The following is a 55,930-nucleotide window of genomic DNA, read 5'->3' as shown; positions in this document are numbered from 1 at the left end:
GGCGTCGGCCTCGCCCCGGGGCTGCTCGGGCAGGTGCAGCAGGCGCGACAGCCGCGACAGCGGGATGATCGTCTCGCGCAGCACGAAGGTCTCGGCCTTCTTGATCATCCGGATGCGCTCGCGCGGCACCCGCACGGTCTCGACGATCATGTCCATGGGCACGCCGTAGAGGCTGCCCGCGGCCTCCACGATCATGATCCGGGTGACCGCCATGCTGAGCGGCAGAGCGAGGCGCGTCGTCGTCCCCTCGCCGAGGCGGGAGCTCACCGTGACCTGGCCGCCGAGCTTCTCCACGGTGGTCAGCACCACGTCCATCCCGACCCCGCGGCCGGACAGGTCGGAGACCTCCGGGGCCGTCGAGAAGCCCGGGCGGTAGATCAGGTTGATCGCCTCCTGGTCGGAGAGGCGGTCCGCCTCCTCCTGGCCGATCACGCCCTTGGTGATGGCGGCGCTGCGGATCCGGGCCGGGTCGATGCCGCGACCGTTGTCCTGCACCTCGATGACGACGCTGTCCGCCTCCTGGCGGGCCTTGAGCAGGATGCGCGCCGTCGCGGACTTGCCCGCCGCCCGGCGCTCCTCCGGCGCCTCGATGCCGTGATCGAGGGAGTTGCGCACGATGTGCAGCAGCGGGTCGCCCAGCGCCTCGATGATGGTCTTGTCGGCGGCCGTGTCCTCGCCTTCGAGGGCGAGGTCGATCCGCTTGCCGAGCTTGCGCGCGAGGTCGCGGACCAGCCGGGGGAACCGGTCGAAGATCTCGGAGACCGGCAGCATGCGGACCTGCATGATCGCGCCCTGCATCTCCTGGGCGAGCCGATCGATGACCGCGTATTGCTCCTTGATCTCGCGGGACATCTCGCGCGAGGCGTAGGTCTCCTCCGCCCGCTTGGCGAGGAACGGCAGGGCGTTCTTGGAGACGACGAGCTCGCCGATCAGGTTCATCAGCAGGTCGATCTTCGCCTGGTCGACCTTCAGGGATTTCGCGGCGATGCGCCCCTCGGGCTCCTTCCCGCCGGCGGCCGGCACCGCCGCCTCGGCGAAGGCCTGCGCAGGCGCTTCCGAGAGCGCGGGCGCGGCCTCCGCCCGCAGGAGCGGGGCGCCCGCCAGCACCGCCGACAGGGCGCTCAGGAGCGGCGCGACCGAGTGGGCCTCCCGGGCCGCCTCGAACGCCGCCTGGATCGCGGCGCGGTCGGCGTCGCGGCCGAGGCTGAGGAGCACGTTCCCCACCACGGTCCCGACCGAGGCGAGGCGGTCCGCGTCGTAGCCCGCGTGCTCCAGGGCCCGGTGCTGGCTCGCCAGAACCGAGCGGGCGAGCTCCTGGCGCGGGTCGGTGGCCTGCGGGGCCGGTGCAGGGGCAACGGGTGCAGGGCCGGCCGGAACCGGATCGAGCCGGCCCGAGCCGGCGGCCGCCACCAGCGCCGCCAGAAGGGCGGGATCGGGCTGACCCGCCGACAGGGCGGCCTCCAGCCAGTCCAGCGCCTGCCGGCGCCAGAGCGTCGGCCCGGCGACGCTGCGCAGCGCGCTCACGGCCTTGCGCAGGTCGTCGAGGCGCCCGGCGGCGAGGAACCCCGAGGCCGCCCCGCGAAAATCGTCCCAGATCGGCCCGTCGCTGGCCTCGCCCTCGATCCGCACGAGGTCCCGGGGCCGGATTGGGGCGATGGTGATCCGGTCCAGCTCGTAGCGCATCGCCTGCTCGATCTCGGGCCGGGGCGCGGCGGTCAGCAGGGCGAGGTGCAGGTTGCACTGGTAGGGATCGAGATCCTCCAGCGGCGCCCAGGGTTCGGCAGCCGCGATGTCGAGGGCCAGCGCGTCCGGCACCTGTCGGATCGCCTGCAGGGGATCGGTGCCGCTGAAGAAGCAGCCCGGCTCCGGCGCGTAGCGGACGAGGTGCACGGTCTCGCCCTCGCAGGCGCGGCGGAACGCGGCGAGGCAGGCGGGGGCCGGCAGGCGGGCGAGAAGCCCCGGCGGCAGCGCCGAGACGTCGCCGTCGGGCGCCGGATCGGCCCCCCGCAGCGCGGCGTGCACCGGTGCGTCGTCGACCGCCCCGTCCTGTGATCCCAGGCGCTGGCGCAGCAGCGCGGCCATCCGGTGCGCGACCCCGTCGGCATCCGCCGGGAGCGCCGCGCGCCGCTCGAGCTCGTCGATCCACTGTCCGACCTGGTCGAGGCTGTCGAGCAGCATGTCGACCAGGGCGGAATCGATCTGGAGCGCGTCGGACCGGACCTCCCCGAGGAGATCCTCGGCGGCGTGGACCAGCCGGGTCAGGGCCAGCGCGTCGAACAGGCCGGACGAGCCCTTGATGGTGTGGACCGCCCGGAACACCTCGTTGATCGCAGTCTCGTCCGTCGGGTTCCGCTCCAGCTTCAGCAGACCGCTGGCCGAGACCTGCAGCAGCTCGCGCGCCTCCGGGATGAACCGAGCCAGCAGGGGGGTGGTCATGCCTGCGCACCGGTCAGCAGACGCGCCGTCTCGACGAGGAGCACGGGATCGGCCGGTTTGACGATGTAGAAATTCGCGCCCGCCGCGTAGGCTCGGGTCGCGTCCGCATCCGCGGCCTCGGTGCTGATCGTGACCACGGGGGTCGCCTGGAGCGACGGCTCGCGGCGGATCCGGGACACCAGCTCGTAGCCGTCCATCTTGGGCATGTTGATGTCGACGATCATCAGGTCGAAGCCGCCGAGCAGCGCCTTCTCCAGGCCCTCGACCCCATTGGCGGCCTCCTCGACGACGAACCCGGCCCGGCCGAGGACGTCCTGATAGAACATCCGCATCGTGATGCCGTCCTCGACGACAAGTATTCGCTTCCCGGCCATGCCCGTCTCAATCCTGTTCGATCGGTCTTTGATAGACGATCGTGTCGCCGAACTTGCGCGGCAGGAACATCGACGACATGCGGCTCATGCTCTCCGAATGGCCCAGGCAGATGAACCCGCCCGGGCTCAGACATTCGTAGAGCGCCTCGACCGCGGCGCGCCGGGATGTATCGTCGAAATAGATCAGCAGGTTGCGGCAGAAGATCACGTCCATCGCACGATAGCGGTGCATGTGGATCGGATCGGACAGGTTGGCGATCGAGAACTCGATCGAGCTGCGCAGCTCCTCGTGGATCTCGAACTGGTCGTCGCCGATCCGACGGAAATACTTCTTGCGCAGCTCCGGCGACAGCCGCTGCAGGGAGCGGTTGCCGTAGACGCCCTTGCGGGCATCGGCCAGAACCCGGGAATCGATGTCCGACCCGGTGATCTCGATGGCGAACTCGTCCGCCCGCGCCCAGTATTCGAGGATCTGGATCGCGATCGAGTACGGCTCCTCCCCGGTCGAGCACGGCATCGACCAGATCCGCAGCGTCCCGCCGGGCCGGCGCGTCCGGGTGATCTCGGGCAGGATGCCGCGCACCAGGGCGTCGAACTGGTAGTCCTCGCGGAAGAAGTAGGTCTCGTTGACCGTCATCAGGTTGACGAGGTGCTGCAGCTCCTCGCCCGAGGCCTGGAAGCGCAGCAGGGTGAAGTAGGCCTTGAAGCTGTCGCTCCCGGTCTTTGCGATCCGCTCCTGGAGGCGCTTCTCGACGAAATACTCCTTCTTGCCGCTGAACGAGATGCCCGTGCGGCGGTAGAAGTACTCGTAGAACTTCTCGTACTCGTCCTCGGTGATCGGAAGCGCCGGGGCGGTCTGACCGAAGGAGCGGGGTGGCTGCATCACGACCCTCCGATCCGGCGGATCGCCGCGGCGGCCGCGAAGCGGATGAACGGCACGTCGGGGAAGCGCGCGGCCAGGGCCTGGAGCGGCGCCACGGCGCGCTCGTTGCCGATCTCCGCGAGGCCGTCGACCGCCGCCGCGCAGACGTTGATGTGGGCGTCACGCGCCACGACTTCGGCCAGCCAGTCCGGCGCCTTCGGGTGCGGCAGCTGGCTCAGCATGTTGACCGTCAGGATGCGGACGTCGCTGTCGGGATCGGCCAGCAGGTCGCCGACGTACGGCTCGACCTCGGCGGACATCTCCTGGAGCGCCTCGATCGCGGCGTTGCGTAGGGCGCTGTCCTCGCTGCGCAGCAGCGGCAGCAGGCCCTCGACCACCGCGGGCGACTTGATCCGGATCAGCGTCGTCAGGATCACGGCCCGGACGCTGGCGGCCGGCTCGGCCGCGAGATGCGCGCACAGGAGCGGCCCGGCCTCCGGGAACGCGCCGAGTTCCCGGGCGGCCCGGCGCCGCTCGCCGCTCTCGGGCGCGGCGAGGGCGGCCGTGAGCACGGCGAGATCCGCCTTCGGCGGCGCCGCGTCGGCTTTCGGCGCGGGGGTCGGTTTCTTAAGCGCCACGGCGGCGTTCCCCGGCTCGAGCCCCGGCTTCGGGGGCACGGAGCCACCCGATCAGCTGCTCCGCGATCGCGTCGCTCGGCAGGACCACGCTGGCCCCGCCGCGCTTGATGAGTTCCTGCGGCATCCCGAAGACGATGCTGGTCTCCTCGTCCTGCGCGATGGTCAGGCCGCCGCCGGCCCGCAGCCGGGCCATGGCCTCGGCGCCGTCGTCGCCCATGCCGGTGAGCTGCACGGCGATCAGCCGGTTGGCGGGGAGCAGCGCGAGCGCGCTCTCGACCATGCGGGCGACGCTGGGGTGCCAGATATGCGCGTCGCTCTGCGGCAGCGGCGTCGCGGAATAGCCGAGGCCCCGGCGGGTCACGACGAGGTCGGCATCCCCCTTGGCGATGTAGACCGTGCCGGGCTCGACCGGCATCTGCCGGGCGACCTCCACCACCGAGACGGCGCAGAGGTCGTTCAGCCGGCGGGCGAACACGCCGGTGAAGCTGCTCGGCATGTGCTGCGCGACCAGGACCGGCCAGGGAAAATCCTTCGGCAGGCGCGGCAGGATGTCCTCCAGCACCCCGGGGCCGCCGGTGGACACGCCGACCAGCACCAGCCCGGGACGGCCGCCCGCGAACGAGACCTGCGGTGGCGGTGCCGCCGGGGCGGGGCGGCGGCGCTGGGCGGCCAGGCGCCCGCGCAGGCCGGTGCTGCGGCGGACCCGGGTGGTCGCGGCGCTGCGGACCTTCATCAGCAGCTCGCGGTGGATCCGGTCGATCGACAGGGAGATCGTGCCGCCGGGCTTCTGCACGAAGTCGACCGCCCCGAGGCTCAGCGCCTGCAGGGTCGTCTCGGCGCCCTCCTCGGTCAGCGACGAGACCATCACCACCGGCCGCGGATCCTCGCTCATGATCCGCGACAGGCAGGTGATCCCGTCCATCTCGGGCATGTTGACGTCGAGGGTGATCACGTGCGGATCGAAGCTCTGGAGCGCCTCCAGGACCTCGACGCCGTTGCGGGCCGTCTGGACCGTGAAGCCGCCCGCCGCCTCGAGGAGCTGCGTGAGGTGCCTGCGCATCAGGGCGGAATCGTCGGCCACGAGGGCGCGGATCATGCGGGGTCTTTCCGGGGGGGACATGTCGGGATGAGGGGTGGTGAACCCGCGCTCAGTGGGTCGTGAGCTGGACGGCGGCGGCTTCCTGGGTGTCGAGGAGCTGCATCGTGTCGAGCAGCAGCACCATGCGCTTCTGGCTCTCCAGGTTGGCGACCCGGCGGATCAGGCGCTGCTGCGCGTCCGAGAGGTTGGGCGCGTCGCCGATCGCCTTGGCGGAGATCCGCATCACCTCGGAGACCGAATCGACGATGAAACCGGTCCGGACGCCGCGGACGGTGAAGACCATGATCCGCTGGCGGTCGTTGCGCTCCGCCTCGGCGAGGTTGAAGCGGCGGCGCTGGTCCACCACCGGCAGCACGACGCCGCGCAAGTTGATCACCCCCTCCACGAAGGACGGCGCCTTCGGGATGCGGGTCAGCTCGTCCGGCACGCGGACGATCTCCTGCACCGCCTCGATCGGCACGCCGTATTCCTCGCCCATCAGCCGGAACACCACGAACTGCTCCTCGTCGGCGGCGTCCTGGCGCTCGTCCCCATCCTGTCGTCCGTCGGCGCTCATGCCCTCGTTCCCCGTGGCGGAAAGCTTTCGCAGCTCGTTGGTGTCGAACATCTTGTCGACCGACAGGACGGAGACCAGCCGACGCCCCTCCTGCAGCCGGCAGATCGCCTGGATCTCGTCCATGCCGCCGTCCTGCGACAGCAGCGCGGGCATCGGCTCGACGAGGTTGCGGCTGAGCCGCAGCACCTCCTTGACGCTGTCCATCACGACACCGACCGAGACGGTCCCGCCCTCTCCGAGCGACACCACCACGACCTTGTTGGTCTCGGTGAACTCCTTGGCCTGGAGGCCGAACATCTCGCGCAGGGACACGAGCGGGAGCAGGCGGTTGCGCAGGGTGATCACCCCGAGCACGTGGGCCGGCGCGTTCGGGACGTGGGTGAGGCGCTCGGGCAGCTGCACGATCTCCTGCACCCGCTCGATCGGGAAGGCGTATTCCTGCCCCGCCACCTCGAAGCTCACGAGCTGGTCCTCGTCGGCCTCGACCTCGGCCCGGGCTGACGAATCCGCGTCGGCGGCCTGGACCTGGCCGGCGGCCCGGCGGACCTTGGTGGCGATCTGGCTGAACTCGCGGCTCACCAGCTGGGCCGCGTCCAGGATCATCACCATGGAGCGGCCGTCCTCGCCCTTGATCATCCCGGTCAGGAGGGCGGTGTCGACGCTGCCCTCGATCGCCGAGGTCGGCTCGATCCGGTCGGCATCGACCGTCACCACGTTGGCCATCCGGTCGACCACGAGGCCGATCGGATTGCCCTGGTCGAGCACCACCACCCGGGTGGCGTCGTCGTTCAGCACCGGCGGGAAGGCGAACACGTCCCGCAGGTTCAGCACCGGCAGAACGGTGCCGCGCAGGTTGGCCAGCCCCAGCAGCGAGGCGGGGCTGAACGGCACCCGCACCACCTCGGGGATCCGGATGATCTCCTGCACGTCGGCCAGCGCGACGGCGAACATCTCCGTCTCGACGTGGAAGATCACGAACTGACGGGCCTCGCTGCGGCCGTCCTCGCGGTCGGGCCGTGCGGCACCCTCCGCCAGATCGGGCGTGAACCCGGAATCCAGCGCCTGCACCGCCTGAGCTGCTGCGTTTGCCATGGTCGGTCTTTCGCTCTCCGGGCGGTTCGGCTCAGGCGGCCTGGAGCTCGTCGGCGAGCGAGGCGATCTCCTCGATCGCGGCGGCGAGCTGCTCGGCGCCCTTGCCCTGCTCGGCGGCGGCTGTCCCGGCCTCGCCGGAGGTGCGGGCGGCCTGCTGGGCCGCGGCGGCGACCTGCTCGATCGCGGTCTGGACCTCCCGGACCATGCGGGTGATGCCGTCGGCGCCGGTCAGGATCTCCCGGTTGCCGCCCAGCACATCGGCCATGTCCTTGATCACGGTGTCGAAGTTCCGGGAGATGGCCGCGCTCTTCTCGACCTCGTGGGCGGCGCCGTCGGCGATCTCCTGGATATCGCCGCGCACGAACACGATCGTGTCCTGGATGGTCTTGACCGTGTCCTTGATCCGCTCGGCGTTCTCGGCGGAATCCCTGGCGAGGTTGCGGATATCGGTCGAGACCACGGCAAACCCCTTGCCGAACTCGCCGGCACGGGCCGCCTCGACCGAGCCGTTGACCGCCAGCATGTTGGTCTGGATCGAGACCGTGGTGATGGCATCGACGATCTTGTCGATGCGGCGGCTGACCTGCTCCAGCGCGGCGACCTGATCGCGGCTCACGCGGCCCGCCTCGACGGATTGCTCGAGGCCGCCGATCATCGCGTCCACCAGCTCCTTGTTCTCGACCAGCATCTGCGAGATTTCCTGCGCCTTCTCCACGGCGGCCCCCGCCAGGGTCTGGGTCACCTGGGCGCGCCGCTCGATCTGCGCGATGGCGGCCGAGGATTGCTGGGTCGCGGCCGATTGCTGCTGGGCGCCCTTGGTGATCTCGTCGAGGGCGATCGTGACCTGGCCGGCGGCGCGGTTGATCTCCTCGACGGCGCTGGACAGCTCCTCCGCCGCGGAGGCGACTTCCTCGGCGCTCTTGCCGATATTGGTGCTGTTCTTCAGCTCCTCGGCGAGGCCGGACAGCTCCTGGGCGGCGTCCTCGCTCTGCGCCAGCGCGGTGGTCTGCTGCTCGACCATCTTGCCGGCCTCCTGGCAGGCCGCGCTCTGCTCCTCGGCCGCGGCCGCGATGATCTCCGCGCCCTTCTGCGCCTCGGTGGCGGCGGTGGCCGATTCGTCGGCGGCCCGGGCAAGGTCGGTGCAGCCCTCGATGATCCCGGCCATGTCGGCGCGGACCCGCTCGAGCTGGCTCGTGACCGCCCGGCCGGTCTCGACCTGGGACCGGGCCGAGATCGCCGACTGGCTGATCCCGTCGGCCGCGACCTTCACGTCGGCCTGGATCTGCGCCACGAGCGCCTGGATGTCGCGGGCGGACTTTTCGCTGGTCTCGGCCAGGGTGCGCACCTCGTCGGCGACCACCGCGAAGCCCTTGCCGTGCTGGCCGGCCCGGGCCGCCTCGATGGCGGCGTTCAGCGCCAGCAGGTTGGTCTGGTCGGCGATCCGGGCGACGGCCTTGACGATCTCGCCGATCGCGCTCGCCTGCCGGTCGAGCTCCTCGACCAGCTTCACCGACGCCTCCTGGCGCTCGGACGCCTTGGTGATCGCGGCCACGGACGTTTCGATCTGCGCCGCGGTCTGAACGACGAGACCGGACAGGGCCTCGGTCTTGCGCAGCGACGTGGTGGCGTTCTCCTTGGCGGCCTGGATCAGGGCCGCCCCCTGGTTCACCGCCTTCATGGTCTCCTGCGCGGCGCCCGCTGCCTCCTCGGCACCGACGCCGATCTGCTCGGAGGCCTTGCGCAGCTCCTCGGCCGCCGCCGCCGCCTCGGCGATCCCGCTGGACAGCTCGGCGGTGGCCGAGGCGATCCGCTCGGCGGCCTTCTGCTGGCGCGCGAAGGTCCGGGCCTTGCGCTTCTCAGCCTCGGCGACGAGGTGCGATCGACCCGTGGCGGCCGAAACGCTCTCCCTCGGAGCGACCGGGGCCGGGATGGAGCGGATGGCGGATTTTTTCGCGAGAGCCATGTGTCGACGCCTTATGTCGGGGTCCGAGTGCCGGGTTCAGAGAATTTCCTGCCCCTGAACGGAGGCTGGAATACCGATATTCGAAGGGTATCTGTCTGATGTGTTGTTTTTGAATGTGTATTCAATAATAAAATCTATAGATAGCTAAAACATTTCAATCCTCGTCGTCTTTCGAACCGAATATGACAGACATAACCTAATGACAACATAATCTTTATCGCAAACTTGTCGGTTGACAAGATTTTTTATGATTGAAATCTGCTCAGAAAACCGGAAAATTTTCTCTGAATGGTTGCTTCTGATCAAAATCGGCTCATTTTTACATGATTGCTTAAAGAAGAGCGACGATAACCTGAGATTGACTTAAAGCGTCGAGCCAACCTTACATCGGATCTAGGTGGCGACGTGAACACGATCCGGATGTCCCGGGATGATGCCGTCCGGATCACGCGCTATCGCCTTCGCCGGACCGGCCGAACCAGGCGGAGCTGCCCGGTGCCATGCCGGCGCAACAGTGATGGCCTGCTTAGCTTGAGCTAGTGGAAGAGGGCGCGGCTGCGTTACAGATCGGTGGAAGCAATACTATACGGAAGGAATCATAACAGATTGGATGTCGATTGCTGCAGATCTTAATCTGATCGATATATGGAGAGATTGAGTTTATACAAATGAAGCACGACCCTATTGCTGCGTTTGATAATGATAATGCCGCAGAAAGAATCCCTTTATCGTCCGACCAGATGTTGAAGCTCGTCGAGGAGCGGGGCGGGGTCGGCTTCTGGTCGCTGGAGATCGCGACCTGCAGGCTCTGGGGCTCCCCGGGCTTTTACCGGATGGCCGGTCTCCCGCCCGCGGACGACCTGCGCGGCCTGTTCCGCCGGCTGATCCACCCCGACGACGAGGCCGCCCAGGCCGACCTGTGGGATCTGCTCCGGAGCGGCCACGCAATCGATCGGGAGTTCCGGATCATCCGGCCCGACCAGACGGTCCGGTGGGTCGCCCTGAAGACCGAGGTGGTGCTCGGATCCGACACCCGGCTGGCTCGGATCGACGGCATCCTGCTCGACACCACGGCGACGCACGAGGCCCGGCGGGTCGCGGCGTGGATGCAGGCCCGCCAGACCGGCGTCCTGCGCGCGGTCGCCGCCGCGACCTGGTCGGCGCTTCCGGCCGGGGAGATCGAGATGGCGGCCGGGTGGGGGCACCTGACCGGGCAGAGTGCCGCCGAGATGGCCGGGACGGGCTGGCTCGACGCGGTTCATCCCGACGATCGCCAGGCCGTGACGGCCGCTTGGCGCTCCGCCCGGACCACCGGCGGCCCCTACCGCGCGGAGTATCGGGTCCGCGGCGCGGACGGCCTGTACCGCCAGTTCAGCGGTCGGGGGGCGCCGCAGATCGATCCCGACGGGGCCGTGTGCGAGTGGTTCGGCCTCGTGCTCGCCGTCCCGGACGACGCGCGCGATACGGTACCCGACGCGGTGATCGGGCCGCTGATCCGCGGCGCCCGGGCGGTGATCGGCTGGTCGATCCACGACCTCGCGGCGGCCTCGGGCGTCTCGGGCTCCAGCGTCCGGCGAATGGAGGAGTTCGGCGAGAACCCGCGTCCGCGGATCCGGCAGGCGGTGCGGCAGGCGTTCGAGGGCGCCGGGATCCGGTTCTCCGCGATCGGCACCGACCAGGTCGCCGTCGAGATCGACCTCCGGCGCTTCCCGCGGCGTTAGCGCATCATCCCGAAACGCGGCCGCGGTGTTTCGGGATGGCGCAAAACCGAGGCCCGAGACGGCTCGCCGCGGCGGGTGCGGACAGCGCCGAGGGGCCTTCGTTAACGCCGGCGCTGCATCCTTATCCGCACCGAAACCGTTGCGCATATCCGTAAGTCCGGTTGCCGAGGCGCCTGCCATGACCATTCTGAGCGTCATCTGCCTCGCCACGGGCGCCACGCTGGCGGGCGTCGCCCCGCGGCGATCGGTGCAGCAGGCGGCCCTGGAGAGCGCGGGCGGCAGCCTGATCGTGCTCGGGCTCGTCATCATCGGTGCGGGCCTGCCCCTGTTCGGCTGAGGCCGCCGCCGATCGAGCCTGCCGCGGGCCCGGAAGCCGGGGCGGTTTTTACGCCAGAGACCGGCGGATCGACCGACCACGGCCGCCCCTCACGTACGGTGTTGCAGTCTTGCCCCGTGCCGGCGACGATGTATCGCAGCGCAGATCCATCAGACTAGGCTGGATCTGCGCAAGGTTATCCCCTCCGGCGGCCCACTGGTGTTTGCCGCAGATCGCTCTTATGGTTCGATCTCTGCCATGTGTCTTTGTATTTTGAAGTGTTACAAAGAACGAATGTGAGGCGTTCCGAGCATGTCCGGTCTGGACGGGGATGAGAACCCGCGTGCGCGCGACGAGGGGAGCGGGGATCCGCATTGGGCGCTCGGCGCGCAGGCCTCGAAACGGGACGAGGAGATCAGGTCGGCCAACCTCCTGCAGGGGCGCCGCGAAATCGTCATCCGGCATGCCGGCCAGCGCTACCGGCTGCGCATCACCGCCAACGACAAGCTGATCCTGACCAAATGACGATAGCCCTCGCCTGGTCGCGCCGCTCCCTCCTGGCCGCCGCCGCGACGGCGGCCCTCGCCCCGCGGGGAGCGGCCGCGGCGGAGAACGCCGCCCGCATCGCCGCGCTCGGGGGCGCCGTCACCGAGATCCTGTACCGCCTCGGCGCCGGCCCGCGGATCGTCGCGGTGGACACCACCAGCCTCTACCCGCCCGAAGCCCTGCGCGAGAAGCCGAATGTCGGCTACCTGCGGGCGCTCTCGGCCGAGGGCCTGCTCGCCTGCGGGCCCGACCTGGTGATCGCCGCCGACGGCGCCGGCCCGCCCGCCGTCCTGGCCCAGTTGCGGGAGGCCGGCCTGCGCGTCGAGACCGTGACCGAGCCGCCGAGCCCGGAGGGCGTCCTCGACAAGATCGCCGTCATCGGGCGTCTGGCCGGCCTCGAGCACGAAGCCGAAGCCCTCGCCGCAGAGGTCCGCGCCCGGTTCGCCGAGGTCGCGGCCAAGCGCACCCGGATCGACAAGCCTGCCCGGGCGCTCGTGGTCCTGTCCCTCCAGGGCGGCCGCACGGTCGTGGGCGGCACCGGCTCCACGGCGGACGGCATGCTCACGCTGGCCGGCGTCACCAACGCGGCCGCCGGCGTCGCCGGGTTCAAGCCGATGACCGACGAGGCCATCGTGGCCGCCGCCCCCGACGCGGTGGTGATGATGCAGAACGGCCCGGAGCCGCCCAGGCCCGAGACCGTGTTCGCCCCCGACACCGCCCTGGCCCGGACCCCGGCCGGCACGCAGGGCCGCCTCGTCGCCATGGACGGTCTGTATCTCCTGGGCTTCGGCCCGCGCACGCCCCAGGCCGCCGCGGAGCTGATGCGGGCGATCTACCCGGGCCTGCCGGGTGAGTGAGGGCACCGTGCGTTTCCCTCCCCCCTCTGCGGGGGAGGGTACCCTGCGGAGCAGGGGGGGAGAGGGGAGCGACGGGTCCGGAAAGGTCTCGACGGGAGCAACGTCCTTCAGCGTCGCGCTGCCCCTCTTGCGGGACTTCGTACCGGCCCGACCCCCGCTGACGCGGGGGCCACCCTCCTCCGCAGAGGGGGGAGGGAAGGCGTCGCGCGCGACGCCCCAAACCGTGAGCGGACCACCATGCCACTGAAGCCCCGCGCCGCCCTGCCGTGGGTGCTGGCGGCGCTCACCCTTCTGATGCTCGCGGTCGCGCTGCTCTCGGTGAGCCTCGGGGCGATCCGCATCCCGCCGGGGCGGGTCCTGGCGGTGCTGACCGGCGGCGGGGCCGATCCGGCGCTGGCCCGGGACGCCCTGGTGGTGCTCAACATCCGGCTGCCCCGGACCCTGCTGGGGCTGATGATCGGCGCGGGGCTCGCGGTCTCGGGGGCGCTGATGCAGGGGCTGTTCCGCAATCCCCTGGCCGACCCGGCACTCGTCGGGGTCTCGTCGGGGGCGGGCTTTGCCGCCGCCTGCATCATCGTGCTCGGGGACCGGCTGCTCGCCTATGCCGGCGTGCCGGGGCCGCTGCCCTATCTGGTCCTGCCGGCCGGCGCCTTCCTGGGGGGGCTGGGCGCGACCCTGATCCTCTACGGATTGGCGACGCGCTCCGGCCGGACCGCGGTGGCGACGATGCTGCTCGCCGGCATCGCCCTCGGGGCGCTGAGCGGCGCGCTGACCGGCCTGCTGACCTATGCCAGCGACGACCGGCAGCTTCGCGATCTCACCTTCTGGTCGCTGGGCAATCTCGGCGGCGCCACCTGGGGCAAGGTTGCGGCCTCGGCGCCGCTGATCCTGCCGGTGCTGGTCGCGGTGCCGTTCCTGGGACGCGGCCTCAACGCGCTGGTGCTGGGGGAGGCGGAGGCGTTCCATCTCGGCATCCCGGTGGAGCGGCTGAAGCGCGCCTGCATCGTCCTGGTCGCCGTCGCGGTCGGGGCCAGCGTGGCCGGCGCCGGGGTGATCGGCTTCGTCGGCCTGGTGGTGCCCCACGCCCTGCGCCTGGCGATCGGTCCGGAGCACCGCCTGCTGCTCCCGGCCTCGGCTCTGCTCGGCGGCGCGTTCCTGGTGCTGGCCGACGTCGTCGCCCGGCTGGTCGCGGCGCCGGCCGAGCTCCCGATCGGGATCGTCACCGCGCTCGTCGGCGCGCCGGTGTTCCTGTGGCTGCTGCTCGGCCGGGTGCGGGTCGCCGATGCCTGAGGCCGTCCTGCTCTCGGCCCGCGACCTCACCGTCACGGTGGCCGGCCGCGACCTCGTCCGCGACGTGTCCCTCGACGTGGCGGCCGGCTCCCTGCAGGTGATCGTCGGCCCGAACGGCGCCGGCAAGTCGACCCTGCTGCGCCTGCTCTGCGGCGAGCTGCGCCCGACGCGCGGGCAGGTCGCCTACGCGGGCGAGGCGGTCGAGGCCATCCCGGCCTGGCGGCTCGCCGCGATGCGGGCGGTGCTGCCGCAGGCCGCGCGCCTCGCCTTCCCGTTCGCCGCCGCCGACGTAGCCCGGATCGGCCTCGACGGGATCGGCCGGGGCCTCAAGACCCGGGACCGCGACGCGATCCTGGCCCGCGCCCTCGACCGGGCCGACATCACCCATCTCGCGGCCCGCGCCTACCCGACGCTCTCCGGCGGCGAGCAGGCCCGGGTGCAGTTCGCCCGGGTGCTCTGCCAGATGGAGGCCGGCCGCACGGTGTCCGACCGGCAGGTGCTGTTCCTCGACGAGCCGACTGCGAGCCTCGACCTGAACCACCAGGGCGCGCTCCTCGACGCCGCCGCGGCGCTCGCGGCCTCGGGCGTCGCCGTGGTGGCGATCCTGCACGACCTCAACCTGGCGGCCGCCTATGCCGACACGCTGCTGGTGCTCGAAGGCGGCCGGCTGGTCGCCACCGGGCGGCCCGCGGAGGTCCTGCGCGACGACCTGATCGCCCGGGTCTTCGGGGTGCGCTGGCCGGTCGGGCGGATCCCAGGTCCCGACCAGCCGTTCATCCTGCCCCACCGAACCTGATCTCCAGTCCGGAAAAGTCCCGGTTTCAAAAGGTCGTTCGACCTTTTGCGGGTGAAGGGCGGAGCCTTTCTCTCCGTCAGGGCTCCGCCCTGACAACCCGCCAAAGGGCTGAGCCCTTTGGAAACCCGTACTTACCGGTGCCGGGACGGGTGATATTCCCGGTAGCTCAGGCCGAGCACCGCGGCGAGCAGGCCGGCGCCGCGGCACAGGGTGTAGAAGCCGCCGATCAGGGTGGCGGGCCGGAGTGACAGCCCGGCGAGCCCGAGGCGGGCCAGGCCGCCGCCGAGGCGCGCCAGGCCCCGGGCGGCGTTTGAGAGTCGCCCGCTCACCGTCTCCGGCCGGAGGCGGCCGAGATAGGCCTCGACGCTGCCGCTGCGGTACCAGCGGGCGAGCAGCCAGCCCACCCGCATCCGGTGCGCCGGGATGCTGTCGTACACGATCGCGTCGGGCGCCCAGGCGATCTTGTGCCCAGCGCGCAGCAGGGCGTGGAAAAAGATCGTGTCCTCGCCGCCTATCGTGTTGAAGCGCATGTCGAAGGACAGGCCCAACGCCGTCACCACCCGCAGGTCCACGAGGGCGTTGGCCGTGTAGGCATCCGCCACCAGTCCGTCGCGGACCAGCAGCCTCTTGGCGAAGAAGCCGCCGGCCGTGGCCCAGGCCGGGGGCACCCGGTCGAACAGCGGCACCACCGGGCCGACGCAGGCCGGGACCCCGACCCGCAGCGCGGTGTCGAGCAGGCTGCGCAGCCAGTCCGGGTCCGGCACCTCGTCGTCGTCGATCAGGGCGATCCAGTCGGCGCCGAGCGCGGTGGCCGCGTCGAGGCTGCGGTTGCGCACGGCCGCCAGGCCACGGACCGGCTCCCTTGCATAGGTGATCGGGAAGCGCCCTTCATTCCGATAGGTCTCGACCACCGGGATGGCCGCATCGCTGCGCCCATTGTCGACCACGAGGATCCGCAGGGCTGAATCGGCGAGGCTGCCGAGTCTCTGCCGGTCGATGGCCTTGAGCAGCAGGGCCAGCCCCGCCGGGCGCTCGCAGGTACAGATGCAGATGCACAGGCGCATGGGGCTCACCTCTGTCCGACGGGCAGCGCACCCGGCATTGCGGGACGCAGGCGTTTGCCGAAGCGCTTGCCCACCGCCGCCATCAGCGAGCCGGTCAGGAACCGCCAAGCCCGGGGGCGGGCGAGCGCCAGCGCCGCGCCCTGGAGCCAGCGGCCGCCTTGCGCGGCCTCGATCACCCGGGCGATGATCTGCGCGGTGGCGAGGCTGTCGCGATAGGCGTGGGCGGCTGGCCGGATCTCGGCGGATAGCGCCAGGTGCCCGGCCCAGGCCGCGAAGGCCGCATCGAGGCGCTGGATATCGGCGAGATGCAGCCGGTGGGACAGGGAGGACGGCCCGCGCCGATACCCGTAGCCGGCATAGGAGCCGACGACGAAGCGGGCCCCCGCGGCCAGGGCGCCCAGGCAGAACAAAAAGTCCTCGCCGATCCGGACCTCCGTATCGTACCGGAGGCCGTGCCGGCGGACGAGATCGGCCCGCAGCATCGGCTTGAGATAGCCGAGCTTCACCCCGGGGGTGAGCATCCGGTTGCAGGTCAGGTACTGCGCGAGATCGACCGTGAACAGGTAGGGCTCCCGGCCACGCTCCAGCATGCCGGCGCCGCGCGGATCGAAGCTGCCCGTGAACGGAATCGGGTTGTCGGCGATGAGGTCCGCATCCGTGGCGGCAGCGAGATCCAGCAGGGTCCGGCTCCGGTCCGGGACGATCAGATCGTCCGCGTCGAGGATCGCCAGCCAGCGGCCCCGTGCGGCCTTGAGGGCGGCGTTCCGGGCGGTCGAGGGCCCGCGCGGCGCGCCGGGCTGCGCGCCGTCGAGGGGGATCCGGCGGATGCGCGGGTCTTCCGCCGCCAGCCTCGCGACCACGGAAGCGGTTCCGTCCACCGAGCCGTCGTCGACGACCAGGATCTCGACCGTTACGCCGACCTGGTCGAGCGCCGAGCGGATCGCCGTCTCGATCCAGGGTGCCGCATTGTGGGCGGCCATGAGGAACGAGATGTCCACGGGTGCAGTCCGCGCATCGGCCACGATCTGATTCGCCATCGCTGTCCTGCCTGCGGCTCCCGGAAAGCCCGTGCCGGGCGGCCCGGGTCGACCATGCCGCGAAGCGGGCCCGACGCACGACGCTCAAAGGGCGTAGGGTGGGGCGTACGGCGGCCCTCGCACCGTCTCATTGCGAGGGAGGGCCGAGGTCCGGGCGGGGGCGGATCGTTCGGCACGGCCGAAACGCCGACAGGTCGGGGGATCGTCCCCGGACCGGGGATGGTACCGCATTTTACCGTGCTATCACGATCAAATGGGTAATGATCGATACCTATATTGTGCTATTTAAGCAAAAATCAGACATTATTGCCACGCGCCCGGCGAAATCAGCTTTGATATTTGTTAAACTTTATGTCTCCAGATGATGTCTGTCGGGCGCAGCCGGGCCGCGCAGCCAGGAACGGACGGCCCTCCGAGGGCATCAATCACGGGGGATCTCGGTGCCCATCCGGTTCTATTTCGATGTCGAGAACGGCCGGGAGACGCTCCGCGATCCCGACGGCGTGGAGGCCGCCGATCTGGCCGAGGTGCTGGCCGAGGCGCGCAGCGTTATCCAGGAGATGGCGGCGGATATCTGCGCCGACGACCCCGGCACCGCCTGGATGCTCGTGGTGCGGGACGCGACCGGCGCCGTGGTGGCGCGGTTGCCGATCAGGCGTTAGGCAACTTCAGTCGCTTGAGCGCTTCAAGCCCGGTTTGCCCCGCGAACGCGTCCGCCCAGATGACGAGAACGGCATCGTTGCCGAAATAGACGGGTGCAATGCGCAGGCCGGGGTTATCGGTTTTGAACGCTTCGAGATAGCCAGGGTCGCACTCGGTTCGCCGGACTGTTCCGATGTAGTCGTTCTTATCATTGTACATGTCGTAATATCCGGACACGATCTTGGCCGCCGGAGCGTCAATCGCACGCACGATTCTGGCGGACCTGTTCACGAACAGGGCGCTCGCCATCGAATTGGGATTCTTGTAGTCGCGCGGAATGGCCCTGGACAGAGCCTCGAAGAAAGCCAGCCCCGTGAGGTGGATTTCGGGGCGCCAGACCCAGCGGCTCGCCCCCATCCCCTTCATGACCTCCATGTCGTGCACAGGCGTGTCCGCCGTCGTCTTGGCGAAGGCCTCGTCCGTGAGCAACGCACTCTCGTCGATGCCCCCTAGCAGGTAGATGTTGCTCCTGTGCCGGGGGATCTTGTGAGCCAGCGACAGGATCGCATCGCTAGCTTGTGTCGACAGGGTCAGGGAGGAGCGTGGATCCAGCACCTGAATCGCCGTCGCGGCCGGCGACGACACCGGGTCGGTCTCCCTGTCCTCCTGCGCGGAGCGGGCCTTCAGGGACGCGTCGACCTGCAACAGCGTCAGCGCGGTGGATTGATTGGACGTCACAGATCCCAACGCGTGCATCGCTCCGCCTCCGAACAATTCCACTCCGGCCGCACGGGCACGGTCGCCGCGTCTCTCGCGCCGTGAAAGCCATGCGAACGGTCATCGGAAGGGGTCACATCGGCCCATCCGACGGCGCGCGGCTCGGTCGAGGACGCCTGAGTCCCGGAGCCCGCTCGGCTTGTGATCCACCTGCGCCTCGAACCGCCCGCGTCAGCGCCTCCCAAAGGAGCTGATGAGACGTTTGGTGTGCCCCTCGGAGGCTTGCGCAGGGCGAGGCACGGCAGGATGCGGTTGAGGGCGGAAAATCTCGAGCCAAAATCGCGCGCAGGATCATCATGATCCAGGACGAGCCGCTTTGCGGCCCATGCCCCGCAGGTTTTCATAGAGACCAGGAAGCTTAAGTGAGTCAAGGTTCAGATCTGATCTGCGTGGCTCTTTGAGCTTGGTCGTCAGTTTGCCTGATCGATCTTGGATCTGCTGGGGTTTGTTGTGCATTTTCTGATTGCAGCGAAAGATAATTTTTTATTCGAGCGCGTGGGCAGAGGCGGTCGGCTGCCGTCAGGGTAGGTACCGAATCCGTTGCGGGATCCTTTCCTTTGCGAGGCCCGATCAGGCATCATCGGGTGGCCCGTCTTGGGAGTCCGGCCGGGACGATCGGCGTGGCACGCGCGGCCGGCTGCGGCTTCACCACCTTGCGACCCGTACGCGCGCCGCTGGATCCGCCGGCCAAATCAGCCCGACGATCCTCGCAGTGGCCTTGTCGGCGCACGGCATCGAGCGCCGGAGCCTGCGCGCAGGGCTCTGCCCTGCACCCGCAAAAGGTCCCAGACCTTTTGAAACCGCGCTTTTACAGCGGCGTGATCAGCCTGGGTTGCCGAGCCGCCCGCGTCGGTGCCCGCAGGATACGGCGGGCCGGGGATTCGAGCAGCCGCCACGAGGCTTCCGCCAGCAGCAGGGTCAGGGCCAGGTCGAGCGCCAGGGTGACGGAGTGCGGCGCGGCGAGAGGGAATCCGACCGCCGACAACACCCGCTCCGCGTGCAGGGGCACGTGGAACAGGTAGGCGGCGTAGCTGATCACGCCGATCCGGCGCAGCCAGGCGCTGTCCAGGAGTGCGACCGCGCGGCTTTCCGGGGATTGCACGATCTGCAGCAGGAGCAGCGCTGCGAGCACCCCGCTGAGGCGGCCGAAGACCAGCCATCGGCCGGTCTCCCCGGCCAGCAGCGGCAGCGCCAGGAACAGGGCCAGCGCGCCGATCATCGCGGCGTCGCGCCTGAACCAGCGCGGCAGAGGCTCCGCCCGCAGCCCGGCCAGCCCGCCGAGGGCGATCAGCCCGAGATTGGCAAGGGTGTCGACGTCGAAGCTCACCAGCCAGGCGCCGGCCGACCACAGCGCGACATGCATCAGCACGCTGGCGCCGACGAGCGCGCCGCACAGCGCCCCGAGATGACGCCGCGGCAGGAACAGGGCCGCCGGCGCGAACAGCAGGTAGAATTGCTGCTCGACCGCTAGGCTCCAGAGGTGTCCGAGTTCCGTCCCCCAGCCGTGCCGCTCGATGTAAAAATTCGTCAGATACAGCCAGGTCGCGCGCTCGAACGACGCGTCGCCGAGGCTCAGCGGGTCGCCCAACGGGGTCGTGTAGAGGACGAAGAGGAACACGTAGTAGACCGGCACGATGCGGGCGAACCGATTCCGGTAGAACACCCGCAGGCTGTCGATCGGTGTCGCCGCGCCGGCCTCGATGCGCGCGCGGCCCGCCGCGAGGATGCGGACGATCAGGAAGCCGCTCAGCACGAAGAACAGCCAGACGCCGGCGCTGCCGACCGCCTCGGTGCGCGGGCCCGGCGCCTTATGGCTGACGAACACCATCAGGAAGGCCACGGCGCGCAGACCGTCGAACCCGGTGATGCGGCGCTCCTCAGCATCGGCCCGGACATCGGACCCGGGCCGATTCGGTCGGTCCTCGATACCGCCTCGTCGTCTTCCGAAAGCCGGTGCCCCCCTTTCGGGACGATGCTCCGCCGGGACCATGCACGCCTCGTCCGACTCGATCCGGCTGTTTAGGCCGGCTCTGCGCGGGACCGGCCTACCTCGATCGAGGTAGGCGATGCAGGCCGCACATCTGGCGCATTGCTGTATTCGGCCTTGGACCGTTCCCGTTTAGGGTTGTTTAACAATATCAAACCGGGGTATAAAAGCGATGGCCCGTCCGATTTCGGGTGGAACACTGATGTGAACGGCCATCGCTCACACCCACCGATCCGCGTAAGGCGCGAAGTCTTGCGGCACACCCTGCCGCAGGTCGCATCGAGTCATCGCTGCACGGTGCCCGGACCCACGGTCCGGCCGGGCCGAGACGCTCACCGGCGCATCCCGAGCAGGACGACCAGGCCCACGCCGATGGCGGCGCCGGCCTGGGCCGCCAGCAGCGCGACCAGCCAGCCCTGCAGCAGGCCCACCGCGAAGCCGATCGCGCCGCCGATCAGCGCGGCGAAGACCAGTAGGACCAGCAATTACTTATCTCCACTGGTGATTCGGTGGTCCTGCCGGCGCTTTATCTCGCATGTTTTCAACTGTGCCAACGTTTCAAGACATTCGCGCGCCAAATATTCCCCCCGTCCCGACGGCGGCCCGTCCGGACGCCGGCAATCCCGGGTGTCGATCGCATCTCGCACTGTCGTATCCACCTTTCGCACTGAGTGAGGAGCCGCCGCCATGCTGCGCCCGGTTGGAACCCCCACCTCCATCACCCCGTCGTCGCCGCACCATATGGTCGAGACGATCAACGAAGCGTTGGTCATGACATTGCCGGCCGCGTCCCCGGCGCGCGTCGGCTGGGCGGCGAAGCGGGGGCTGGATACCGCGGTCGCCTTGACGGCCCTGTGTCTGCTGCTGCCGCTGCTGCTGTTCATCGCCCTGCTGATCTGGATCAGCGACGGCAGCGCGCCGATCTTCCGGCACGTGCGGCTCGGTCGGCACGGGCGTCCGTTCGGATGCCTGAAGTTCCGCTCCATGGTCCCGGACGGCGACGCGATCCTGGCCGGGCATCTCGCGGCCTACCCGCAAGCCCGGGCCGAGTGGGAGGCGACGCACAAGTTGACCCGGGATCCCCGGGTGACGACCCTCGGCCAGGTGCTGCGCAAGACCTCGCTGGACGAGCTGCCCCAGCTCTGGAACGTGATGCGCGGCGAGATGAGCCTGGTCGGGCCGCGCCCGATCGTGCAGAGCGAGGTCACCCGCTACGGGGCGGCGTTCGCGACCTGCTTCTCGGTCCCGCCGGGATTGACCGGCCTGTGGCAGGTCTCGGGCCGCTCGGATACGACCTATGCCGAGCGCGTGGCGCTCGACCTGGACTATGCCGGCCGCTGGAGCCTGCGCCGGGACATCGCGATCATGCTGCGCACCGTGCCGGCGGTCCTGCGTCAGCGCGGCAGCCGCTAGCGCCGCTCCCGATCGCGTTGCAATCGGGAGAGGCTCTAAGTCCTTGATTGAGCGCGCGCGCTTACGCCGAATCGGTATCCGCTACTGCGGCGAGCGCTCCAGGCGGGTTCGCAAAGGTGCTTGGCGGCAGCCCTTTCAAGATGTTGGTCTGCGAGTCAGGACATGGCGTCGAGCGGTGTGCACGGCCCTTTTCCCGGGCGCATGCAGCGCCAGCGGAATGCGCCCGGGACCCAGCACGCGACGGCGCGCAGCGTCCGTCTGATCAACCTGTGCCGCTGGCTCGGCGCTTCGTGTGCTGGGTCCCGGATCAAGTTCCGCTTCGCTTCACCTGTCCGGGAAAGGAGCGCGCGTGATTGCTCGGGAGCGATGATCCTACGACGCGCACCTGGCCAGACACCTTGGAAGCGCTGGGCGGGCGGAGCGCTGGCTCACCGACGCGGGCCGGTTGCCGTCAGGCCGGATCGTCGTGGTGCAGGGGCGCCACGAGGCATAGGCGCCAGAACTCGACGAGGCCCACGGCATAGAATGCAACGAAAAGGCTGAACCCGGACATCGACTTGGCCCCGCAGTGACCGCGGGCCTCAGCCTGCCGAAGATATGGTTAATATTTCGTTACTGTTCCAGGATTTCGCGCCCTGCGGCACCACGCCCCGTCGATCCGGCCCGCGGGCGGATGCGGGACGGGCGAGCGCCAGGATGAGCGTGCTCCCACCCTACCGGCAGACCATCGAGCCCGTGAAGCCGCAGGGATCGCCCAGCTTGGTGAAGGCCACGCGCTCGAAGGTGGCGGTGATCGGCCGGCCCGGGTAGCTCGCCGGACCGAGCCAGGAGACGAAATCCTCGCCCTGGCCCATCCAGATCGTGAGCATGATCTTGCCGGGATGCGACGGGATCGGCTTGTCGGGCAGGCCCCGCACCTCGCGCAGCAGCCGGCCGTTGACCGACCAGCGGATCCGGTCGGGCAGCCATTCCAGCGCGTAATCGGCCATGGTGGTCGACGCGTCGAAGCCGAGGTTCTCGATGGTCTCGTGCTGGCCGGTGCCGCCGGTGAAGTAATTGAGCTGGACCCCCTTGGTGTCCTTGCCCAGGAATTCGAAGTCGATCTCGTCGTTGGTCCGACGGTCGCCGTTCTCCGGGCCGTTAAAGGTGAAGAAGGCCGAGACGAGGCCCGAGGCCGCGCCCGCCCGCATCCGGACCTCGTAGGTGCCGTAGCCGTAGCGCTCGTTGGTCTGGATCTCGGCGCAGCTGAAGGCGCGGTCCTTGTAGGGGCTGTCGGACAGGGTGAGCGTCAGCCCTCCGGTGGTCGGGATCTGGACGCGCTGGCGCGACCACGTGCAGCGCTGGTGGTCGCCGTTGACCCAGCCGTCGGACACGTACCAGCGCCGGTCGCCGAGGCTGGTGAAGGTCTCGACGAAGGAGCCGCCGCCCCGGAAGGCCGGCGCGGAGCCGGCGGGCTGGGCGGGATCGTCCCCGGCCGCGGCCGGCAAGGGCGACAGCAGCAGCAGGGCCGTCGCCAAGCCGGCGCTGCGGATCGGGCGGCGCGGTCTCGTCATCTCACATCCTCGCCTGAGCCAATGCCGGGCATTCGAGGGAAGTATCGGGGCGATCGACCGAGGCGGCCGTGATCTTTCGGACGAACCGATCCGGCGCCCGTGCCCTCCTTTTGGACGATCTCGCGTCCCGCACGCAGGCTCCCTACCGTGCAGGACGGTCGTCCGGCCCCGCCGGCCTGAGGAATCTTTGGAGTCGTCCGGTGCGAAGCGTCCAGGCCCAGACCGACGAAGCGGATGTCTGCGTCATCATTGCGGCGCGCAACGCCGAGGCCACCATCGCGACCGCGGTTGCCTCGGCCTTGCGTCAGCCGGAGGTCGCGGAGGTCATCGTCGTCGACGACGCCTCCGACGACCGCACCAGCGCGGCCGCGGAAGCCGCCGGCGACGGTTCGGGCCGGCTGAAGCTGCTGCGGCTGACGCGCAATGCCGGCCCGGCGGCGGCGCGCAACGCGGCGCTGGCGGTCGCGACCGCGCGACTGGTCTGCGTCCTCGATGCCGACGACTACTTCCTGGACGGGCGCCTGGGCCGGTTGCTGGCTGCCCCCCGGACCTGGGACCTGATCGCCGACGACATCATCCTGGTCCGGGGCAACGCCGCCGCCGCGGTCGCCGGCCTGGTGACCGGGCCGGGCCAGCCGCAGAGCCTCTCGCTCGAGGCCTTCGTCGCCGGCAACATCGGACGCGCGGGCGAGCACCGGCGGGAACTCGGGTTCCTGAAGCCGATCATGCGGCGGTCGTTCTTGCAGCGCCACGGCCTGCGCTACGACGCGCGGCTGCGGCTCGGCGAGGATTACGCCCTTTATGTCGAGGCCCTGGCGGCGGGCGCCGTGTTCGCCGTGACGGCGCCGTGCGGCTACGTGGCGATCGAGCGCGCAGACTCCCTGAGCGCGCAGCATCGGACCGACGACCTCGGAGCGATCATCACCTTCGACGACGCGATGATCGCCCGGTCGGGACTGGCACCGGCGGCGCGCAGGGCCCTGCGGGCCCATCGCGACGCCACGATGCGGAAATGGCAGCACCGGCGCGTCCTCGACCGCCGACGTTCGCACGGTTACGCGGCCGCGCTGCGGGAACTGCTCCACGCGCCGCGAGCCTGGCGGCACATCCTGTCCGAGACGCTGGAGGCCAAGCTCACGTGGCTCATCCCGAGCCGCGTTCCCAAGGCGGATTCGGCGGCGCGCCTGCTGCTCGGGCCGGGGCAGCTCATGCGGCCGGCGCGCTGAGACGGCACCGATCGCCGATCGGCTTCGTCAGTGATCGCGCTCGCCGTTCCGCGTCCGGACGGCCGACACGTCGCATTGGACGTCGTCCAGTGCGCAGCGGACGCGTTCCAGCGCGACACTGAACAGTTCGCCGGTGTCAGGATCGCCGGCTCGCGTGGCTTGCGCATCCCGGAAGCTGTCCAGCAGATACGGCATCATCTTTCCATGCAATGCCAAGTAGGCCCCGGGGTTCGAGAGTTCATAGACGACCGCCAGGGCGTGATAGGCGCGTACCAAAACCTCGAGTGCAACATCCGCACTGTGTGAATCTCGGCCGCAATCATCGCTGATCTTCATTGTGTCGATAAATTTGTTTCCGGCCCTTATCAGGGCGTAACATGCCTCATCAACACTGTCGACGCTTTCGGACATGGCAATTGTCGTCGCCCGCTCGTGGCGCGAGATTTATCAAGGGCTCATGGCTCAACTGCAACAGTCGGGTATTCGGCGTACCCGTCCTCGGGGATGGCTCCAGGCCCTTGCCCCTGCGGCTCGCTTGCGCCGAACCGAGACCCCCTTCGCTGGCCAGCGCCCTAGCCCTGCATGTATCGGCTCGGCCGGACCATGGTGGCGATCTTGTTCTCGACCTCGACCAGCACGCTGTTCACGAGGAGGGCCGCGCCCTCGACCGTCCCGGCGGCAAGCGTTCCGCGGCCGCTGGTTTCCTGGATGATGCGAAAGTTGTCCTCGACGAACGCCCGAATCTTCTGCTGGACGCCCTCGAACTCGCCCGGATGCGTGGTTTCGTAGAGAAGCGCCAAAGCAAGGTAGGCGCGGCCGACCATATCGAGCGCCAAAGTCGCACTCGGTTCGCTGATCTGGCTTTCTGTGGGGGACACGGCAGGTGAATTCCTGTCAAGCGCTATGTTGCAAATCTATCAGTCTGTTCGATCGCGAACAATCAATAAAACGCACTTTTCAAGGCGTTTTTATTGAATTTTCTCGGGGCGAGTACTCCCGCCCGGCCTGATAGTGATTCGGCCTCCGCGGGTGCGTCGAATCGAACTCCGGGGTTCGGTGAGCCGGCAACGTGATCGGGGCGGCGGCCCCGCGGAACGCCACGCCGTTGCCATCGATCGGGGCGTTGATCGCCGCATGGCTGAGCCTGCCCTCACGGGGTCCTTGGATGACTATCGGCGCGCACGGCGCGGCCCTCGATCGGCTTCCGACGAGCTGATCCGGCAGATCTGCCAGGCGCCGGAGCGCGCGATTGTCAGCCCTGAAGCTCCGCATCCCTGCCGACGGCCCATCGATCAATCCGACCCCACCCTCAGAGCGTCGCCTCCCCGGCGATCTACGCCGGCTAAAAGGGCCAAACTTATTGCTCAGGCTGCGTTAGAGACATGCTGATTCGAGATAAATGTTCGTGTCAAGCCACTTGATAGGTTTTGCCGAAGGATTTTAATATGCGGTCGGGTCAATTTAGAGACATTGCATATGAAAATCCTCGAAAAAATTAAAATTGTATACAAGATGTCCGTGCCGATATTGATCATTTCGATCGTAACGGCCGGAACAATCTACTATACGCTGAGTATGCTCGGAGATATAACTGAGCGTAATCATGTTCTGGTGGACTATTACGTCGCAAGACTGAAGGCCTTCTCGCAGGTGCGGGAGGATTTCCAGATCGCCGGCCTCATGAACCGCGACATCATCATCGGCCAGCCAGCGAGCGAGGTCCCGAATTTCGAGAAGAGCTATCTGGATGCGGTGAAACGGACAGCCGACAATATCGAGACTCTCGCGGCGGGATCCCTCAAGAAGGAGGTCCGAGATCTGCTGATGGAAATCGGAGAGATAGCCCGCGCGTATTATGACGTCCTCGACAGATCCAACGTCCTCGCCCTCAAGGACGATCGAGCTGCCGCGACGCAGCTGGCCGTGGTGGCCAGCCGACAGATCGCAAAGCGGTTCGACGAGACCGCACGGGTTTACGAGGGGCGGGTCGATGCCCGCCTCGCCGACGGCAAGAACGCCACCGAGGCGGCGGCGAAGCAGGCGCGGCTGGTCCTGATCGGATCGGCCGCGGCGGGGCTGCTCGCGGCCCTCGGCCTCTCGGCCGTGATTCTGTTGTTCGGCGTGACGCGGCCCCTCGGCAGCCTCGTCACCGTCCTGCAGCGCATGGCGAAGGGCGAGATCGACGCCACCATCGCGGAGGCGCAGCGCGGCGACGAGATCGGCGCCGTCGGGCGCGCCGTCGAGGGCATCAAGGCGAGCGTCGCCCGCAGCGCCGCCGAGGAGGCTGAGCGCAAGCGGGCCGCCGATGCCGCGGCTTCGGCTGATCGCAGGCGCGCCCGGCTGGAACTGGCCCAGAGCTTCGAGCAGGCGGTCGCCGGCATCGTCGAGCAGGTCGCGTCTTCGGCGACCGAGCTGCAGGCCACCGCCCGGGTGATGACGGACATCGCCCAGGAGGCCGGCAGCCGGTCCGGCGCGGTGGCGACCGCCGCCGAGGAGGCCGCGGCCAACGTCACCACGGTGGCGGCTGCCACCGAGGAGCTCGGCGGCTCGATCCAGGAGATCGGCCGGCAGGTGCAGGGGTCGACCGATCTCGCCCAGAGGGCGGTCGGCGAGGCCGATCAGACCGCCGCCCTGGTCGCCGAGCTGAGCGCGGCGGCCGCCCGGATCGGCGACGTGATGCAGATGATCTCGGCCATCGCCAGCCAGACCAACCTGCTGGCGCTGAACGCCACGATCGAGGCGGCGCGCGCCGGCGATGCGGGCCGGGGCTTCGCCGTGGTCGCCACCGAGGTCAAGGAGCTGGCCGGCCAGACCGCCAAGGCGACGGAAGAAATCGCCGGCCAGATCAGCCGCATTCAGGGGGTGACCGGCGCGGCCGTGGGCGCGATCGACACGATCACAGGGCGGATCCGCGAGATCGACGGCGTGGCCCGTTCGATCGCCGCGGCGGTGCGGCAGCAGGGGGCGGCGACGCAGGAGATCGTGCGCAACATCGCCCAGGCGACCGTCGGGACGAAGGAGGTGACCGGCAACATCGTCGGCGTCGCGGACGCCTCCGAGCAGACGGGTGAGGCGGCCGGCCATGTGCTCTCGGCGGCCACCGGGCTGTCCCGCCAGTCCGAGCGGCTCTCGGCTGAGGTCGACCGCTTCCTGGCTACCCTGCGCGCGGCGTGACGGGGCCCGAATGCATCTCGGGACGAGGCGAGGCGCTGGTCCCCTCCCTCCCCGCAAGCCGAGCGCGGGGATGGCTGATGGCTGGCCGAACCGGGCGGAAGCGGTCGCGACAGGATCTGCGCGGGAGCGAGGAGCCCGGAGGTCCCCAATCAGAAAATGCGCGCCAGCCCGATCCTATCCTGCGCGAGGCCCCGCGTCGTCCGGATCTTGAGTGCCAGGACCCGGTTGTGTCGCGCCAACGCGCGGAGCGTCTCGGCGGTCTCGGGATCGCCGGCGCAGGCCAGGGCCTCGGCGGTGGAGGCCATGTCGGTCGCCATGGCGTCCGCCAGCGCCGCAGCGCGCAGAACGTTGGAGGACGAGGCGGTCGGTCTGGCCATGGCTGCCCTTGATCGAAGGCTGGCCCGACCCTCCGAGCGAATGGTTAACAATAGGTAAAGCCCGGGGCGGGTCATTTCCGAATCGGCAGGCGTCCGACGAGCCAGCCGGCCTCGTCGCGCACCAGCAGGGTCCAGGGCGGCCCCGCAGGCTCCTCGGCGATCTCGTCGGCCATCTCGGCGATGACGCTGCGCGCCTCGATCAGGGCCTCCGCGAGGTCGGTGGCCTCGACGCCGGTCGTGTCGTGCAACGTGATCTCTGCGTTCGCCAACTCGAAGTAGAAGCGCGCGGCCAAATGGACTCTCCCCAGCCAAAGTCCCCCAGAGCGTTTGGCCCTACGATCCTGCCCGCCTAAACACCTCGAGTTCCAGGCCTAAAAGGAGCGAAAAAGACTTAGCTTTTAGGCTGGTTGATCTCACGCGCGTGTCCTGGACATCGCGGGATCTGCGGGGGCTAAGCCAAGCGAGGTATCGCACCCGGTCTTGCGGCGGCCTCTTGATGGCCTCCTGCCGGTCCTCGGGGGGCCGGGCCGCCGGGCGGGATCGCGCCGCTGCCGTACGCCGTCTCGCCGACCGCCCCTACGCCTAAGTCCTGAGGTGCCGCGCCGATGCCCGCGCCGTAGACCAGGATATCCAGGCGTTCGCGGTGCGACGAGGCAAGCATGAACATCACGATGGTCGGGTCGGGCTATGTCGGGCTGGTCTCCGGAGCGTGCCTGGCCGATTTCGGCCACAGCGTCGTGTGCGTCGACAGCAATCGCGACCGGATCGACGCGCTGAATGCCGGGCAGATTCCGATCTTCGAACCGGAACTCGGCGCGCTGGTCGCCGACAACGTCCGCCAGGGCCGGCTGTCCTTCGTCGCCGAGCTGGAGGCGGCGGTCGCGGAGGCCGACGCGGTGTTCATCGCGGTGGGCACCCCGTCCCGTCGCGGCGACGGCTTCGCCGACCTGTCCTACGTCTATCAGGCGGCCCGCAGCATCGCCCGGGCGCTGACCCGGTTCACCGTAGTGGTGACCAAGTCGACCGTGCCGGTGGGCACCGGCGACGAGGTCGAGCGCATCATCCGCGAGATCCGGCCCGATGCCGACTTCGCCGTGGTGTCGAACCCGGAATTCTTGCGCGAGGGCGCGGCCATCTCCGACTTCAAGCGGCCGGACCGCATCGTGGTCGGCACCGAGGATCCCCGCGCCGAGGCGGTGATGCGCGAGGTCTACCGGCCGCTCTACCTCAACCAGGCGCCGATCCTGGTCACCGCGCGGCGCACCGCGGAGCTGACCAAGTACGCCGCCAACGCGTTCCTGGCCGCCAAGATCACCTTCATCAACGAGATCGCGGATCTCTGCGAGCAGGTCGGCGCCGACGTCCAGCAGGTCGCCCGCGGCATGGGGCTCGACAACCGGATCGGCGGCAAGTTCCTGCATGCGGGGCCGGGCTACGGCGGCTCGTGCTTCCCCAAGGACACGCTGGCCCTGGTCAAGACCGCCCAGGATGCCGGCACGCCCCTGCGGCTCGTCGAGACCGTGGTCGCGGTCAACGACCAGAGGAAGCGCGGCATGGCCCGCAAGGTGATCCGGGCCTGCGGCGGGGTCCGCGGCAAGACGATCGCGGTGCTGGGCCTGACCTTCAAGCCGAACACCGACGACATGCGCGACGCGCCCGCGCTCGCGATCGTCACCGGCCTGCAGGATGCCGGCGCCCAGGTCCGGGCCTACGATCCGGAGGGGATGGACCAGGCCCGGCCGCTCCTGCCCAGGGTCGATTTCGCGCAGGATCCCTACGATTGTGCGGACGGCGCGGACGCCCTGGTGATCGTCACCGAGTGGAACGCCTTCCGGGCGCTGGATCTGGCGCGGCTGCGCGCCACCATGCGGGCGCCGATCCTGGTGGACCTGCGCAACGTCTACCGGCCCGAGGAGGCCCGGCTCCACGGATTTTCCTACAGCAGCGTCGGCCGCCCCGAGGAACCGGCTTTCGATCGGGAGTACGCCCGGCCGGCGACGTCGCCCGAGGTGACGGTCCGGTCGCTCCTCGCCGCCGGCTGAAACGCCCGCCCGGGTTGCCGGATCGGGCGATCGGGGCGAGGCCTCGGCAGCGGCTGCCAATGCGGCACACAACGACAAAGCCGTGTCCGATCACAAGGGATCGGACACGGCTTTGTGTCGTGCGGGTCTTCGTCCGGCGGCGATCAGGCCGCCGGGGCCTTCACGCTGGCCAGGCTTGAATCCTCGCGCAAGAAATACTTGTTGGTCAGGTACGCGACCTCGGTGCGGTTCTTCGCCTTCAACTTCTTCATGATGTTGCGGACGTGAACCTTCACCGTGCTCTCGCACATGTTCAGCTCGTAGGCGATGATCTTGTTCGGCGTGCCCTTGCGCAAAGCCCGGGCGACGCAGAGCTGGCGGGGGGAGAAGATCTCATCCTCGCCGGCTTCGACCGGCTCCTCGACCTTGATGCTGGCGAGAAGCGGGAACAGGCATTCCGCCGGGATGTAGACGCCGCCCGCCTGGACGAGCTGGAGCGCCTGCAGCGCGATGTCGACGGAGGTCGTGGTCGGGATGTAGCCCTTCACCCCGAGTTTGATGGTCCGCACGATCTGGTCGAGGTTCTCCCCGTCCGAGATGACCGCCACCGGCGGGGCGTCGGCCTCGCCCTGCAGCAGCGCCAGCTCCCGGGTGATCTCGGCCCACTCGGTCTCCGACAGGTTGCCGTCCGGCCGGCACAGCACGACCACGTTGGCGGCCGCGAACGGCGTCTGGCGCTTCCAGCTCTCGATGTCCGGGAAGACCTCGAACACGGTGTCCTTGTCGGCTTCCCGGAGGGACGCCGCCAGGCATCGGCCGACGAGCTGCCGCCGATCGATGATCACGATGCGGTTCGTGCGGGCCAGCGTCGGGTCCCGCTGCTCGATGACGGCCGGACCGTCACCGTCATGGGCGCCCGAAAAGCCGTTGCGGCTTTGGAGACTATCCCGCGCAACGATGACGCGTTCGTCGCGAGTACCAAGACTGGCCATAAGAAGTTACCCCCTTTCGCAGGAGCCCATTGTCAGACGAGGGCGTAGGAACCCAATGAACTCGCCATCGGCGTGACACTGGCGGATTGCGGTCCGTCCGGAGCCTTATTGGATGGCTCTCGATGACCGCGGATATAATGCTAACTTTCGTAAAATGCGCTGTAAATACCCTATCGGCGTCTGTTTGATTAAATTTCTACGCAAGTTAATTCAGTTACGAACTACGTACGTAGCGAGTCGTCCGATCAAGGGTGGCGTCTCTGAAAGATCTTGCCCGGCATTCGCCAGCTCTTTTCATGTGTGCGACTGTTCGTCAGGCCATTGCGCCGGTATCGGAGCGATCGAGCTGAAGTTTTGGCGGGCCGTAATATCAAACCTGCGGCCCCGGTGTTTTCATCCGTGTGAGCGGACGTTCTCGGCGTCGAATTCAGTCATCGGAATCCGTATTCGCCGCTCTATTTTGCCGGTTCAAATTCGATTCGCGCTCGCGTCGCACACGCGAGCGATCAGCCGCATGAAAGACAGTTTTCGCGGAATATAGGGTCTATAGGGACTGGTTTTTCGGACGCCTCGACGGTCCCGGGCTTCGTGACGGCCCGAGCGGGGCGAATCGCCGGCGAATCGAGGCCGACGCGCGCGCCGGACGGATCCGAGGGCACCCGATTCGCCGGCCGTCGGCCAGCCGATCACGCGATCCGCGCCAGCAGATCCCGCATGCCGTGCGTGTCGACGAATTTCGAGGTCTCGCAGGCGAGGAGGCCGCCCTGCATCTGCGCGTAGGTCGCGCCGTCGAGAGTGCGCAGGAACGCGATCACCGAGTCCTCCAGCGGCTCCGGGAACGCCCAGCCGAACCCCTCGGCCTCGGCGTAGCGGCCGGTGGCGGTCTCGGCGCGCGCCAGCGTCAGCGCCCCGCACAGGCCGCCCTCGTAGAGCCGGTTCGGCAGCAGCCAGTCCGAGTTCAGGCCGTCATCTAAGTAATCGACCGCCCAACTGAAGTGGACGCCGCCATAGATGTCGGGCAACTCACCGGGATTGGCATAGGGGCCGCGGAACGTCATGTTGGGATGCCGGCCCAGCGTCGCGGCGAAATCCTGCGGGTCGATATCCTCCTCCGAGAGCCGGCCCGCGATGACGATCCGCACCGAATTGCCGAGCGCCCGCGCGATCGCTGCGAGGATCGTCAGGCTCCGGCGGCAGCGCAGCGTGCCGAACCAGCCGATCACCCAGGGCGGACCAGCGACGCGGCCGCGATCGAGCCGGTGCGCCACCTCGGCGAGGCGGTGGGCCATCACCTTGTTCTCGAGCAGGTGCCACGGACCCGAGAAGCCCTGGACCGGCGCGAAATAGCGGGTCACGAAGTCCGGTGCGCTGACGACGAGGAGCGCGCTGCGGCGCAGGATCCAGCGCTCGACCGCCCGGGCGATCCGTCCGACCCTGTCCGGCCGCACCATCAACCGCTGGATGTCGAGCACCTCGTAGACCAGGGGCGCGCGGCTGCCGGCGAGCCGGATCGAGGCCCAGGCGACCAGGGCCATGTCGAGGTTGCGGACATAGACCACGTCGGCGGCGCGCAGGTCGCGCCACCGCGCGAGCGCCCGGGCGATCCCGAGCGCGAGCAGCGGCAGCCGCTTTCCGTAATGCCGATCCACGGTCTGACCGAGGGGGACCACGTCTCCCGTGATCACGGGATCGGCGAGGCCGGCCCGTGCCCGCACGAACATGTATTCGACCACCGACCAGCCGGATTCCCGGATGGCGCCGACCCGTTTCCGGATCGTCGGCTCGATCCGGTCATGGCCGAAGAACGCGACCCGGCCGAGCGCTGCGGTTTCAGGGTGGGTCGGGATCATGGCCTGCCGCACCACCCGGCGACCATCCCACCGAACCCCCACATCCTGAGGTGGCGGAGCGCAGCGGAGCCGTCCAGGGCTCGCGCGGCTGAAACACCGTGCGTTTTCCCCTCCCCCTTGCGGGGAGGGGTCAGGGGTGGGGGTGGTGCAGGATCGAACGCAAAGGTGCCTCCTGAACCACCCCCACCTCCAATTCCTCCCCATAGGGGCTTAGGGCTACACAGGTTTGAGGCACCGGCGCTGATGCAGGCCGCGACGCGCCCCCTCTCCCGTGCGGGAGAGGGTTGGGGTGAGGGACCAAGTCTGTCCGGAAAACGCGCATCCCTCACCCTGTCCCTCTCCCGCACGGGAGAGGGGACCCGTGCCTCCTCTGCCAGCGGCAGGACCACGGCTCTGACCGAAACCTGTGTAGCCCCTAGCCACAGGGGGGAGGAGAGCGCGTTCAGCTTTCCTTGCGCGGGTGAGCCCGACGCCGTCACGCGGAGGCCCCGGAATCCGTGACGTCGGCGCTCGGCCGGCGGCGCCAGGATCGGGCGAGCCGGGCCGGGGCAGCTGCGGCCGCAGCCCTCTGGACCAGGGCGTTCACGATCGTGCCGCGCCGGACCGCCGGCGTGGTGTTGGTCTTGTTGAGGACCACGCCCAACACGGTGCAGCCGGCGGATTCGAGGTCTTGGACGGCGGCCATCACGTCGTCGATGTTGGTCTTGCCCGCCTCGGCTACGAGGATCATCCCGTCCAGCATGTCGAGGAGCGGCCGCAGCGTCGGGAGCTCGTCCGCCGGGGGCAGGTCGACGACGATCCGGTCGAGATGGGTGCGCTCGTCGCGGACAAGGCCGGCGATGCCTTCCGGGGTCATCAGGTCGCTGAAATGCGGGTCGCCCGGGAGGAGGCTGCCGCAGGCCAGCAGGCGGACATCCCCGAGCGGCTGCCGGACCGCCTCGTCGGTGCCGCACCGGCCTGCGAGCACGTCGAGCAGCCCGGCCTGGTCGGCGGCCTGGTTGAGCCGCGACAGGGTCGCCTGCCGCACATCGGCATCGATCAGCAGGATCCGGCAGGCGGAGGCCGAGCGCGAGCGCGCTAGCAGCTGGGCGAAGTTGCTCGCGAAGGTGGTCTTGCCGGTGCCGGCCCCGACCGAGGTCACCCCGATGGCGAAGACCGGGCCGCGGCGGTCGTTTCCGAGCAGATGCGCCTTTAAGCTGTGCAGGCGCTCGACGAAGACGGATTGCGGCATGAACCGCACGGCGGCGGCCTTGAACGCCTCGACGCTCGCCGGCCGAAGGGATTCGCTGGCATGGGTCTGCGCCAGCGACAGGGCGGCCCGGTAGCCCGGCTCGCGCCGCAGCTCGGGCAGCGCAGCCAGGCAGGGCAGGCCTTGGCCGGTGAGCTGCCCGGGCACCCGGATGGTCCGGTCGAACCAGTGCCGCGCGAAGGCGCCGCTCACTCCGAGCCCGGCCCCGACCAGCAGGCCGAGCAACACGATCAGGCCGCCGCGCGGCGCGCTCGGGCGCTCCGGGACGCTCGCCGGGGTGATCACGTGGGCGGAGGGCTGCGGGTAGGATTGCTGGTTGACCGCGTCGATGTAGCGGCTGAGCAGGCTCGTGTAGATCTGGTCGTAGGTCTCGGCCGCCCGGTCGAGTTCCTTCGCCTTGACCCGCGCTTCGCTGGTGACCAGCGTCTTCGAGATCAGCGCGTCGAAGGCCGTCGTCATGCTGTCCTCGCGCGATTTCGCGACCTCGTAGTCGCGGTCCAGCGAGGCAGCGAGGCGCTCCAGCTCGGCGCGCAGGGAGTGCTTGGCCGCCAGCACGTCCTTCTGGATCGCCGTGACCGCGTCGTGATCGGGGCCGAGGCGGCGCTTCAGGTCGTCGGCGCGCTGGACGAGATCGACATACTGCTTGCGCAGCTGGATGATCACCGTGTCCTTGAAGGCCTCCGTGATGCCGGGATCGGCGATGTCGGAGGCGAGCAGCATGTGGATCTGGTCGCGGGTAGCGCGGGCGTCCACGGTCCGGGACCGGGCCGAGGCGACCGCGGTGTTGAGCTCCTCGAGCTGCTGCTCGCCGACCAGGCCGCGCTTGCCGAGATCGATGATCGCGTGCTCGGCCTTGTAGGTCTGAGCCTCGCGGGAGGCCTGGCTGGCGCGCTGCTGCATTTCCTTCAGCCGCGGCAGGATCCACTCGCCGGCGACCTTCCAGATCTGCGACCGGTTCTCCAGCTGCGTCGCGACGTAGGCATCCGCCACGGCGTTCGCGACGGCGGCGGCCTCGGCGGCATTGTCGAGGCTGTAGCCGACCTCAATGACGTAGGCCGCGCCGACGCGGCCGGCTTCCAGGTTCTCCCGGACGGTGGCGGCCTGGCGCTCCTCCGGGCTCACCGCCCCGGTCGGCTTGGGTGCGGGCGAGAGGCCGACCAGGCCGCCGAGGAACAGCTTGACCGCGCCCAGCGCCTCGCGGACCTTGGCCACAAGCGGATGCGGCGGCACCGCCAGCTCCTGGGACGGCGGCAGGCCGAGCCGGCGCACGGCGGCCAGGGCGATCTTCTCCGAGCGGATATACTCGACCTGGCTCTCCACCTCGGGGATCTCCAGGGGGGTCGCGGCGCCGGGCGTGTCGCGGGCCGTGACCGGGCTCGACCGGCTCTCGATGTAGACCCGCGCCCGGGCGGTGTAGATCGACGGGGCGGTGGCGACGTAGATGATCGCCGCGACGAACCCGACGCCGCCGAGCGCCAGGATCGACCGCCAGTTCCGCCGCATGATCGTCAGGATCGCGACCTGGGCTTCGGGGTCGGGCGTCCGCGATCCGTCCCGCCACGGCCGCGCCGGGCCGATGGGATCGGCGCGCAGGAAGGACGCGCTGGTCGAGTGTCTGTTCATGGCTTCCCTCACCGGGGCGGGCTCGCGGCTTCACATGTCGGGTTCGGCGGCAAGAGCCTGAACCGTTGGGCTTCTTTCCTCCCCGCAGGGGGGAGCGCGTTCCGCTCTGCGGAGCTCGATGTCCGAACATCGGCGCCCCGGCGGGGGCACCTCCGACGACGTCAGTTCTGGCCGGTCCCGTCGCCGATCCCCCGCAGGGCGGGATCCGGCTTGAGCACGACCTCTACGACGTCGCCCGGCCGAAGCTCCATCTCCTCGGCCGCGTCGACTTTGCTCTGGGCGGTGTCGTTGGGGCGGAACACCGCGATCGAGGCCCGCACCCGGCCGCCGGACAGGAGCTGCGTCCGCAGGGCGCCGGTGTAGACCAGCTTGTCGTTGATGCTGTTCAGGCGCGAACGGAGCGCGGTCAGGTTGTCTTCCGAGACCTGCAGCTTCTCCATGGCGTCCAGGGCCTGCTGGTCGTCGACCCGTTCGAGCTTGCGGGTCAGCTCGCCCTTGTCCCGCTCCAGCTGGGCCACCTGGACGGTGGTCTGCAGGGCTCGGGTCGAGGACAGCAACACCGCCCGGCGGGCATCGGTCAGGCGCGTGGTGACCACGGCGCCGCGCTGGAACAGGGCGCGCACCGCATCGTAATCGTCGGCGTCGGCCGTGACGCCCTCCTTCTCCTTGGCCTGCTGCTCGGTCAGGCTGACCAGCTGGTTCTGGGAGCGGGTCAGCGCGCGCTGCAGATGCTCCTTCTCCTTGGAGACGTCGGCCATCTGCACGCGCAGCTGCTGCTCGGCGATCTTCTGCGCGACGCTCGACCGCGGCGGTACGTTCGGGGACGCCTCCGTGCCGGCCGGCGCCGCCTTGTCCGCCCGCGCCGCCGCGATGATCGCCTTGAGCCGCCAGACATTGGCGCTCTCCCGGCCGATGCTCGCCCAGACCGCATCGTACTCGGCGCGCAGGTTGGCGCTCTCGACCACCGGGTTCTCCATGCGGAAGCGCAGGAGGTTGTAGCCACCGGCCAGCGCCACCGCCTGCCGGACGGTCATGCCCGGGTGGAACGGGTGCTCGCCCTGCTTGGTCACGTCGCCGCTCAGGTAGACCGGCTGGTACTTCGCGATCCGCACCCCGATCTCGTCGGGCTCGATCACGGCGATCGATTCGCGTCCTTCCGAGTTGCGCTGCCGCACCGCCTTGGCCGGCAGCGACTTCTGGAGGGTCTTCCGCAGCTCCGCGACGGTCAGCCCGGCCGCCGGCACGTCGCCGAGCAGCGGCACCATGACGGTGCCGTCGACCCCGACCGTCGCCTCCTGCTTGAACCCGGGAATGCTGAGCGCCGTCACCTCGAGGGTGTCGCCCGCCGCGATCCGGTATTCGGCCAGAGCCGGGTTCGCGCCGAGTACGAGCAGCACCGCCGCGCTCGGCGCGAAGGCTCTTCGCAGCGCGGCACCGCGCCGGGCGGTTTTCTCTGCGAAGAATTTGGAACGGGCCGGACGGGACCAGGTCTTCACGCGTCGTCCCTTCATGCTCGGGTGCAGGTCATCCCGCATGATGCGCGGCGGCCCAACGCGCCGGGACTCGTCCAAAAGGTCAGCGGCCGCGCCGCCCGGCGCCCCGCTCTGCGCCTTTCGAGGTAGCGCTTCCCGGCCTCGGCCGCCCCGGGGGAGGGCGGTTCGCCTTTCGGGGGAGCAACAATATCGAAAGCCTGGGTTCCCGTTCGTCCACGGCTCCGCGCAGTTTTGCCGCACAGAAGTTCGGCAGAAGGAGTTGTGGGGATGCCGATTACCGATGCGGATATTGATCGAGATGTGGGTATTTTCTACCCGGATCTCGTTAATATTTACGGGTGTGAAATAAAGACCGGATCGCGCATCGGCCCCTTCGTCGAGATCCAGCGGGGCAGCACCATCGGTCCCCGCTGCAAGATCTCCTCGCACACCTTCATCTGCGAAGGGGTTTTCATCGGCGCGGAAGTGTTCGTCGGCCACGGCGTGGTCTTCACCAACGAGCGCTACCCCGAGGCGACCAACCCGGACGGCAGCCTGAAGCGCGACGGCGACTGGGATCTCGTCGAGACCGTCGTCGGCGACCGCGCCTCGATCGGCTCCAACGCCACCATCGTGGCCGGCATCACCATCGGGGAGGGCGCCCTGGTCGGCGCCGGCGCGGTCGTGACCCGCGACGTCCCGCCCTACGCCATCGTGGCCGGATGCCCCGCCCGGGTCATCGGCGACACGCGCCAGAAGCGCGCGCGATCCCGCCGGCCGTCCGCGGCCAAGCCTCTGCAGATCGCTTGAGGGGAGACACGCACATGATCGCCATCGGAATCGTCGGCTACGGCTATTGGGGGCCCAATCTGGCCCGCTGCACGTCGGAGACCGAGCAATGTCGGCTCGCGGCCATTGCCGACCAGTCGCCCGCGGCGCTGGCCCGGGCGGGCAAGCGCTACCCCGCCGTCGAGCTTCACCAGGATTGGCGCGACCTCATCGCCGATCCCAAGATCGACGCCGTCATGGTGGCGACCCCGGTGAGCTCGCATTTCGAGATCGCCATCAACGCGCTCCGGGCCGGCAAGCACGTCTTCATCGAGAAGCCGATCACGTCCTCGTCCACCGAGGCCCGGCTGCTGATCGCGGAGGCGGCCAAGCGCAACCTGACCCTCATGGTCGATCACACTTTCGTCTATACGGGCGCGGTCGAGAAGATCCATGAGCTCATCGCGAGCGATGCCATCGGCGACATGTTCTACTACGACTCGACCCGGGTGAATCTGGGCCTGTTCCAGCGCGACGTGAACGTGATCTGGGATCTCGCGGTCCATGATCTCGCGATCCTCGACCACGTGCTGGATCTCGCCCCGGTGGCGATCTCGGCGAGCGGCACCGGCCATTTCAGCGGCCGCCCCGAGAACATGGCCCACCTGACGATCTTCTACCCGCGCGGCGTCGTCGCGCAGATCAACGTCAACTGGCTGGCCCCCGTGAAGGTCCGGCAGACGCTGATCGGCGGCAGCAAGAAGATGATCGTCTACAACGACTTGGACCCGATCGAGAAGGTCAAGGTCTACGATCGCGGCGTCACCGTCGGCGACGGCTCCGGGGACATCACCGAATTGATGGTCTCGTACCGGACCGGGGACATGTGGTCGCCGCACCTCTCCTTCCGCGAGGCGCTCGTCGTCGAGATCGAGCACTTCGTCGACTGCATCGAGACCGGCAAGGCGCCGAAGACCGACGGCCACAGCGGCTTGCGCGTGGTCGAGCTGCTCGAGGCCGCGATGCGCTCCCTGCGCCAGAACGGCCACCCGATCGACCTCATGCCACTTGCGAGGGCCTCGTGATCCCGTTTCTCGACCTCAAGGCGCAGTACGCCGCCATCGGCGGCGACGTCGAAACCGCCGTTATCGACGTCCTGCGCAGCGGCGACTTCGTCCTCGGACCGGCGGTCACCGCCTTCGAGGCGGCCTTCGCCAAGGCCTGCGGCGCCAAGCACGCGGTCGCCGTCAGCAGCGGCACCGCGGCGCTCCACCTCGCGCTGCTCGCCCTGGATATCGGCCCGGGCGACGAGGTGATCACGGTCTCGGCGACCTTCGTGGCCACCGTCGCGGCCGTGCTCTACGCCGGCGCCACCCCCGTGCTCGTCGACATCGACCCGGTGAACTGGACCATGGATCCGGCGCTGGTCGAGGCGGCGATCACGCCCCGCACCAAGGCGATCCTGCCGGTGCACCTGCACGGGCGGATGGCGGATCTCGACGCGCTCGGCGCCATCGCCCGGCGCCACGGCCTCGCCCTGATCGAGGACGCCGCCCAGGCGCATCTGGCCGAGCGCGGCGGCCGGAAGGCCGGCACGATCGGGGATATCGGCTGCTTCAGCTTCTACCCCGGCAAGAATCTCGGCGCCTACGGCGAGGGCGGTGCCATCGTCACCGACCGGGACGACCTCGCCGAGGCGGCGCGGTGCCTGCGCGACTGGGGCCAGCAGGGCAAGTACAACCACGTCCGGCACGGCTTCAACCTGCGCATGGACGGGGTCCAGGGCGCAGTGCTCGGCACCAAGCTCCCCTACCTGGAGGGCTGGACCCGGGCTCGGCAGGCGGTGGCGGCCGAGTACGGCGCCCGGCTCGCGGGCCTCGGGCTCGACCTGCCCGGCCCGGCCGGACGCGACCACGCCTTCCACGTCTACGCGGTCAGCACCCCCGACCGGGAAGGCCTGCGCCAGCACCTCACCGAGGCCGGCGTTGCCACCGGAATCCACTACCCCGTCCCGGTCCACAGGCAGCCCGCCTACCGCCACCTCGACGACGGCACCGGCCGCCTGCCGGTCACCGAGCGGCTCGCCGCCCGGACCCTGTCCCTGCCGATGTTCCCGGAACTGACGACCAGCCAGATCGACACCGTCTGCCGGGCCGTCTCCAGCTACTGCGAGGTCGCCGATGCAAAAGCTGCGTGATGTCAGCAAGGGAAGCCGCTTCAGCGGCGACCTGCGCGGGACCCGGATCCTCGTCACCGGCGGATCCGGCTTCATCGGCTCCCACATCATCGACCTGCTGGTCGAGGCCGGCTGCGACGAGATCGTGGCGGTGGACAACATGGTCCGCGGGCGGCCCGAGAACCTGAAGGACGCCCTCGGCTCGGGCCGCGTCCGGCTGGTGCAGGGCGATATCCGCGACCGCGCCCTGATGGACACCCTGGTCAAGGGCACCGACGTGGTGTTCCACCAGGCGGCCCTGCGGATCACCCAATGCGCCGCCGAGCCGCGCCAGGCCTTCGAGGTGATGGCGACCGCGACCTTCGACCTGCTGGAGCGCTGCGTCGAGGCCGGCGTCGCCAAGGTGGTGATGGCCTCCTCGGCCTCGGTCTACGGCATGGCCGAGAGCTTCCCGACCACCGAGAAGAACCACCCCTACGACAACCGCACCCTGTACGGGGCCGCCAAGTCGTTCGGCGAGGGCCTGCTGCGCTCGTTCAACGACATGTACGGCCTGGATTACGTCGCCCTGCGCTACTTCAACGCCTACGGGCCGCGCATGGACCTGACCGGCCGCTACACCGAGGTGATGGTGCGCTGGATGCAGCGCCTGGCCGAGGGCCAGTCCCCGATCGTGTTCGGCGACGGCCTGCAGACCATGGACCTCGTCCATGTCCGCGACATCGCCCGGGCGAACATCCTGTCGGCGACGGCGCCTGCCACCGACGTGGTGCTCAATGTCGGCACCGGCGTGGAGACCTCGCTCGTCGATCTCGCCGGCCATCTCACCCGGATCATGGGCCAGGACGGCACCCCGCTCCTCCACGAGGCCGAGCGCGCCGTGAACCCGGTGCCTCGGCGCCTGTGCGACACCAGCCTCGCCCGGGAACTGATCGGTTTCGAGGCCGAGATCGGGGCGGCCGATGGCCTCGCCGATCTCGTGGCGTGGTGGAGCGACGAGGCCGGTTCGGATCACCTGAGGCGGGCGCTGGCATGATCCCGATCGCGAAACCCGATGTCGGCGAGCCGGAGGCGGAGGCCGCCGCCGCCGTGGTCCGCTCCGGCTGGCTGACCCAGGGGCCGCAGGTCGCGGCCTTTGAGACCGAGTTCGCCGCGCTCGTCGGCGCCCCCCATGCCTGCGCGGTCTCGAACTGCACCACGGCGCTGCATCTCGCGCTGCTGGCCGCCGGGGTCGGACCCGGTGACGAGGTGGTGACGGTGAGCCACAGCTTCATCGCCACCGCCAACGCCATCGCCCAGTGCGGGGCAACGCCGATCTTCGTCGACATCGATCCGGCGACCTTCAACATGGCCCCGGAGGCCGCCGCCGCGGCGCTCACCGAGCGGACGAAGGCGATCGTCTGCGTCCACCAGATGGGCATGCCCTGCGACCTCGAAGCCATCGTGGCGATCGGGCGCCGCTCCGGCATCCCGGTGATCGAGGACGCGGCCTGCGCGATCGGCTCCGAGCGCCTCCAGGGCGATGTCTGGCGGCCGATCGGCGGCGGTGGGGGCGGAATGACGGGCGACGTCGCCTGCTTCTCGTTCCACCCGCGCAAGGTCCTGACCACCGGCGACGGCGGCATGATCACCACGGCCAATCCCGACTGGGACCGTAAGTTCAGGCTGTGGCGGCAGCACGGGATGAGCGTGTCCGACGTGGCCCGCCACGGCAGCGCCAAGGTGGTCGCCGAGGAATACACGGTCGCCGGCTACAATTACCGGATGACCGACGTGCAGGCCGCCATCGGCCGCGCGCAGCTGACCCGGCTGCCCGGCCTGATCGCCCGGCGGCGGGCCCTGGCGGACGGCTACCGGGCGCGGCTCGCCGATCTCCCGGAGGTGACGCCGCCGCCCGAGCCGATCGGCTCGCGCAGCAACTGGCAGAGCTTCTGCGTCCGCCTGCCGGAGGCGGCCGACCAGGGCGCCGTGATGCAGGCGATGCTCGATCAGGGCATCGCCACCCGCCGGGGCATCATGTGCGCCCATCTGGAGCCGCCCTACGCCGAGGCGCCCCGGCGCTTCGCCCTGCCGGAATCGGAGCGGGCACGCGACCACGCGATCCTGCTGCCGCTCTACGCCGCCATGGACGACGCGATGCAGGACCAGGTCGTCGCCGGCCTGCGCGCCGCCCTGCGATGATCCCCGGGCCGGTCAAGAGCCTCGCCCGCACCGTGGGGCTCACCCGCCCCCGGGTCGCGGCCGCCCGGATGGCCTGCGAGCGTGCGACCCTGGCCGTGGCCGGAACGCACCGCGCGTTGCCGGGCGGGCGCATTCTCTGCTACCATTCCCTCGGCCAGCCCGAGTGCGGCGTCAACGACGTCACCCCCGCGCGCTTTCGCCACCAGATCGAGCTGGCCTTGCGCCTCGGCTACCGCTTCGTGCCGGCCAGCACCATCGCGGAGGGCAACGGCGAGCCCTGGGACCTGGCGATCACCTTCGACGACGGCTGGCGCAGCGTGCTCGACGCGGCGGAGCCGGTCCTGCGCGACCACGGGATTCCCTGGACGCTGTTCGTCGTCTCCGGCTGGCTCGACCGGCCTGGGACCGGCCCAAGCGGGGTTCTGGGCTGGCGCGAGATCGCGGCCCTGGCCTCGACCGGCGTCGAGATCGGCAGCCATTCCGTTACGCATCCGAATTTCGGGCGGATCAGTGCCGAGCAGGCGGCCGAGGAACTCGACGGCTCGCGCCGGGCGATCGCGGCCCGGCTGGGCATTCCGCCGGACAGCTTCGCGATCCCGCTCGGGCAGTCGGCGAACTGGACGCCCGCCGCCGCCCGCGCCGCCCAGCAGGCCGGCTATCGGATCATCTACGCGCAGGCCGTGGAGACGCGGCCGGTGGGAACCATCGGGCGCAGCTTCGTCACGCATTTCGACAACGATCTCGTCTTCGGTGCCCTCCTGAAGGGCGCCTATGATGCCTGGGAAGAGTGGACATGATCCAGCCCGCGCTCAGCCCCACGGTTTCCGTGGTGGTCCCGACCTGCAACCGTGCGTCCCTGCTGCGCGAGGCCCTGGCGAGCATCCGCGCCCTGGAAGGGCCCGATCTCGCCTTCGAGATCATCGTGGGCGACAACGGCCAGCCGGGGCCGGGCGCCGCGGTCGCCGCGGAATTCGCTGCGATCCACGTGCCCGTCGACCGGCCCGGCGCGGGGGCCGCCCGCAACGCCGCCCTGCTGCGGGCCAGCGCGCCCTACGTGGCGTTTCTCGACGACGACGACGTCTGGCAGCCGGGGCACATCCGCCCGCATCTGCGCCGGCTCGAGGCCGAGCCGGATCTCGGGATCGTCTTCGGGCAGGTCGTGACCACCACCCAGGATTTGGAGCCGACCTACGGCCCCTGGCCGGCGGATCTCCCGGTGGACGGGGGGGCGCTGCTGCGCCGGATGCTGAGCGGTTACTTCCCGCAGGTCGGCGCGACCCTGGTGCGCCGGAGCCTGATCGACAGCGTCGGCCTGTTCGACGAGGCGCTGCTCGGCGATCAGGATTGGGATTGGCAGATCCGCGCGGTCCGCCGGCACCGGGCCAGCTTCGTCGCGGTGCCCTGCGTGCATTTCCGGCAGCGGCCGGCCGGGACCTTCGACAGCCTGATCGCCCGCCGGATCCGCTTCACCAAGCTGGTGTTTCGCCGGCACGTCCCCGCGCTCGGCCTCTCGCGTCTCGCGGCCCTGCGCCTCTATTTCGCGACCGTGCAGGGCTATTACGACGCCTTCCTGGATGGCGCCCAGGCCCATGCGGCCCGCGGCGATCGGCGCGCCGCGGCGGGCGCGCTCCTGTCCGCCTTCCGGCTGATGCCGCACCGGGCGATCAAGGACGCGGTCCGGCCGACGCATCTGCGCGAAGCCCTGCTGGCCGTCGCCCAGGCGAACCGCCCCGTCGCCGCGGCCGGGCCGCGCTGAAAGATTGGAGCTTACGCGTTTGACCCTGCGGGCCGGGCCATCACGGACGGCTTGCGAGCCGCAGGGACGCTGAAGCGATCACCTGCACAACGCAGAGACGCCTACAGCATCGTGCCGGACATCGGAACCGGCACGATGCTGTAGATCCTTGAGGTCGTATCATCGTCCCGAAAGCCGCTGGCCACCTTTCGGGGCGATGCTTTAGACCCGGGAAGCCATAGGGCAACTTCCCGGGTCTAAGCTTGCGTGACGCGATCGTCCCGCCGGTTGCGATCACGCACGATCAACCGGCTCGCAGAAGCCCCGGCCGGTCCTTCACGTTGCGCACCAGCCATTCCGGAAGCAGCAGGCGCACCCGCTCCCAGGGCCCGGAAAAATCGCCGGCGCGGCGCAGGGCGGCCCAGGAGGCGATGCGCTGCCGGAGCGGCAGCATGCCGATGTAGTTCTTGGTCATGCCCGAGACCGGGAAATCCGAGCCGAACATGTCCTGGTGGCGCAGGTCGGGCTCGCCGAGATGGGGCACTTCGGCCGTGACCGGCCCGGCATCCGGCGCGAGCCGGGGCAGCGCCTGGGCCTCGGCGTAGACCGCGTCGAGCCCGGCGAGCCAGCTCGCCGGCGCGTAGAGCCGCGCGATGGCGGCGCTGATCCCGGCGCCCGCGGCCTGGCGCGCTTCCGCGTCGGTGATCAGCGCGGTCAGATGGGCCTCGTATTCAGCCTGGTCGCGGGCGACCCGGGCCGTCGCGTCGAGCCCCGGATGGTTGATCGCGACGATCTCGGCCGCCTCGGGCGCCTCGAATCGCGTCACCAGCGGCAGCCCGTAGGCGGCGGCTTCGAGCATCGAGGTCGAGGAGACGAACGGGTAGGAATCCACGTAGATGTCTGCCGCCTCGAAGAACACCCGCGGATCCGACTGCTCCGGATAGGCCGTGATGCGTCCGCCCGTGGCGGCCTGGGCCGGCCCCCAATCCGCCCGCTCGCCGGCGCCGACCACGATCAGGCGGGCGTTCGGGTGCGCGGCCAGGAGGTCGACGTGGCGGTCGGCGTAGGTGACCGGACCGACGTTGCGGTACTTCGCGCCGCGCGCCACTGAGACCAGCAGGACCTCGTCGTCCGGGATGCCGAGGGCGCGCTTGGCCGCGGCGCGGCTGCGCTGACGCTCGGGCAGGGTGATCAGGGTCGGGAGCAGGAGGCTTCGGGCCGGGTTGACGCCGCGCCGCGTGTTCGCGAGCCGGCGGGCGGCCTCGCGCAAGTTGATCACCGCGTGGCTGATCCGCGTCCCGATCCAGAACAGGTGGTCGGCGTGGTTGAGCAGGAGCACCGGCGGGTGTCTGTCCGGATCCGCGAATGCGATCAGCGGAACCACGTCCTCGCAATGGATGTGCAGGACGACGACGTCGTAGTCCTGCGCGACCCGGCGCAGCTCCCGCGCCCAGGCCAGCTTGCTGCCCTGGCGGTGGTTCAGGTGGTGGATCGTGCCGCCGCTGGCGCGCACCGCTTCGGTGATCCGCGCATCGACCGGCCCGCGATGCTGGGTCAGGGCCAGCCCGTTGGTCCGGTTGGCATCGGCGCCGATCCAGAGGGCCAGCATCTTGGTCAGGCCGCCCACCGGGGCGAGCTGCGTGCAGACGTGGAGGACGCGGCGGAACGGGGCCGGCTCCGGGGCCGCGCCGTGGTCGGCCTCCGGCTCCAGCCGTCGGCCGATCTCGGCGGTCACGCGCTCCAGGCGTGGGCTCGCGAACACGCCGCAATGGCGATGAGCCGCCATCGTCGCCGCGATGGCGGCCTCGACGGCGGCCCCTTCCGGATCGCCGGACGCCGCCAGACGCTCCGCCTCTCGCACCCGGGCATCGAAGGCCGAGAAGTTCGCCCGGATCCGCCCGGCGCGCCGGGCGGTCTCCTCGTCGCTCTCTCGGCTCCCGTCGTGGCGGAGCCCTGATGCAATCGTGGCCATCGTTCCCTCCGGGCTTCAGCGATGCGGTGCAGGGTCGGCAGCCCAGGTGCCGGGCTGGTGAAAGACGCCGAACACGTCGGGGGCGAAGACCGGGTGCTCGATGTGGAAGCGGGCGCCGACCTTTGCTGCGAGCAGGCGCTCGAAGCCCCGCTGCCGGACCACCATCGAGACCGTGTAGGTGTCCGCAGTCAGCGTCAGCGGCGGCGTCAGCAGCTCGATCGTGCCCTCGCCCGACAGGGTCGGCAGCTTGGCCCGGTCCGTCATCGTGCTGAAGTTGCAGCAGAGCAGCTCGTCGGACCGCGTGACCGAGAACAGGACGTGCGGGTCGGCGATCGGCTCTGCGGCGGTGTAGCGCGCGGTGATCCGCATCCGCTCGCCGTGCCGGAACAGCGTCTTGGGCGCGCCGGATTCATCGGCGATCGTCACCTCGCGGATCTCCACCGGATGGCGGCCGCCCTCCGGCTTGAACCACGGTGCATCGGCCAGGTAGCTGTCCCGCTCGTAATGGTGCAGACCCTCGTCGGTGGGGCCGTCGAAGGCGACGCGGCCGTTCTTGATGTAGATGACCCGCTCGCACATGGTCTTCACGCTGAACATGTTGTGCGAGACCAGCAGGATCGTCGAGCCCTTGGTCTGCAGGCGCCGGGCGAAGTCGATGCACTTCTTCTGGAAGGTGTAGTCGCCGACCGCCAGCACCTCGTCGAGGAGCAGGATGTCGGGCTCGAGATGGGCGGCGACCGAGAAGGCCAGCCGGACATACATGCCGCTGGAGTAGCGCTTCACCGGCATGTCGATGAAGTCGCCGATCTCCGAGAACTCGACGATCGCGTCGAATTTCTCCGCGATCTCATGGCGGTGCATGCCCAGGATCGAGCCGTAGAGGAAGATGTTCTCGCGCCCGGTGAGTTCCCGGTGGAAGCCGGTGCCGACTTCGAGCAGCGCGCCGACCCGGCCGACCAGCCGGATGCTGCCGGTGGTCGGGGCGGCGATCCGCGAGATCAGCTTGAGCAGGGTGCTTTTGCCCGCCCCGTTCATCCCGATGATGCCGACATTCTCGCCATGCTTGATGCCGAAGCTGACATCCTTGAGCGCCCAGAAGCCCTCCTTGGACGGGCGCGCCTCGGATCTCCGCGTCACCAGGCCCCGCGCGCCCTCGATGATCGCATCGCGCAGGGAGTTCTCGTGCGTGGCCCGCGGGGCGCGCCAGTATTGCTTGCCGATATCTTGTACGCTGATCGCCATCGACATCAGATTATATCCGCGAAAGAGCGCTCCATGCGCTGGAAGAAGATCAGTCCGGTGAGCAGCAGCAGGGATGCGACCGTGACCGAGACGGCGAGCGCGAAGACGTCGGGGCCGGTTCCGCCGAGGATCGCGAACCGGAACGCCTCGATCAGACCGACCATCGGGTTGAGCGCGTAGACCCAGCGCACCGAGTCGGGGACGATGCTCGCGGCGTAGACGATCGGCGAGGCGTACATCCAGATCTGGATGAGGAACGGCAGCGTGTGCTTGACGTCCCGGAAGCGGACGTTGACCGGCCCGAGCCAGAGGCTCACCCCGAGCGCCAGCATCGCCGTGACGGCGAGCGTCGGGATCGCGAAGACGATGTGCCAGCTCGGCACCACCCCGTACCAGAGCATCAGCACCAGCATCACCACCATGGCGATGGCGAAGTCGACCATCGGCGACACCACGGTGGCCAGCGGGATCACCAGGCGCGGGAAGTAGATCTTGCGGATGAGCTCGGCCTCGGTGACGAGACCCGTGGCGCTCCGGCGCACCGCCTCGGCGAAGTAGGTCCACAGGATGATGGCGCTCCCGGCAAACAGTGCGTAGGGCGCCCCGTCGGTGGGGATCTTGGCGAAATGGCCGAAGATGACGGTGAAGATCGCCACCGTGAACAGCGGCTGCGCGATCGCCCAGCAGGCGCCCAGCGCGGTCTGGCGATAGAGCACCTTCAAGTCGCGCAGGATCAGGACCCACAACAACCCGCGATACTGCCAGACGCTCGCGGCATCGAAGGCGACGAGCTTATGATCCGGAACAATCTCGGTGACCGGCATCGCGGTCGGTTCTGATCTCGGCCCGGTGAGGCCGTGTTTCGGCGCATCGAGCGCAAGCGCGTCCAAAGAGTCCATCATTCGAGGCGATCCCGCACGACGATCGGTGCTTGCGGGATCCGCTTGCGGCGCTTGGCGGCCGGATCGGCGATCCCACTGAGCCGGGCTATCACCCCGGTCATCCGGCACGAATTACATCTTTCGTCGTACCAAGCCTCCCGACTGAAGAGGTGGTTGTCGTTAACCACGGTATTGATTGCCTATGAGGACAGAAGAGACCCCGGGCGCGGGCCGTCGTCTCTGTCGAGACCGGCTCGGCCGGCCCGGACACTCGTGTCGGGCGAACGAGCCGTCCTCGCAGAGGCACAGGGCTTCCTCCGGAACGGGGCCACCGCGGGTCCGGCGAAAGATCGGGCTCGGGTCTCAGGAGAACCGCCATGAAGGACGCTTCGGTCGATGGCTCGGACGGCGCGGTCATCCCGCTCGTGACGATTGCCATGCCGGCCTTGAACGAGGCTCAGCACATCGCCGAGGCGATCCGCTCGGTGATGCCGGCCTCAGGGTCGCTCGCCTGCGAATTGTTGGTGATGGACGGCGGCAGCAGCGACGCGACCTGCGCCATCGTCCGGGCGCTGAGCGTCGAGGATCCGCGGATCCAGCTGATCCACAATGCCCGCCGGATCCAGGCCTCGGCCCTCAACCTCGCGGCGCGCCTGGCGCATCCGGGCTCGACCTATCTCGTGCGCGCCGATTGCCACGCCGCCTATCCCGAGAACTGGGTGCGGGACCTGGTGCGGACGATCCGCCTGCGGGAGGCGGTCTCGGTGGTCGTGCCCCTGCGGACCATCGGGGTGACGCCGCTGCAGCGCGCCATCGCGGCCGCCCAGAACAGCCGGCTCGGCAATGGCGGGTCGGCGCACCGCCTGGGCGGGATCTCGGGCTACGTCACCCACGGCCACCACGCCATCTTCGACCGGCGCGAGTTCCTGCGGGTCGGCGGCTACGACGAGAGCTTTTCGCACAACGAGGATGCCGAGCTGGACCGCCGGTTCTGCGCGGCCGGCGGCAAGATCTATCTCGCGGCCGATCTCGTCGTGACCTACTACCCCCGCGCGACCCTGTTCAGCCTGACCCGGCAATATTTCCAGTACGGCCGCGGCTGCGCCCGGACCCTGGAGAAGCACGCCTGCCTGCCGCGACTGCGCCAGATGCTGCCGCCCCTGGTCCTGGTCTACGGCTTCGTTGCCCTGGCCCTCGCCACCGTCGCGCCGATGATGCTGGTCCTGCTGGCGGTGTATGTGGGCGGCTGCGGCCTGAGCGGCCTCGCCCTGGCGCTGAAGGCGCGAGAGCCGATCCTGGTCATGAGCGGCCCGGCGGCGATCACCATGCACCTGTCCTGGGCGGTCGGCTTCCTGTCGCACCGAGGCTATCGCCGGACCCTGCTGCGGACCGCCCTGCGCCGGAAGCCGCCCCTGCTCGGCGTTGCACCCGGATCGGACCCGGCGAGCGTCAATTGACGGGACTTCCGTGATCGGACCTGCAGATCCGGTGTCAGAACCCGGACGCCGTTCCGCATCCGTCGCCGATTCCGATCCTGGGCTGTAGTCTCGCGCGGCCAAGCCGATTATCGACACGCGCATGTTTCCGGGCCTCGTGGGTCCCGGGATACCGCATCGTGCCGTAGCGGCCTTGGAGTGTTGTGACCGTGCCCGACAGGACCCCGCGCCCCGTGATGCTCGTGATCCTCGACGGCTGGGGACTCCGGGACACGGTCGCCGACAACGCCGTTCTTCAGGCGCGGACCCCGGTCTTCGACGCGCTGATGGCGGAGCGTCCCCGGGCGCGCCTTATGACCTTCGGGGCCGATGTCGGCCTGCCCGAGGGGCAGATGGGCAATTCCGAGGTCGGCCATCTGAATATCGGTGCCGGCCGGGTGGTCATGCAGGACCTGCCGCGGATCGACTCCGCCGTCGCGGACGGCTCGCTCGCCACCAACCCGGCCCTGACCCGGTTCATCGACGCGCTGCGGGCGAGCGGCGGCACCTGCCACCTCGTCGGCCTGCTGTCGCCGGGGGGCGTCCACGCGCATCAGGACCACGCGGTGGCGCTGGCCCGGGTTCTGGTCGAAGCGGGCGTACCGGTCGAGCTCCACGCCTTCACGGACGGGCGCGACATGCCGCCCCGGTCCGCCGCCACCTGCATCGAGACCGTGGAGGCCGCCCTCCCGGAGGGCGCGCGCATCGCCACCTTGTGTGGCCGCTATTACGCGATGGACCGCGACCGGCGCTGGGAGCGGGTATCGATCGCCTACGACGCGATGACGGCGGCGCGCGGCGCCCGGTTCGCGAGCGCCATGGAGGCGATCGCCGCTTCCTACGTGGTCGACCTGTCGGACGAGTTCCTGCGGCCGGCCATCATCGGCGACTATGCCGGCATGAACGACGGCGACGGCGTGCTGAGCTTCAACTTCCGCGCCGACCGGACCCGGCAGATCCTCGAGGCCCTGCTCGATCCGGACTTCACGGGTTTCGCGCGGGCTCGGACGGTCCGGTTCGCTGCAGCCCTCGGCATCGTCCAGTACAGTGTCGAGATCGATGCCTTCGCCGACACCCTGTTCGGTCCCCTCGACCTGCCGAACGGCCTCGGCGAGACCGTGGCCCGGGCCGGGCGCACCCAGCTGCGCATGGCCGAGACCGAGAAATATCCCCACGTCACCTACTTCATGAACGGCGGCCGCGAGGCGCCATTCGAGGGCCAGGACGCGATCCTGGTGCCCTCGCCCAAGGTGGCGACCTACGATCTGCAGCCGGAGATGTCGGCCGCGGAACTGACCGACCGCGCCGTGGCGGCGATCGGCTCCGGCCGCTACGACATGATCCTCCTGAACTTCGCCAATCCCGACATGGTCGGCCATACCGGCAGCCTCGCCGCCGCCGTGAAGGCTGTCGAGACGGTCGATGCCTGCCTCGGCCGGGTGGTCGACGCGATCACGGCGAGCGGCGGGGCGCTGCTCGTCACCGCCGACCACGGCAATTGCGAGATGATGCGCGACCCGGAGACCGGCGAGCCGCACACCGCCCATACGCTCAATCCGGTGCCGGTGACGCTGGTCGGCGTCGACGGCGTGACGCTCGCCGACGGCCGCTTGGCCGATGTCGCGCCGACCCTCCTCGACCTGATGGGACTCGACCAGCCGGCGGAGATGACCGGCAAGTCATTGATCCGGCGCTGAGCGGGCGCTGAGGGGACCACGGCCCGGCGCCTGTCCGGATGCGGGATCGAAGCAACGTGGTCTGAAAGCGTCGTCGCGAAAGGTGGAGTCCGGCTTTCGGAAAGAGACGATGCTCTAACGCTTGCGCCCGCATAAGGGTTGTCGCCGAAGTAGCGACCGGTATGGCGCATGATGCGTAGGACATGATTGCCCGGCACAGTCTGATCTATGTCGGCTCGCGCGGCTTCGCCGCCGCCCTGAACATGGCCTCCGTGGCGGTGTTCACCCGGCTCGCGCCGGTGGAGAGCTACGGCACCTATCTCTACGTCCTGTCCTGGGCGCTGGTGCTCTACGGGGCGACCTGCCAGTGGCCGAAATTCGCGTTCTTCGCCCTCTACGACGAGGCCCGCGAGCCGGCACAGGTCGGCACCGTGGTGCGGATCCTCGCCGGCACGCTGCTGCTCGCCGGCCTCGGCAGCGCGCTCGCGGCCGGACTCGGGCTGGTCTCGGCCCCTATGGCGGCGGCGATCCTGGCGCTCGCCTTCGGCACGACCCTGTTCGAGGGCTCCACTGAGATCGCCCGCACCCGCCTGAAGGCCGGGGCGGTGGCGGCCTCGGTGATGAGCCGGGCCGTGCTGATCCTCGGGCTGGGCAGCCTGGCGCTGCACCTGTCGGCCGATCCCCTGCACCTCGCGTTTGCCGTGGCCGCCGCCAACGCCCTGGCGGCGCTGCCGGCCGCGATCACCATCGCCCCGATGATGCCCGGCCGCGGCAGCCGCGCCGAGGCGCTGCGGCTGTTCGCCTATGGCTGGCCGCTGGTGCTGTCCTTCGGGACGGCGGCGCTCGCCCAGAGCCTCGACCGGCTGATCATCGCCAAGACCGTTGGGCCCGCGGGGCTCGGCGCCTACGGGGCGCTCGCCGACTTCCTGAAGCAGAGCTTCATCGTGTTCGGCGAGGCGATCGCCCTGTCGCTGATCTCCATCGCCAAGCGCGAGGCGCGGGTCGGCGGCATCGCGGCGGCCTCCGGGGTGCTGAGCGACGCCGCCCGGGCCATGACCCTGATCGCCGCCTTCGGGGCGGTGTTCTTCCTGTGCTTCGACGACCTCGTGGTCGCGGTGCTGCTCGGGCCGGATTACCGCGCGGAAGCGCGCGAACTCGCCCCGGTGCTGATCCTGGCCAGCATCCTGATGATGTTCCGGGCCTATTATTTCGGGCAGGTGATCTACTTCACCCGCACCAGCCGGCTGGAGGCGTGGGCGGCTTTCGCCACCCTGGCGGTGGTGGCCGCGCTCTCCCTGCTGCTGATCCCGAGGTTCGGCGCCGCTGGGGCGGCGCTCGCCTTCGCGGGCGGGCAGGCGGCGGCCTGCCTGGTGCTGGTGCTCGGCGCCTACCGGGCCGGCACCACGATGCCGCTGCCGCTCGCCGACGTGATGGGGATCACGGCCGCCGCCCTGGTCTGCGGCGCGGTCACCGCCGGGATCGGCCTGGTCCCGGGGGGCCTGATGCCTCCCGGTCAGATCCTGCGGCTGGTCCTGCTGGTGGTCGGGGCGGGGGCGACCGCGTGGCGCTACGACGTGCTCGGCTTCGCCGGCGCGATCCGCCACCGGCTCGCGGCCTGACGGGCGCGCCATGCGGGACGCCGTGACCCTCCCCAACGGCCTGACGGCTGCGGTTCGGCCCCTCGACCCCGCTGCACCCTGGATCCCGGCCTGGCGGGCGCTCGGCGCGCAGGCCCTGGTCCGCAATCCGTTCTACGAGGCCGGCTACGCGCTCGCGGCCCAAAAACCCTTCGGCGCAGGCATGCGGCTCCTGATCGTCGCCGATCGGCCCCCCGAGGCGCCGGGCGCGCGGCTCCTGGCCGCCTGGCCGTTCCGGACGTCGTGGCGCCGCTGGGGCCTGCCGCTGCCGGTCCTGATGGGCTGGACCCACGGCTACGGCCCGTTCGGCGCCCCGCTCCTCGACGGTGCCGACCCGGAGGCCGCGCTCGCCGGCCTGCTCACTGCGCCCCGGGCGCTGGGCCTGCCACCGCGGCTGCTCCTGCCGAACGCGCCCGCGGACGGTGCTTTTGCCGATCTGCTGGCCGCGCACGGGGTGCGGCAGGCGGCCTACTGGCCGCATGAACGCGGATTGCTCGACGTGACCGGCCGGTCGATGCAATCGCGGAAAACTTATCTCGACCATCTCTCCGGCAAGCGGCGGCGCAAGCTGCGCCTCGCTCGCCAGCGCCTGGAGGCCGCGGGGCCGGTCGTGCTGGAGATCTTGGACGCGCCCGGAGCACTCGATGGCGCCCTGGACGACCACGTCGCCCTGGAGGCTGCGGGCTGGAAGGGCCGCGCAGGCACTGGCTTGGGGCAGCGGCTCGACGAGGTCGCGTTCCTGCGCGCCGTGCTGGCTGATCTCGGATCCGAGGGGCGCGTGCGCGTCGCGCGGCTGCGTCGGGAGGGCCGAATCCTGGCCTCCGCGATCCTGCCGACCACCGGCGCCGAGGCCTGGGTGCTCAAGATCGCCCATGACGAGGCCGACCCGGAGGCCGCCCCCGGGGTGCAACTCGTCCACCGCCTGACCGAGGCGGTGCTGGCCGGGGAGGGCATCGACCGGATCGATTCGTGCGCCCCACCGGATTTCGCCCTCGGCTCCACCTTCTGGACGGAGCGGCGCCCGATCGCCCACCTGCTGGTCGAGGCCGGGCGCGACACGCTGTTTCCGGTGGCCCGGACCCTGGAGCGTGCCCGCGAGCGCGTGGCGCGGGCACGCCTCACCAGCCGAAGCGAGCGATCTGCGTGAGCCGCGCCTGCGTCGCCGCCTCGTCTCGGCCGAAGCGGGCGATCCGCTCGGACAGGGCGTAGCAGGTCGCGCAGAACGGGAGCTGGATCACCGGAATGCCGTCGCTCCGCGCCCGGCCGACCGAGGCGATCAGGCAGGGGACGACCGGCTCGTCCGCGGGCGTGCCGAGGCAGTCGGCCCGCGGGCTTCCGAACACCGGACGGTTCGGCCAGGTCAGCTGAAGCGTCGTGCCGCCGCGCCGGTCCGGGGCGGGCGCCAGGGTGTAGCTGCGCAGGAACAGGCCGCAGCTCAGCAGGACGAGCCCGGGCAGGATCAGCGTGGCGCGCATTCGCCCCTCAATCCGCCGCGTCGAAGCGGCTGCGAAAGAACACCTCGCGGCCGGCGCCGTCGATCACCCGCACCGCTTGGGCCGGCTCGCCGGAGCGCTGCGGCACCCGGGCGCGGGCGAACAGGCGCAACGCCCGCTCCTGGGCGGTCTCCAGGCTGCCGACGCGCACCGAGATCCGCGTCTGGACCTCGTCCGCCTCGGGGCCGAGGACTTCGATATGGAAGGTCTCGCGCAACGGCACCTGCCTGATCGTGAGCGCCCGCCGCCGGAACGGGCCCGGTTCGGCGCGGTGTGAAATCCGTCTCCGGAGACGGCCTCGGAGCCAAGTCCGATTGCAACGCGATCGGGGGCGGCCCTAAGAGGGGCGCCCCCGACATAGGGGAGATTGTTCGAGGAGTCCCGTGGACCCGCTCAAGGCTGCCGCCGCGACTGCCGTCTGCCTCGTCCTGTTCTGGCTGGCCTTCCGGCTGACCCGGCGCCTCGTCGACATGGCGATTGCGGGGGGCTACGCGGAGGAGCGTCGGCGGCTGGCGGACGAGGAAGCGCAGGCCGCCTCGGACGCCGTGCCGCAGGCCGCGAGCGGCGACGAAGCGACGGCGTCCCTGGCCGGCATCGTGCAGGGCGCGCCCGCGAAGTAGGGATGGCGGCGCTGCGCCCGGGGGCGCGGGCGCACGATCTCCCGCGCCGCATCCGGCGAAGGGCAAGCACGCGGCTCGTGCCCTGCGTCCATTCGGAGACCGGCCGCGCTCAAGCCGCCGGGCCGCGATCCGGTGAGAATCCACCGGTCTGCCGCAGGGCCTCGCCGGTGATCATCGCGGCCGCGACCGCCACGTTCAGCGAGCGCATTCCGGGCCGGATCGGCACCACCACCCGGGCATCGGATACCGCGTGGACGGCGTCGGGCACGCCGGCCGATTCGCGCCCGACCATCACGCAATCGTCCGGGCGGAACGCGAAGTCCGTGTGGGGCAGGGCGCCCGCCGTGGTGGCCAGCACCAGCCGCAGGCCGGCCTCGGCCCGCCACGCCTCGAAGGCCGAGAACGAGCGGTGCCGGGTGATCGCCACGTGGTCGAGATAGTCGAGGCCCGAGCGGCGCAGGTGCCGGTCCGAGACGTCGAAGCCCGCCGGCTCCACGATCTCGACCGCGATCCCGAGGCAGGCGGCCATCCGCAGCATCGTGCCGGTGTTCTGGGGGATGTCGGGTTGGTAGAGGACGAGGCGCAGCATGGGGCCAGGCTTGTGATCGGCCGGCGCCGCGCCGTCAAAGCGCCCCGCTCCCGATCCGGGCTACGGCATGCCGCCCGGCTGGTTGATGGATAGGAGCATCGTTCCGAACAGCGTGAGGATGACGCCGATCACGCGGTTGAACAGGATCTGGCGGCGCAGGACGAAAGCGCGGGCGCCCGGCTTCGAGAGGTACGACGAGACCAGGGCGAACCACGCCAGGTGGGACAGCGATATGAACAGGCCCCAGGCGATCTGCCGTTGCAGCGCGGCGTCCGGGCCCAAAGCCTGACTGTAGATGCTGATCACGAAGATCGAGGTCTTGGGGTTGAGCCCGTTGGTGAGCAGGCCGGTGACGACGCCGCGCGCGCTGAAAGCGGCGGGAGGCCCGGCTGCATCCGGCTCGGCCGTCCGGCGGCGCAGGACCATCGAGACGCCCATGCAGATCAGGTACGCGGCACCCAGGATCCTGATGAGGCCGAAGG

The 55,930-nt window shown here is 69.7% G+C and carries 51 protein-coding genes (2 of these 51 running past the window's edge); 23 read left to right on the top strand and 28 right to left on the bottom strand.

Going from position 1 to position 55,930, the window contains the following annotated elements:
• The 7 genes in view from MKL09_RS07640 to MKL09_RS07610 are tightly spaced (at most 52 nt apart) and all read right to left on the bottom strand, a layout consistent with a single transcriptional unit that may run on beyond the window.
• Positions 1 to 2,436: the 5' portion of a chemotaxis protein CheA gene (locus MKL09_RS07640; protein ID WP_244019287.1), read on the bottom strand. The gene continues 186 nt to the left of window position 1, outside the view; 2,436 of the gene's 2,622 nt are visible here — the first part of the coding sequence; the start codon lies at positions 2,434 to 2,436; the stop codon falls past the left edge of the window.
• Positions 2,433 to 2,810, bottom strand: a complete 378-nt coding sequence (locus MKL09_RS07635) for a response regulator (protein WP_244019286.1) — start codon at positions 2,808 to 2,810, stop codon at positions 2,433 to 2,435. Before MKL09_RS07635 ends, MKL09_RS07640 begins: the two co-directional genes overlap by 4 nt.
• Positions 2,811 to 2,817: 7 nt before the next feature.
• A complete protein-coding gene (locus tag MKL09_RS07630) occupies positions 2,818 to 3,693 on the bottom strand; it encodes a CheR family methyltransferase (RefSeq protein ID WP_244019285.1) in 876 nt (291 codons plus the stop codon).
• Entirely contained in the window at positions 3,693 to 4,310 is a 618-nt protein-coding gene (locus MKL09_RS07625) for a HEAT repeat domain-containing protein (RefSeq protein WP_244019284.1), read from the bottom strand. Before MKL09_RS07625 ends, MKL09_RS07630 begins: the two co-directional genes overlap by 1 nt.
• Complete coding sequence (cheB, locus tag MKL09_RS07620) at positions 4,300 to 5,406, bottom strand: chemotaxis-specific protein-glutamate methyltransferase CheB (protein ID WP_244019283.1); 1,107 nt, start codon at positions 5,404 to 5,406, stop codon at positions 4,300 to 4,302. The genes MKL09_RS07625 and cheB overlap by 11 nt, the downstream gene beginning before the upstream one ends.
• 52 nt (positions 5,407 to 5,458) lie before the next feature.
• On the bottom strand, positions 5,459 to 7,057 hold the full coding sequence (locus MKL09_RS07615; RefSeq protein ID WP_244019282.1) for a chemotaxis protein CheW: 1,599 nt from the start codon (positions 7,055 to 7,057) through the stop codon (positions 5,459 to 5,461).
• A gap of 31 nt (positions 7,058 to 7,088) precedes the next feature.
• Positions 7,089 to 9,020 (bottom strand): methyl-accepting chemotaxis protein, encoded by a 1,932-nt coding sequence (locus MKL09_RS07610; RefSeq protein WP_244019281.1) that lies wholly within the window; start codon positions 9,018 to 9,020, stop codon positions 7,089 to 7,091.
• A gap of 740 nt (positions 9,021 to 9,760) precedes the next feature.
• Here MKL09_RS07610 and MKL09_RS07605 point away from each other — a divergent pair.
• The 6 genes from MKL09_RS07605 (at position 9,761) to MKL09_RS07580 (ending at position 14,546) form a co-directional block, all read left to right on the top strand.
• Positions 9,761 to 10,741: a PAS domain-containing protein gene (locus MKL09_RS07605; RefSeq protein ID WP_244019280.1), complete on the top strand. Its 981-nt coding sequence runs from the start codon at positions 9,761 to 9,763 to the stop codon at positions 10,739 to 10,741.
• Between the two features lie 178 nt (positions 10,742 to 10,919).
• Positions 10,920 to 11,078 carry a hypothetical protein gene (locus MKL09_RS07600; RefSeq protein ID WP_244019279.1) on the top strand — a complete coding sequence of 53 codons (159 nt, stop codon included), beginning with the start codon at positions 10,920 to 10,922 and terminating at the stop codon, positions 11,076 to 11,078.
• A gap of 291 nt (positions 11,079 to 11,369) precedes the next feature.
• Positions 11,370 to 11,582: a hemin uptake protein HemP gene (gene hemP / locus MKL09_RS31945; protein WP_279605726.1), complete on the top strand. Its 213-nt coding sequence runs from the start codon at positions 11,370 to 11,372 to the stop codon at positions 11,580 to 11,582.
• Positions 11,579 to 12,460, top strand: coding sequence for a hemin ABC transporter substrate-binding protein (locus MKL09_RS07590; RefSeq protein ID WP_244019278.1), 882 nt, complete (start codon positions 11,579 to 11,581; stop codon positions 12,458 to 12,460). Before hemP ends, MKL09_RS07590 begins: the two co-directional genes overlap by 4 nt.
• Before the next feature lie 237 nt (positions 12,461 to 12,697).
• Positions 12,698 to 13,750, top strand: coding sequence for a FecCD family ABC transporter permease (locus MKL09_RS07585; protein ID WP_244019277.1), 1,053 nt, complete (start codon positions 12,698 to 12,700; stop codon positions 13,748 to 13,750).
• Positions 13,743 to 14,546, top strand: a complete 804-nt coding sequence (locus MKL09_RS07580; RefSeq protein ID WP_244019276.1) for a heme ABC transporter ATP-binding protein — start codon at positions 13,743 to 13,745, stop codon at positions 14,544 to 14,546. Before MKL09_RS07585 ends, MKL09_RS07580 begins: the two co-directional genes overlap by 8 nt.
• 131 nt (positions 14,547 to 14,677) lie before the next feature.
• Here the strand turns inward: MKL09_RS07580 and MKL09_RS07575 are convergent, their stop codons facing one another.
• Together MKL09_RS07575 and MKL09_RS07570 are read right to left on the bottom strand one after the other, a co-directional pair.
• Entirely contained in the window at positions 14,678 to 15,610 is a 933-nt protein-coding gene (locus tag MKL09_RS07575; protein WP_244019274.1) for a glycosyltransferase family 2 protein, read from the bottom strand.
• 5 nt (positions 15,611 to 15,615) lie between these two features.
• Positions 15,616 to 16,647 (bottom strand): glycosyltransferase family 2 protein, encoded by a 1,032-nt coding sequence (locus MKL09_RS07570; protein WP_244019273.1) that lies wholly within the window; start codon positions 16,645 to 16,647, stop codon positions 15,616 to 15,618.
• A 440-nt stretch (positions 16,648 to 17,087) separates the two neighbouring features.
• On the opposite strand from MKL09_RS07570, the gene MKL09_RS07565 reads away from it, so the two are divergent.
• Positions 17,088 to 17,309 carry a DUF6894 family protein gene (locus tag MKL09_RS07565; RefSeq protein WP_244019272.1) on the top strand — a complete coding sequence of 74 codons (222 nt, stop codon included), beginning with the start codon at positions 17,088 to 17,090 and terminating at the stop codon, positions 17,307 to 17,309.
• Here the strand turns inward: MKL09_RS07565 and MKL09_RS07560 are convergent.
• From MKL09_RS07560 to MKL09_RS07550, 3 genes are all read right to left on the bottom strand, one after another.
• Positions 17,299 to 18,045: a hypothetical protein gene (locus MKL09_RS07560; protein ID WP_244019271.1), complete on the bottom strand. Its 747-nt coding sequence runs from the start codon at positions 18,043 to 18,045 to the stop codon at positions 17,299 to 17,301. The two genes, MKL09_RS07565 and MKL09_RS07560, sit on opposite strands and share 11 nt — an antisense overlap.
• A gap of 829 nt (positions 18,046 to 18,874) precedes the next feature.
• The gene (locus MKL09_RS07555) at positions 18,875 to 20,056 is read right to left on the bottom strand and encodes an acyltransferase family protein (RefSeq protein WP_279605725.1); all 1,182 of its coding nucleotides are present in this window, start codon (positions 20,054 to 20,056) and stop codon (positions 18,875 to 18,877) included.
• Between the two features lie 329 nt (positions 20,057 to 20,385).
• Positions 20,386 to 20,538, bottom strand: coding sequence for a hypothetical protein (locus tag MKL09_RS07550; RefSeq protein ID WP_187193450.1), 153 nt, complete (start codon positions 20,536 to 20,538; stop codon positions 20,386 to 20,388).
• 202 nt (positions 20,539 to 20,740) lie between these two features.
• Here MKL09_RS07550 and MKL09_RS07545 point away from each other — a divergent pair, with 202 nt between their 5' ends.
• Positions 20,741 to 21,466, top strand: coding sequence for a sugar transferase (locus MKL09_RS07545; protein WP_244019269.1), 726 nt, complete (start codon positions 20,741 to 20,743; stop codon positions 21,464 to 21,466).
• Between the two features lie 713 nt (positions 21,467 to 22,179).
• Here MKL09_RS07545 and MKL09_RS07540 read toward each other — a convergent pair.
• Entirely contained in the window at positions 22,180 to 23,019 is an 840-nt protein-coding gene (locus MKL09_RS07540; protein WP_244019268.1) for a family 16 glycosylhydrolase, read from the bottom strand.
• A gap of 200 nt (positions 23,020 to 23,219) precedes the next feature.
• Here MKL09_RS07540 and MKL09_RS07535 point away from each other — a divergent pair, with 200 nt between their 5' ends.
• On the top strand, positions 23,220 to 24,245 hold the full coding sequence (locus tag MKL09_RS07535) for a glycosyltransferase family 2 protein (protein WP_244019267.1): 1,026 nt from the start codon (positions 23,220 to 23,222) through the stop codon (positions 24,243 to 24,245).
• A gap of 27 nt (positions 24,246 to 24,272) precedes the next feature.
• Here the strand turns inward: MKL09_RS07535 and MKL09_RS07530 are convergent, their stop codons facing one another.
• Both MKL09_RS07530 and MKL09_RS07525 read right to left on the bottom strand, forming a co-directional pair.
• Positions 24,273 to 24,656, bottom strand: a complete 384-nt coding sequence (locus tag MKL09_RS07530; RefSeq protein WP_244019265.1) for a hypothetical protein — start codon at positions 24,654 to 24,656, stop codon at positions 24,273 to 24,275.
• Positions 24,657 to 24,817: 161 nt separating this feature from the next.
• A complete protein-coding gene (locus tag MKL09_RS07525; RefSeq protein WP_244019263.1) occupies positions 24,818 to 25,123 on the bottom strand; it encodes a hypothetical protein in 306 nt (101 codons plus the stop codon).
• A gap of 598 nt (positions 25,124 to 25,721) precedes the next feature.
• Between MKL09_RS07525 and MKL09_RS07520 the strand changes: the two genes are divergently transcribed.
• The gene (locus MKL09_RS07520; protein WP_244019261.1) at positions 25,722 to 27,419 is read left to right on the top strand and encodes a methyl-accepting chemotaxis protein; all 1,698 of its coding nucleotides are present in this window, start codon (positions 25,722 to 25,724) and stop codon (positions 27,417 to 27,419) included.
• 149 nt (positions 27,420 to 27,568) lie between these two features.
• Here MKL09_RS07520 and MKL09_RS07515 read toward each other — a convergent pair whose 3' ends face one another.
• Positions 27,569 to 27,796, bottom strand: coding sequence for a hypothetical protein (locus MKL09_RS07515; RefSeq protein ID WP_244019259.1), 228 nt, complete (start codon positions 27,794 to 27,796; stop codon positions 27,569 to 27,571).
• Between the two features lie 71 nt (positions 27,797 to 27,867).
• A complete protein-coding gene (locus MKL09_RS07510) occupies positions 27,868 to 28,089 on the bottom strand; it encodes a DUF6894 family protein (RefSeq protein ID WP_244019258.1) in 222 nt (73 codons plus the stop codon).
• A 366-nt stretch (positions 28,090 to 28,455) separates the two neighbouring features.
• Here MKL09_RS07510 and MKL09_RS07505 point away from each other — a divergent pair, with 366 nt between their 5' ends.
• Complete coding sequence (locus MKL09_RS07505) at positions 28,456 to 29,838, top strand: UDP-glucose dehydrogenase family protein (RefSeq protein WP_244019256.1); 1,383 nt, start codon at positions 28,456 to 28,458, stop codon at positions 29,836 to 29,838.
• 143 nt (positions 29,839 to 29,981) lie between these two features.
• On the opposite strand, the gene MKL09_RS07500 is transcribed toward MKL09_RS07505, so the two are convergent.
• The 4 genes from MKL09_RS07500 to MKL09_RS07485 all read right to left on the bottom strand — a co-directional run bounded on the left by MKL09_RS07500 (position 29,982) and on the right by MKL09_RS07485 (position 37,042).
• On the bottom strand, positions 29,982 to 30,809 hold the full coding sequence (locus tag MKL09_RS07500; protein ID WP_244019254.1) for a LuxR C-terminal-related transcriptional regulator: 828 nt from the start codon (positions 30,807 to 30,809) through the stop codon (positions 29,982 to 29,984).
• Positions 30,810 to 31,495: 686 nt separating this feature from the next.
• Complete coding sequence (locus MKL09_RS07495) at positions 31,496 to 32,659, bottom strand: glucosyl transferase (RefSeq protein ID WP_244019252.1); 1,164 nt, start codon at positions 32,657 to 32,659, stop codon at positions 31,496 to 31,498.
• A 475-nt stretch (positions 32,660 to 33,134) separates the two neighbouring features.
• Positions 33,135 to 35,531, bottom strand: coding sequence for a polysaccharide biosynthesis tyrosine autokinase (locus tag MKL09_RS07490; RefSeq protein ID WP_244019250.1), 2,397 nt, complete (start codon positions 35,529 to 35,531; stop codon positions 33,135 to 33,137).
• A gap of 161 nt (positions 35,532 to 35,692) precedes the next feature.
• Positions 35,693 to 37,042, bottom strand: a complete 1,350-nt coding sequence (locus MKL09_RS07485; RefSeq protein ID WP_244019249.1) for a polysaccharide biosynthesis/export family protein — start codon at positions 37,040 to 37,042, stop codon at positions 35,693 to 35,695.
• Positions 37,043 to 37,291: 249 nt separating this feature from the next.
• On the opposite strand from MKL09_RS07485, the gene MKL09_RS07480 reads away from it, so the two are divergent.
• From MKL09_RS07480 to MKL09_RS07450, 7 genes are read left to right on the top strand one after another with little or no spacing between them, the layout of a single operon-like run.
• Complete coding sequence (locus tag MKL09_RS07480; RefSeq protein WP_244019246.1) at positions 37,292 to 37,813, top strand: acyltransferase; 522 nt, start codon at positions 37,292 to 37,294, stop codon at positions 37,811 to 37,813.
• 14 nt (positions 37,814 to 37,827) lie between these two features.
• Complete coding sequence (locus MKL09_RS07475; RefSeq protein WP_244019244.1) at positions 37,828 to 38,856, top strand: Gfo/Idh/MocA family protein; 1,029 nt, start codon at positions 37,828 to 37,830, stop codon at positions 38,854 to 38,856.
• Positions 38,853 to 39,968 (top strand): DegT/DnrJ/EryC1/StrS family aminotransferase, encoded by a 1,116-nt coding sequence (locus tag MKL09_RS07470; RefSeq protein WP_244019243.1) that lies wholly within the window; start codon positions 38,853 to 38,855, stop codon positions 39,966 to 39,968. Before MKL09_RS07475 ends, MKL09_RS07470 begins: the two co-directional genes overlap by 4 nt.
• On the top strand, positions 39,952 to 40,983 hold the full coding sequence (locus MKL09_RS07465; protein WP_244019242.1) for an SDR family NAD(P)-dependent oxidoreductase: 1,032 nt from the start codon (positions 39,952 to 39,954) through the stop codon (positions 40,981 to 40,983). The genes MKL09_RS07470 and MKL09_RS07465 overlap by 17 nt, the downstream gene beginning before the upstream one ends.
• Positions 40,980 to 42,128 (top strand): DegT/DnrJ/EryC1/StrS family aminotransferase, encoded by a 1,149-nt coding sequence (locus MKL09_RS07460; RefSeq protein ID WP_244019241.1) that lies wholly within the window; start codon positions 40,980 to 40,982, stop codon positions 42,126 to 42,128. The genes MKL09_RS07465 and MKL09_RS07460 overlap by 4 nt, the downstream gene beginning before the upstream one ends.
• Entirely contained in the window at positions 42,125 to 42,925 is an 801-nt protein-coding gene (locus MKL09_RS07455; protein ID WP_244019240.1) for a polysaccharide deacetylase family protein, read from the top strand. The genes MKL09_RS07460 and MKL09_RS07455 overlap by 4 nt, the downstream gene beginning before the upstream one ends.
• Entirely contained in the window at positions 42,922 to 43,884 is a 963-nt protein-coding gene (locus MKL09_RS07450) for a glycosyltransferase family 2 protein (protein WP_244019239.1), read from the top strand. Before MKL09_RS07455 ends, MKL09_RS07450 begins: the two co-directional genes overlap by 4 nt.
• A gap of 283 nt (positions 43,885 to 44,167) precedes the next feature.
• Here the strand turns inward: MKL09_RS07450 and MKL09_RS07445 are convergent, their stop codons facing one another.
• The 3 genes from MKL09_RS07445 to MKL09_RS07435 are packed head-to-tail and all read right to left on the bottom strand — an operon-like array spanning position 44,168 to position 47,979.
• The gene (locus tag MKL09_RS07445) at positions 44,168 to 45,835 is read right to left on the bottom strand and encodes a glycosyltransferase (RefSeq protein ID WP_244019238.1); all 1,668 of its coding nucleotides are present in this window, start codon (positions 45,833 to 45,835) and stop codon (positions 44,168 to 44,170) included.
• A gap of 15 nt (positions 45,836 to 45,850) precedes the next feature.
• Complete coding sequence (locus MKL09_RS07440) at positions 45,851 to 47,083, bottom strand: ABC transporter ATP-binding protein (RefSeq protein WP_244019237.1); 1,233 nt, start codon at positions 47,081 to 47,083, stop codon at positions 45,851 to 45,853.
• A complete protein-coding gene (locus MKL09_RS07435) occupies positions 47,083 to 47,979 on the bottom strand; it encodes an ABC transporter permease (RefSeq protein ID WP_244019236.1) in 897 nt (298 codons plus the stop codon). The genes MKL09_RS07440 and MKL09_RS07435 overlap by 1 nt, the downstream gene beginning before the upstream one ends.
• A gap of 356 nt (positions 47,980 to 48,335) precedes the next feature.
• Between MKL09_RS07435 and MKL09_RS07430 the strand changes: the two genes are divergently transcribed.
• The 4 genes from MKL09_RS07430 to MKL09_RS07415 all read left to right on the top strand — a co-directional run bounded on the left by MKL09_RS07430 (position 48,336) and on the right by MKL09_RS07415 (position 53,893).
• Positions 48,336 to 49,415 (top strand): glycosyltransferase family 2 protein, encoded by a 1,080-nt coding sequence (locus tag MKL09_RS07430; protein ID WP_244019235.1) that lies wholly within the window; start codon positions 48,336 to 48,338, stop codon positions 49,413 to 49,415.
• A 215-nt stretch (positions 49,416 to 49,630) separates the two neighbouring features.
• Positions 49,631 to 51,130, top strand: a complete 1,500-nt coding sequence (gene gpmI, locus MKL09_RS07425) for a 2,3-bisphosphoglycerate-independent phosphoglycerate mutase (RefSeq protein WP_244019322.1) — start codon at positions 49,631 to 49,633, stop codon at positions 51,128 to 51,130.
• Positions 51,131 to 51,312: 182 nt separating this feature from the next.
• Positions 51,313 to 52,728, top strand: coding sequence for a lipopolysaccharide biosynthesis protein (locus tag MKL09_RS07420; protein WP_244019233.1), 1,416 nt, complete (start codon positions 51,313 to 51,315; stop codon positions 52,726 to 52,728).
• A gap of 10 nt (positions 52,729 to 52,738) precedes the next feature.
• A complete protein-coding gene (locus MKL09_RS07415; protein ID WP_244019232.1) occupies positions 52,739 to 53,893 on the top strand; it encodes a GNAT family N-acetyltransferase in 1,155 nt (384 codons plus the stop codon).
• Here MKL09_RS07415 and MKL09_RS07410 read toward each other — a convergent pair.
• A complete protein-coding gene (locus MKL09_RS07410) occupies positions 53,865 to 54,221 on the bottom strand; it encodes a hypothetical protein (protein WP_244019231.1) in 357 nt (118 codons plus the stop codon). The two genes, MKL09_RS07415 and MKL09_RS07410, sit on opposite strands and share 29 nt — an antisense overlap.
• Positions 54,222 to 54,228: 7 nt before the next feature.
• The gene (locus tag MKL09_RS07405) at positions 54,229 to 54,456 is read right to left on the bottom strand and encodes a hypothetical protein (RefSeq protein WP_058191603.1); all 228 of its coding nucleotides are present in this window, start codon (positions 54,454 to 54,456) and stop codon (positions 54,229 to 54,231) included.
• Positions 54,457 to 54,622: 166 nt separating this feature from the next.
• Between MKL09_RS07405 and MKL09_RS07400 the strand changes: the two genes are divergently transcribed.
• Positions 54,623 to 54,859: a hypothetical protein gene (locus MKL09_RS07400; protein WP_244019230.1), complete on the top strand. Its 237-nt coding sequence runs from the start codon at positions 54,623 to 54,625 to the stop codon at positions 54,857 to 54,859.
• Positions 54,860 to 54,968: 109 nt separating this feature from the next.
• Here MKL09_RS07400 and MKL09_RS07395 read toward each other — a convergent pair whose 3' ends face one another.
• On the bottom strand, positions 54,969 to 55,448 hold the full coding sequence (locus MKL09_RS07395; protein ID WP_244019229.1) for a tRNA (cytidine(34)-2'-O)-methyltransferase: 480 nt from the start codon (positions 55,446 to 55,448) through the stop codon (positions 54,969 to 54,971).
• 60 nt (positions 55,449 to 55,508) lie between these two features.
• A protein-coding gene (locus tag MKL09_RS07390; protein ID WP_244019228.1) for a LysE family translocator crosses the window boundary here: on the bottom strand, positions 55,509 to 55,930 show its 3' portion. 205 nt of this gene lie beyond the right edge of the window; 422 of the gene's 627 nt are visible here — the last part of the coding sequence; its start codon lies off the right edge, out of view — the gene reads right to left on this strand; its stop codon occupies positions 55,509 to 55,511.

The organism is Methylobacterium sp. J-048 (assembly GCF_022829515.1).
Lineage (GTDB): Bacteria > Pseudomonadota > Alphaproteobacteria > Rhizobiales > Beijerinckiaceae > Methylobacterium.
Note: the sequence above shows the minus strand (reverse complement) of the source record. Positions and strands in the feature narration are given on the sequence as shown.

Excerpts from the sequence above, each read along its gene's own strand:
- MKL09_RS07395 (WP_244019229.1), bottom strand. The coding sequence starts at position 55,448 with ATGCTGCGCCTCGTCCTCTACCAACCCGACATCCCCCAGAACACCGGC.
- MKL09_RS07610 (WP_244019281.1), bottom strand. The coding sequence starts at position 9,020 with ATGGCTCTCGCGAAAAAATCCGCCATCCGCTCCATCCCGGCCCCGGTC.
- MKL09_RS07465 (WP_244019242.1), top strand. The coding sequence starts at position 39,952 with ATGCAAAAGCTGCGTGATGTCAGCAAGGGAAGCCGCTTCAGCGGCGAC.
- MKL09_RS07580 (WP_244019276.1), top strand. The coding sequence starts at position 13,743 with ATGCCTGAGGCCGTCCTGCTCTCGGCCCGCGACCTCACCGTCACGGTG.
- MKL09_RS07590 (WP_244019278.1), top strand. The coding sequence starts at position 11,579 with ATGACGATAGCCCTCGCCTGGTCGCGCCGCTCCCTCCTGGCCGCCGCC.
- hemP (WP_279605726.1), top strand. The coding sequence starts at position 11,370 with ATGTCCGGTCTGGACGGGGATGAGAACCCGCGTGCGCGCGACGAGGGG.
- MKL09_RS07545 (WP_244019269.1), top strand. The coding sequence starts at position 20,741 with ATGCTGCGCCCGGTTGGAACCCCCACCTCCATCACCCCGTCGTCGCCG.
- MKL09_RS07560 (WP_244019271.1), bottom strand. The coding sequence starts at position 18,045 with ATGCACGCGTTGGGATCTGTGACGTCCAATCAATCCACCGCGCTGACG.
- MKL09_RS07615 (WP_244019282.1), bottom strand. The coding sequence starts at position 7,057 with ATGGCAAACGCAGCAGCTCAGGCGGTGCAGGCGCTGGATTCCGGGTTC.
- MKL09_RS07630 (WP_244019285.1), bottom strand. The coding sequence starts at position 3,693 with ATGCAGCCACCCCGCTCCTTCGGTCAGACCGCCCCGGCGCTTCCGATC.
- MKL09_RS07635 (WP_244019286.1), bottom strand. The coding sequence starts at position 2,810 with ATGGCCGGGAAGCGAATACTTGTCGTCGAGGACGGCATCACGATGCGG.
- MKL09_RS07555 (WP_279605725.1), bottom strand. The coding sequence starts at position 20,056 with ATGGTCCCGGCGGAGCATCGTCCCGAAAGGGGGGCACCGGCTTTCGGA.
- MKL09_RS07530 (WP_244019265.1), bottom strand. The coding sequence starts at position 24,656 with ATGTCCGAAAGCGTCGACAGTGTTGATGAGGCATGTTACGCCCTGATA.
- MKL09_RS07520 (WP_244019261.1), top strand. The coding sequence starts at position 25,722 with ATGAAAATCCTCGAAAAAATTAAAATTGTATACAAGATGTCCGTGCCG.
- MKL09_RS07575 (WP_244019274.1), bottom strand. The coding sequence starts at position 15,610 with ATGCGCCTGTGCATCTGCATCTGTACCTGCGAGCGCCCGGCGGGGCTG.
- MKL09_RS07450 (WP_244019239.1), top strand. The coding sequence starts at position 42,922 with ATGATCCAGCCCGCGCTCAGCCCCACGGTTTCCGTGGTGGTCCCGACC.
- MKL09_RS07540 (WP_244019268.1), bottom strand. The coding sequence starts at position 23,019 with ATGACGAGACCGCGCCGCCCGATCCGCAGCGCCGGCTTGGCGACGGCC.
- MKL09_RS07605 (WP_244019280.1), top strand. The coding sequence starts at position 9,761 with ATGTTGAAGCTCGTCGAGGAGCGGGGCGGGGTCGGCTTCTGGTCGCTG.
- MKL09_RS07490 (WP_244019250.1), bottom strand. The coding sequence starts at position 35,531 with ATGAACAGACACTCGACCAGCGCGTCCTTCCTGCGCGCCGATCCCATC.
- MKL09_RS07445 (WP_244019238.1), bottom strand. The coding sequence starts at position 45,835 with ATGGCCACGATTGCATCAGGGCTCCGCCACGACGGGAGCCGAGAGAGC.
- MKL09_RS07415 (WP_244019232.1), top strand. The coding sequence starts at position 52,739 with ATGCGGGACGCCGTGACCCTCCCCAACGGCCTGACGGCTGCGGTTCGG.
- MKL09_RS07515 (WP_244019259.1), bottom strand. The coding sequence starts at position 27,796 with ATGGCCAGACCGACCGCCTCGTCCTCCAACGTTCTGCGCGCTGCGGCG.
- MKL09_RS07505 (WP_244019256.1), top strand. The coding sequence starts at position 28,456 with ATGAACATCACGATGGTCGGGTCGGGCTATGTCGGGCTGGTCTCCGGA.
- MKL09_RS07410 (WP_244019231.1), bottom strand. The coding sequence starts at position 54,221 with ATGCGCGCCACGCTGATCCTGCCCGGGCTCGTCCTGCTGAGCTGCGGC.
- MKL09_RS07440 (WP_244019237.1), bottom strand. The coding sequence starts at position 47,083 with ATGTCGATGGCGATCAGCGTACAAGATATCGGCAAGCAATACTGGCGC.
- MKL09_RS07420 (WP_244019233.1), top strand. The coding sequence starts at position 51,313 with ATGATTGCCCGGCACAGTCTGATCTATGTCGGCTCGCGCGGCTTCGCC.
- MKL09_RS07500 (WP_244019254.1), bottom strand. The coding sequence starts at position 30,809 with ATGGCCAGTCTTGGTACTCGCGACGAACGCGTCATCGTTGCGCGGGAT.
- MKL09_RS07435 (WP_244019236.1), bottom strand. The coding sequence starts at position 47,979 with ATGATGGACTCTTTGGACGCGCTTGCGCTCGATGCGCCGAAACACGGC.
- MKL09_RS07495 (WP_244019252.1), bottom strand. The coding sequence starts at position 32,659 with ATGATCCCGACCCACCCTGAAACCGCAGCGCTCGGCCGGGTCGCGTTC.
- gpmI (WP_244019322.1), top strand. The coding sequence starts at position 49,631 with ATGCTCGTGATCCTCGACGGCTGGGGACTCCGGGACACGGTCGCCGAC.
- cheB (WP_244019283.1), bottom strand. The coding sequence starts at position 5,406 with ATGATCCGCGCCCTCGTGGCCGACGATTCCGCCCTGATGCGCAGGCAC.
- MKL09_RS07460 (WP_244019241.1), top strand. The coding sequence starts at position 40,980 with ATGATCCCGATCGCGAAACCCGATGTCGGCGAGCCGGAGGCGGAGGCC.
- MKL09_RS07430 (WP_244019235.1), top strand. The coding sequence starts at position 48,336 with ATGAAGGACGCTTCGGTCGATGGCTCGGACGGCGCGGTCATCCCGCTC.
- MKL09_RS07475 (WP_244019244.1), top strand. The coding sequence starts at position 37,828 with ATGATCGCCATCGGAATCGTCGGCTACGGCTATTGGGGGCCCAATCTG.
- MKL09_RS07480 (WP_244019246.1), top strand. The coding sequence starts at position 37,292 with ATGCCGATTACCGATGCGGATATTGATCGAGATGTGGGTATTTTCTAC.
- MKL09_RS07600 (WP_244019279.1), top strand. The coding sequence starts at position 10,920 with ATGACCATTCTGAGCGTCATCTGCCTCGCCACGGGCGCCACGCTGGCG.
- MKL09_RS07485 (WP_244019249.1), bottom strand. The coding sequence starts at position 37,042 with ATGAAGGGACGACGCGTGAAGACCTGGTCCCGTCCGGCCCGTTCCAAA.
- MKL09_RS07455 (WP_244019240.1), top strand. The coding sequence starts at position 42,125 with ATGATCCCCGGGCCGGTCAAGAGCCTCGCCCGCACCGTGGGGCTCACC.
- MKL09_RS07585 (WP_244019277.1), top strand. The coding sequence starts at position 12,698 with ATGCCACTGAAGCCCCGCGCCGCCCTGCCGTGGGTGCTGGCGGCGCTC.
- MKL09_RS07570 (WP_244019273.1), bottom strand. The coding sequence starts at position 16,647 with ATGGCGAATCAGATCGTGGCCGATGCGCGGACTGCACCCGTGGACATC.